Origin of the sequence: Mesorhizobium sp. (assembly GCF_005063415.1) — a bacterium.
Lineage (GTDB): Bacteria > Pseudomonadota > Alphaproteobacteria > Rhizobiales > Rhizobiaceae > Mesorhizobium.
In genome coordinates this window covers 1-57,671 of sequence record NZ_SUEG01000004.1, presented here as the reverse complement: position 1 = coordinate 57,671, position 57,671 = coordinate 1, and the positions used below count along the sequence as shown (strand labels likewise).

Annotated in this window: 49 protein-coding genes and 1 riboswitch (1 of these 50 running past the window's edge); of the genes, 25 read left to right on the top strand and 24 right to left on the bottom strand. The window is 63.5% G+C overall.

Going from position 1 to position 57,671, the window contains the following annotated elements; translation table 11 throughout:
• From E5W70_RS02405 to E5W70_RS02375, 7 genes are all read right to left on the bottom strand, one after another.
• Window positions 1–912: the 5' portion of an aldehyde dehydrogenase family protein gene (locus E5W70_RS02405; RefSeq protein WP_292653862.1), read on the bottom strand. The gene continues 582 nt to the left of window position 1, outside the view; 912 of the gene's 1,494 nt are visible here — the first part of the coding sequence; it begins with the start codon at window positions 910–912; its stop codon lies beyond the left edge, outside the window.
• 70 nt (window positions 913–982) lie between these two features.
• Window positions 983–4,123 (bottom strand): efflux RND transporter permease subunit, encoded by a 3,141-nt coding sequence (locus tag E5W70_RS02400; protein WP_292653861.1) that lies wholly within the window; start codon window positions 4,121–4,123, stop codon window positions 983–985.
• Window positions 4,124–4,329: 206 nt separating this feature from the next.
• Window positions 4,330–5,478: an efflux RND transporter periplasmic adaptor subunit gene (locus tag E5W70_RS02395; RefSeq protein WP_292653860.1), complete on the bottom strand. Its 1,149-nt coding sequence runs from the start codon at window positions 5,476–5,478 to the stop codon at window positions 4,330–4,332.
• 62 nt (window positions 5,479–5,540) lie between these two features.
• Window positions 5,541–6,149 (bottom strand): TetR family transcriptional regulator, encoded by a 609-nt coding sequence (locus E5W70_RS02390; protein ID WP_023675998.1) that lies wholly within the window; start codon window positions 6,147–6,149, stop codon window positions 5,541–5,543.
• 250 nt (window positions 6,150–6,399) lie between these two features.
• Entirely contained in the window at window positions 6,400–8,040 is a 1,641-nt protein-coding gene (locus E5W70_RS02385; protein WP_292653859.1) for an acyl-CoA synthetase, read from the bottom strand.
• Window positions 8,041–8,316: 276 nt separating this feature from the next.
• Complete coding sequence (locus E5W70_RS02380; RefSeq protein WP_292653858.1) at window positions 8,317–8,517, bottom strand: type II toxin-antitoxin system RelE/ParE family toxin; 201 nt, start codon at window positions 8,515–8,517, stop codon at window positions 8,317–8,319.
• 17 nt (window positions 8,518–8,534) lie between these two features.
• Complete coding sequence (locus E5W70_RS02375) at window positions 8,535–8,780, bottom strand: type II toxin-antitoxin system ParD family antitoxin (RefSeq protein ID WP_292653857.1); 246 nt, start codon at window positions 8,778–8,780, stop codon at window positions 8,535–8,537.
• A 147-nt stretch (window positions 8,781–8,927) separates the two neighbouring features.
• Between E5W70_RS02375 and E5W70_RS02370 the strand changes: the two genes are divergently transcribed.
• Both E5W70_RS02370 and E5W70_RS02365 read left to right on the top strand, forming a co-directional pair.
• Complete coding sequence (locus E5W70_RS02370; protein ID WP_292653856.1) at window positions 8,928–9,893, top strand: sugar-binding transcriptional regulator; 966 nt, start codon at window positions 8,928–8,930, stop codon at window positions 9,891–9,893.
• 85 nt (window positions 9,894–9,978) lie between these two features.
• Window positions 9,979–12,033, top strand: a complete 2,055-nt coding sequence (locus E5W70_RS02365) for a bifunctional aldolase/short-chain dehydrogenase (RefSeq protein ID WP_292653855.1) — start codon at window positions 9,979–9,981, stop codon at window positions 12,031–12,033.
• A gap of 68 nt (window positions 12,034–12,101) precedes the next feature.
• Here E5W70_RS02365 and E5W70_RS02360 read toward each other — a convergent pair whose 3' ends face one another.
• From E5W70_RS02360 to E5W70_RS02350, 3 genes are all read right to left on the bottom strand, one after another.
• Window positions 12,102–13,157 (bottom strand): substrate-binding domain-containing protein, encoded by a 1,056-nt coding sequence (locus E5W70_RS02360; RefSeq protein WP_292653854.1) that lies wholly within the window; start codon window positions 13,155–13,157, stop codon window positions 12,102–12,104.
• Window positions 13,158–13,201: 44 nt separating this feature from the next.
• The gene (locus E5W70_RS02355; protein WP_292653853.1) at window positions 13,202–14,197 is read right to left on the bottom strand and encodes an ABC transporter permease; all 996 of its coding nucleotides are present in this window, start codon (window positions 14,195–14,197) and stop codon (window positions 13,202–13,204) included.
• A gap of 83 nt (window positions 14,198–14,280) precedes the next feature.
• Window positions 14,281–15,792, bottom strand: coding sequence for a sugar ABC transporter ATP-binding protein (locus tag E5W70_RS02350; RefSeq protein WP_292653852.1), 1,512 nt, complete (start codon window positions 15,790–15,792; stop codon window positions 14,281–14,283).
• A 135-nt stretch (window positions 15,793–15,927) separates the two neighbouring features.
• On the opposite strand from E5W70_RS02350, the gene mtnK reads away from it, so the two are divergent.
• The 9 genes from mtnK to dhaL all read left to right on the top strand — a co-directional run bounded on the left by mtnK (window position 15,928) and on the right by dhaL (window position 25,997).
• Complete coding sequence (gene mtnK, locus E5W70_RS02345) at window positions 15,928–17,199, top strand: S-methyl-5-thioribose kinase (RefSeq protein WP_292653851.1); 1,272 nt, start codon at window positions 15,928–15,930, stop codon at window positions 17,197–17,199.
• A complete protein-coding gene (gene mtnA / locus E5W70_RS02340; RefSeq protein WP_292653850.1) occupies window positions 17,196–18,290 on the top strand; it encodes an S-methyl-5-thioribose-1-phosphate isomerase in 1,095 nt (364 codons plus the stop codon). Before mtnK ends, mtnA begins: the two co-directional genes overlap by 4 nt.
• Before the next feature lie 178 nt (window positions 18,291–18,468).
• Entirely contained in the window at window positions 18,469–19,353 is an 885-nt protein-coding gene (locus tag E5W70_RS02335) for an AraC family transcriptional regulator (protein ID WP_292653849.1), read from the top strand.
• Between the two features lie 147 nt (window positions 19,354–19,500).
• Window positions 19,501–20,160: a 2Fe-2S iron-sulfur cluster-binding protein gene (locus E5W70_RS02330; protein WP_292653848.1), complete on the top strand. Its 660-nt coding sequence runs from the start codon at window positions 19,501–19,503 to the stop codon at window positions 20,158–20,160.
• A 3-nt stretch (window positions 20,161–20,163) separates the two neighbouring features.
• Window positions 20,164–21,150, top strand: a complete 987-nt coding sequence (locus E5W70_RS02325) for a xanthine dehydrogenase family protein subunit M (RefSeq protein WP_292653847.1) — start codon at window positions 20,164–20,166, stop codon at window positions 21,148–21,150.
• 9 nt (window positions 21,151–21,159) lie between these two features.
• Window positions 21,160–23,448, top strand: coding sequence for a xanthine dehydrogenase family protein molybdopterin-binding subunit (locus E5W70_RS02320; protein WP_292653846.1), 2,289 nt, complete (start codon window positions 21,160–21,162; stop codon window positions 23,446–23,448).
• Window positions 23,449–23,575: 127 nt separating this feature from the next.
• A riboswitch (FMN riboswitch) is annotated at window positions 23,576–23,722 on the top strand.
• A 76-nt stretch (window positions 23,723–23,798) separates the two neighbouring features.
• Window positions 23,799–24,272 (top strand): 6,7-dimethyl-8-ribityllumazine synthase, encoded by a 474-nt coding sequence (locus E5W70_RS02315; RefSeq protein ID WP_292653845.1) that lies wholly within the window; start codon window positions 23,799–23,801, stop codon window positions 24,270–24,272.
• A 69-nt stretch (window positions 24,273–24,341) separates the two neighbouring features.
• A complete protein-coding gene (locus tag E5W70_RS02310; protein WP_292653844.1) occupies window positions 24,342–25,349 on the top strand; it encodes a dihydroxyacetone kinase subunit DhaK in 1,008 nt (335 codons plus the stop codon).
• A 9-nt stretch (window positions 25,350–25,358) separates the two neighbouring features.
• Window positions 25,359–25,997 carry a dihydroxyacetone kinase subunit DhaL gene (gene dhaL, locus E5W70_RS02305; RefSeq protein WP_292653843.1) on the top strand — a complete coding sequence of 213 codons (639 nt, stop codon included), beginning with the start codon at window positions 25,359–25,361 and terminating at the stop codon, window positions 25,995–25,997.
• Here the strand turns inward: dhaL and E5W70_RS02300 are convergent.
• Genes E5W70_RS02300 through E5W70_RS02290 form a run of 3 tightly spaced genes read right to left on the bottom strand, consistent with a single transcriptional unit; the run spans window position 25,994 to window position 27,997 of the window.
• Window positions 25,994–26,437, bottom strand: a complete 444-nt coding sequence (locus tag E5W70_RS02300; RefSeq protein ID WP_292653842.1) for an RpiB/LacA/LacB family sugar-phosphate isomerase — start codon at window positions 26,435–26,437, stop codon at window positions 25,994–25,996. The two genes, dhaL and E5W70_RS02300, sit on opposite strands and share 4 nt — an antisense overlap.
• A 26-nt stretch (window positions 26,438–26,463) precedes the next feature.
• Complete coding sequence (locus E5W70_RS02295; RefSeq protein WP_292653841.1) at window positions 26,464–27,222, bottom strand: triose-phosphate isomerase; 759 nt, start codon at window positions 27,220–27,222, stop codon at window positions 26,464–26,466.
• Between the two features lie 10 nt (window positions 27,223–27,232).
• Window positions 27,233–27,997, bottom strand: a complete 765-nt coding sequence (locus tag E5W70_RS02290; protein ID WP_292653840.1) for a DeoR/GlpR family DNA-binding transcription regulator — start codon at window positions 27,995–27,997, stop codon at window positions 27,233–27,235.
• A 262-nt stretch (window positions 27,998–28,259) separates the two neighbouring features.
• Between E5W70_RS02290 and fba the strand changes: the two genes are divergently transcribed.
• Window positions 28,260–29,324 carry a class II fructose-bisphosphate aldolase gene (gene fba / locus E5W70_RS02285; RefSeq protein ID WP_292653839.1) on the top strand — a complete coding sequence of 355 codons (1,065 nt, stop codon included), beginning with the start codon at window positions 28,260–28,262 and terminating at the stop codon, window positions 29,322–29,324.
• Window positions 29,325–29,371: 47 nt separating this feature from the next.
• Here the strand turns inward: fba and E5W70_RS02280 are convergent, their stop codons facing one another.
• From E5W70_RS02280 to E5W70_RS02235, 10 genes are all read right to left on the bottom strand, one after another.
• Window positions 29,372–30,310, bottom strand: coding sequence for a TIM barrel protein (locus tag E5W70_RS02280; protein ID WP_292653913.1), 939 nt, complete (start codon window positions 30,308–30,310; stop codon window positions 29,372–29,374).
• Window positions 30,310–31,827, bottom strand: coding sequence for a glycerol-3-phosphate dehydrogenase (locus E5W70_RS02275; protein ID WP_292653838.1), 1,518 nt, complete (start codon window positions 31,825–31,827; stop codon window positions 30,310–30,312). The genes E5W70_RS02280 and E5W70_RS02275 overlap by 1 nt, the downstream gene beginning before the upstream one ends.
• 19 nt (window positions 31,828–31,846) lie before the next feature.
• Window positions 31,847–32,887, bottom strand: coding sequence for a 2-hydroxyacid dehydrogenase (locus E5W70_RS02270; protein ID WP_292653837.1), 1,041 nt, complete (start codon window positions 32,885–32,887; stop codon window positions 31,847–31,849).
• 7 nt (window positions 32,888–32,894) lie between these two features.
• The gene (locus tag E5W70_RS02265) at window positions 32,895–34,457 is read right to left on the bottom strand and encodes an FGGY-family carbohydrate kinase (RefSeq protein WP_292653836.1); all 1,563 of its coding nucleotides are present in this window, start codon (window positions 34,455–34,457) and stop codon (window positions 32,895–32,897) included.
• Window positions 34,457–35,581, bottom strand: coding sequence for an ABC transporter ATP-binding protein (locus E5W70_RS02260; protein WP_292653835.1), 1,125 nt, complete (start codon window positions 35,579–35,581; stop codon window positions 34,457–34,459). The genes E5W70_RS02265 and E5W70_RS02260 overlap by 1 nt, the downstream gene beginning before the upstream one ends.
• Window positions 35,578–36,696, bottom strand: a complete 1,119-nt coding sequence (locus tag E5W70_RS02255; RefSeq protein ID WP_292653834.1) for an ABC transporter ATP-binding protein — start codon at window positions 36,694–36,696, stop codon at window positions 35,578–35,580. The genes E5W70_RS02260 and E5W70_RS02255 overlap by 4 nt, the downstream gene beginning before the upstream one ends.
• A gap of 4 nt (window positions 36,697–36,700) precedes the next feature.
• Window positions 36,701–37,558: a carbohydrate ABC transporter permease gene (locus E5W70_RS02250; RefSeq protein WP_023676025.1), complete on the bottom strand. Its 858-nt coding sequence runs from the start codon at window positions 37,556–37,558 to the stop codon at window positions 36,701–36,703.
• 9 nt (window positions 37,559–37,567) lie between these two features.
• A complete protein-coding gene (locus tag E5W70_RS02245) occupies window positions 37,568–38,491 on the bottom strand; it encodes a sugar ABC transporter permease (RefSeq protein ID WP_292653833.1) in 924 nt (307 codons plus the stop codon).
• A 152-nt stretch (window positions 38,492–38,643) separates the two neighbouring features.
• Entirely contained in the window at window positions 38,644–40,089 is a 1,446-nt protein-coding gene (locus tag E5W70_RS02240) for an extracellular solute-binding protein (RefSeq protein ID WP_292653832.1), read from the bottom strand.
• Window positions 40,090–40,133: 44 nt separating this feature from the next.
• Window positions 40,134–41,108 carry a sugar-binding transcriptional regulator gene (locus E5W70_RS02235; RefSeq protein WP_292653831.1) on the bottom strand — a complete coding sequence of 325 codons (975 nt, stop codon included), beginning with the start codon at window positions 41,106–41,108 and terminating at the stop codon, window positions 40,134–40,136.
• Window positions 41,109–41,346: 238 nt separating this feature from the next.
• Here E5W70_RS02235 and E5W70_RS02230 point away from each other — a divergent pair, with 238 nt between their 5' ends.
• The 13 genes from E5W70_RS02230 (at window position 41,347) to E5W70_RS02170 (ending at window position 57,051) form a co-directional block, all read left to right on the top strand.
• The gene (locus tag E5W70_RS02230) at window positions 41,347–41,712 is read left to right on the top strand and encodes a LacI family DNA-binding transcriptional regulator (protein ID WP_292653830.1); all 366 of its coding nucleotides are present in this window, start codon (window positions 41,347–41,349) and stop codon (window positions 41,710–41,712) included.
• A gap of 168 nt (window positions 41,713–41,880) precedes the next feature.
• The gene (locus tag E5W70_RS02225) at window positions 41,881–42,390 is read left to right on the top strand and encodes a substrate-binding domain-containing protein (protein ID WP_366509649.1); all 510 of its coding nucleotides are present in this window, start codon (window positions 41,881–41,883) and stop codon (window positions 42,388–42,390) included.
• A gap of 36 nt (window positions 42,391–42,426) precedes the next feature.
• The gene (locus E5W70_RS02220; protein ID WP_292653829.1) at window positions 42,427–43,695 is read left to right on the top strand and encodes an ABC transporter substrate-binding protein; all 1,269 of its coding nucleotides are present in this window, start codon (window positions 42,427–42,429) and stop codon (window positions 43,693–43,695) included.
• Between the two features lie 76 nt (window positions 43,696–43,771).
• Window positions 43,772–44,617 carry a sugar ABC transporter permease gene (locus E5W70_RS02215; protein ID WP_292653828.1) on the top strand — a complete coding sequence of 282 codons (846 nt, stop codon included), beginning with the start codon at window positions 43,772–43,774 and terminating at the stop codon, window positions 44,615–44,617.
• Window positions 44,614–45,456, top strand: coding sequence for a carbohydrate ABC transporter permease (locus E5W70_RS02210; RefSeq protein ID WP_292653827.1), 843 nt, complete (start codon window positions 44,614–44,616; stop codon window positions 45,454–45,456). The genes E5W70_RS02215 and E5W70_RS02210 overlap by 4 nt, the downstream gene beginning before the upstream one ends.
• Window positions 45,457–45,477: 21 nt before the next feature.
• Window positions 45,478–46,518, top strand: coding sequence for an ABC transporter ATP-binding protein (locus E5W70_RS02205; protein ID WP_292653826.1), 1,041 nt, complete (start codon window positions 45,478–45,480; stop codon window positions 46,516–46,518).
• A gap of 33 nt (window positions 46,519–46,551) precedes the next feature.
• Complete coding sequence (locus E5W70_RS02200; protein WP_292653825.1) at window positions 46,552–47,832, top strand: trehalase family glycosidase; 1,281 nt, start codon at window positions 46,552–46,554, stop codon at window positions 47,830–47,832.
• Between the two features lie 192 nt (window positions 47,833–48,024).
• A complete protein-coding gene (locus E5W70_RS02195) occupies window positions 48,025–49,425 on the top strand; it encodes an SWIM zinc finger family protein (protein WP_292653824.1) in 1,401 nt (466 codons plus the stop codon).
• Window positions 49,422–50,855 carry a DUF5691 domain-containing protein gene (locus E5W70_RS02190; RefSeq protein WP_292653823.1) on the top strand — a complete coding sequence of 478 codons (1,434 nt, stop codon included), beginning with the start codon at window positions 49,422–49,424 and terminating at the stop codon, window positions 50,853–50,855. Before E5W70_RS02195 ends, E5W70_RS02190 begins: the two co-directional genes overlap by 4 nt.
• Window positions 50,856–50,875: 20 nt before the next feature.
• The gene (locus tag E5W70_RS02185; RefSeq protein WP_292653822.1) at window positions 50,876–51,955 is read left to right on the top strand and encodes an AAA family ATPase; all 1,080 of its coding nucleotides are present in this window, start codon (window positions 50,876–50,878) and stop codon (window positions 51,953–51,955) included.
• Between the two features lie 4 nt (window positions 51,956–51,959).
• Window positions 51,960–54,218, top strand: a complete 2,259-nt coding sequence (locus tag E5W70_RS02180; protein WP_292653821.1) for a DUF5682 family protein — start codon at window positions 51,960–51,962, stop codon at window positions 54,216–54,218.
• Window positions 54,211–55,461: a VWA domain-containing protein gene (locus tag E5W70_RS02175; protein WP_292653820.1), complete on the top strand. Its 1,251-nt coding sequence runs from the start codon at window positions 54,211–54,213 to the stop codon at window positions 55,459–55,461. Before E5W70_RS02180 ends, E5W70_RS02175 begins: the two co-directional genes overlap by 8 nt.
• Window positions 55,462–55,659: 198 nt before the next feature.
• The gene (locus E5W70_RS02170; RefSeq protein ID WP_292653912.1) at window positions 55,660–57,051 is read left to right on the top strand and encodes an FAD-binding oxidoreductase; all 1,392 of its coding nucleotides are present in this window, start codon (window positions 55,660–55,662) and stop codon (window positions 57,049–57,051) included.
• 35 nt (window positions 57,052–57,086) lie between these two features.
• Here the strand turns inward: E5W70_RS02170 and E5W70_RS02165 are convergent.
• The coding region (locus E5W70_RS02165; RefSeq protein ID WP_292653819.1) for a pseudouridine-5'-phosphate glycosidase at window positions 57,087–57,671 on the bottom strand (585 nt) is incomplete at its 5' end.

Here is a 57,671-nt window from a genome sequence, read left to right as displayed (position 1 = left end):
GCGCGAGCCGGCAATGCAGATCTGGCCGGAATTGGCGAAGACCGACATTGCCGCCACCGGCACCGCTTTGTCGAGATCGGCATCGGCGCAGACGATGACCGGCGATTTGCCGCCGAGTTCCAGGGAGACGCGCTTGAGGTTGCCGGCCGAGGCCCGCACGATCGACTGGCCGGTCGCCGTCGAGCCGGTGAAGACGATCTTGTCGACACCCATGTGCTCGGCGAGTGCCGCGCCCGCCTCGGTGCCGGTGCCGGTGACGATGTTGACGACGCCTTGCGGGACGCCGGCTTCGTTCATGATGTCGGCGATCAACAACGGCGTCAGCGGCGCCTCTTCCGATGGTTTCAGCACGATGGTGCAGCCGGTCGCCAGCGCCGGGCCGATCTTCCAGATCGACGCTGCCGTCGGTGCGTTCCACGGGATGATGGCGCCGACGACACCGACCGGCTCCTTGCGGGTGAAGGAGACGATTTCGCCGGGCAGCGAGTTTTCGATGGTCTCGCCGTGCAGCGCCGTCGCCATGCCGGCATAGTAACGCAGCATGCCGATGACGCGGTTGCGGTTGGCGCGGGTGCGCACGATCGGCATGCCCATGTCGGTGGTGTCGGAGCGGCTGATCTCTTCCCAGTTCGTTTCGAAGAGATCGGCGATCTTCAGCAGCAATACCTGCCGCTCATAAGGCTTGAACCGGCTCCACGGGCCTTCGAACGCCTTGCGCGCAGCAGTCACCGCCAAGTCGATGTCCTGGCGGTCGCCGCGCGGTACTGTGGCGATGACCGCGCCGGTGGCGGGATTGCGGCTCTCCATGGTCCGGCCGGAGCGGGCATCGACCCAGCCACCGCCGATGAACATCTGGCGATAGCGCCCGTCGATCGGCAGCCGCAACGCCGCCTTTGTCTGAGCCATGGTCATAACGGTCCTCCTCCGGCGCCTACGCCTGGTGGGCGGATTAAACCGCCGGAGGTCACATTTGCCAACAGCTCTATTCGGCCGCCAGGGCCAGTTGCGGCCTTTCGCTTTCTTCTGCCACCTTGGCCGCCTCTTCCGTTGCCTCGGCCTTCTTGGGCTCCCTGCCGAAGAACAGCGCGTAGGCTGCCGGCAGGACAAGGATGGTCAGCACCGTGGCGACGAGAATGCCGCCCATCATGGCGTAGGCGAGCGGCCCCCAGAAGACGCCGCGCGAGATCGGGATCAGCGCCAGCACCGCGGTCAACGCCGTCAGCACGATCGGCCGGAACCGGCGGACCGCCGAGCCGATGATGGCCTCGGAGCGCTCCACGCCGGCGGCGATGTCCTGATCGATCTGATCGACCAGGATGATCGAGTTGCGCATGATGATGCCGAGCAGGGCGATGACACCGAGGATGGCAACGAAGCCGAACGGGGCGCCGCTGATCAAGAGTGCCGCCGCCGCGCCGATGATGCCAAGCGGACCGGTCGCCAGCACCAGCATGGCCTTGCCGAAATGCTGCAGCTGGATCATCAGCAGCACGACGATGACGGCCAGCATGATCGGCGCTTTCGCCGCAATCGAGGCCTGGCTTTCGGCCGCATCCTCGGCGCCGCCCTGGATCTCGATCTTGTAGCCGGGTGCGAGACCGTCGCGCAGGCTCTGCATGTCGCTGTACATCTTCATGGCGACATCGTTCGACTGCACGCCATCCGGGAGCGTGGCGCGTACGCTGATGGTCGGCAAGCGGTCGCGCCGCCATTCAACCCCTTGCTCCAGCACCGGGACGATCTTGGCGACCTGCGACAGCGGCACGGAGCCACCGAAATCGGTCGGGATGTAGACGGAGTCGACCGCCGACAGCAGGTGACGGCTTGCCTCCGGCTCACGGGCGACGATCGAAACCGTCTCCTCGCCGTCGCGGAAGTCATCGAGCGGCGCTCCCGACATGGTCGCCTGCAGCATCTGGCGGATGCGCTGCGAGGTGACGCCGAGCGCACGGGCGCGATCCTGGTCGATCACCAGCTTCATCGCCGGCACCGGCTCCAGCCAGTCGTCGTGGATGGCGCCGAGCAGCGGATTTGCCTGGAACTTCGCCTTCACCTCGTCGGCGATGCGGCGCACTTCCTGGCGATCCGGACCCATGACGCGCATCTGTACCGGCCAGCCGGTCGGCGGACCGAGGAACAGGCGATCGACCTTGGCGCGGATCGATGGGAAATCCTCGGCCAGGATGGTGCGCAGCTTGACGATCAGCCGCTCGCGGGCCGGTTCGTCATTGGCCATGACCAGAAGCTGGGCGAAGTTCGGGTTGCGAAGCTGCTGGTCGAGCGGCAGGAAGAAGCGCGGCGCGCCTTCGCCGATATAGGTGGCGATGAAGCGCTTGTCCTTGTCGTCCATCATCCTGGCTTCGAGCGCCTTGGCCTGGGTCTCGACTTCCTTGATGCTGGTGCCTTCCGGGAGCCAGAGGTCGACAAGGATTTCCGGGCGCGACGATTGCGGGAAGAAATTCTGCGGGATGAACTGGAACGCCCACAGGCTTGTTGCAAAGGTCATCAGTGTCATCACCAGCACGATGATGCGATGGCGCACCGCCCATGACACGGTCGAGCGAAGACGGCGGTAAAAACCCGTGTCGAAGACATCGTGATGGCTGCCGGCGTGCTTGCGCTGCTTCAGGATCATGTGGCCGAGCCATGGCGTGAAATAGACCGCAGCGAACCAGGACACGACCAGCGCGATGCCGACGACGTAAAAAAGGGTGCGCACATATTCGCCGGCCGTCGAGGCTGCGAAACCGACGGGGATGAAGCCGGCTGTGGTGATCAGCGTGCCGGTCAGCATCGGGAAAGCGGTCGAGGAATAGGCGAAGCTCGCCGCCTCGACCTTGACCAAGCCTTCCTCGAGCTTTCGCTCCATCATTTCGACGACGATCATCGCGTCATCGACCAAGAGCCCAAGCGCGATGATCAGCGCGCCGAGCGAGATGCGCTGCAGATCGATGCCGAGTTCGTACATGATGGCGAAGGTGGCTGCCAGGACCAGCGGAATGACGATGGCGATCACCAGGCCCGAACGCCAGCCGATCGACAGGAACGAGACGACAAGCACGATCAGCAGCGCTTCACCGAGCGCTTCCATGAACTCGGCCACCGCATCCTTGACGACGCCCGGCTGATCGGAAATCTGGTTGACCGAGACGCCATAGGGCAGCGCCTCCTCGAAGCGCTTGTAGGTCGCTTCGACGTCCTTGCCGACGTCGGTGACGTTGAAGCCCTTTGCCATGACGACGCCAAGCTGGACGCTGTCGTGACCGTTGAAACGGTATTTGCGCTGATAGGGATCCTCGAGGCCGGAGGTCACCGTGGCGATGTCGCCGAGGCGCGTCACCTGGTTGCCGGCGCGCAGGCGAAGCTCGCGGATGTCGGCCGCCCTGGTGACGTCGCCTTCGACCGAGATGCGCACGGAACGCTGGCCGGTGTCGACCGAGCCCGCCGGGTCGACATTGTTTTGGCCCCTGATCGCATTCTGCAGGTCGGTCAACGTCAGGCCGCGTTCGGCAAGCACCTTGGATGAAACGTCGATATAGAGCTTTTCCGGCTGGTCGCCGATGATCACGGCTTTCTCGACGCCGGGCGTCGTCAGCAGCATGTCGCGTGCCTGGATGGCGAATTTCTTCAGCTCGGGATAGCTGTAGCCGTCGCCGCTGATCGAATGCAGGGTAATGAATGTGTCGCCGAATTCGTCGTTGAAATAGGGCCCGAGCAAGCCCTGCGGCAGTTCATTGGCGATATCGCCAACCTTCTTGCGCACCTGATAGAACGCATCCGCGACCTGCGCGGGATTGGTGTCGCCCTTGACCTGCAATGTGATGATGGCGCTGCCGGCGCGGGTGTAGGAGCGGACGAAATCGAGATGCGGCGTTTCCTGCAGCTTGCGCTCGATCTTGTTGACGACCTGGTCCTCCATCTCCTTGATCGAGGAGCCTGGCCAGATCGCCTGGACGACCATGACGCGGAAGGTGAAATCGGGGTCTTCCTTCTGGCCCATGCGCATCAGGCCGAGCGCACCGGCGACGATGATCAGACCGAACAGGAAGCGGGCAATGCTCGGATGGCCGATTGCCCAGCGCGAAAGATTGAAAGACCGCTTTTCATTGGTGTCGATGGTCATCGGCGTCAGTCCATTTCAATTTGATCAACAGAGCACGCGCTTGGCATGCCCACGGAACTTCCGATGTGGGCTTCCGGACGGCGAGGCCTTACCGAGTTGAGAGATCTACATCGCGGTGGGACGCGAGCATCGACGTGGGGGTTACATCGACCTGAGATCTCGACAATCGGGCGCCTGCCGCCCGGAAACCGTGAACTGCCTGGCCGTCAGCGCAAACGGCTGGCAGCGTCATCGGCCGATGCCGACTGTTGCGCTGCATCACCGGTCAGCTTGACTTTCAGATTCTCGGTCATGAACTGCGTGCCGGCGGCGACGACCACGTCGCCCGGCTTAAGCCCGTCGGCGACACTGACGCCGTCGGGGGTGAAGGCGGCGACCTTGACCGGATGCGCATGGACGGTCCCGCCATTGCGGTCCACCGTCCAGACGATCGATTGGCTGTCCTTTTGCGCCAACGCGGCCAGCGGGATCGACACCAGCTGCTGCCGGTTGCCCGCCGCGGCTTCGATGGAGGCGGTCATGCCAAGCAGCACGCGCGCATCATTGGGCAGGCTGACGCGAACTGCAAAGGTGCGCGACTGCGGATCGGCGCTGCCGGCGACTTCGCGGACCTTGCCGTCGAGCGTCAGCGCCTCGTCGGACCAGAAGCCGGCCTTGACGGTCTTGCCCGGCTTGAATTCAGCGATATCGGTTTCCGGAACAGCGATCAGGACTTCCTTCTCGCCGTCGATGGCAACGGTCACCACCGGCGTGCCGGAGCCGACCACCTGGCCGACATCGGCGGCAACGGCAGTGACGATGCCGTTCTTGTCCGCCTTGAGATCGGTATAGCGGACCTGGTTCTGGGCCTGGGCAAGCTGCGAGCGGGCGGAGTCGCGCGTGGCGACCGCTTGATTACAAGCGAGCGTCGCCTGCTCGAGCTGCGACTTCGGCGCGAAATTTTTTGCGTAGAGCTGTTCGACGCGCTTGTGCGTAAGCTCGACTGTCTCGACCTGACGGTCGGCAGCATCGAGGCTGGCCTGAGCGCTTCTCACCGAAAGCTCGTAGTCGGTGGGATCGATGCGGGCGAGAACGTCGCCGGGCTTGACGCGGTCACCGATGTCGACAAGGCGCTCGGTGATCTTGCCGTTGATGCGAAAGCCGAGATTCATCTCGGTGCGGGCACGCACCGATCCGGAATAGGAAAGCTGACGGGTATCGCTCGCCTTGGCGATCTCGACCACCTTGACCGGGCGGATGATCTCGGTGACCTCGGCTTTCTCCTGCGAGCAGCCGGCGAGGCCGAGAGCGGCAACGACAATCAGCACCAGGCCGGCGGCCGGTTGCCTGTAGGTGATGGACTTGGACAAAGACACTTTTCGTACTCCCGAACTGTGGGGATGAATTGCCGGTATCGCCGCCCGACGGGCGGCAACGGTCATTTCTTCAAGGCTCTGATGGCAAACTCGGTCAGCTCGTCCGGCGTCGCCCGGTTCTTCTTGGCGAGGCACTGGGCCATCATCTGCGGATGACACAGGCTGATAATGGCGGCGCCGAAACACCGGGACGCGATCACCGGATCCTGATCGACGAACTCGCCGGTGGCTATGCCCTCGCGGATCACTTCCGCGACCAGTTCATGGATGCTGTCGATGTGCTTTTCGATGACGTGCCAGTCGCGCTCGATGGCGACGATGACCATCTCGTGCACCTTCTCCTGGTCGATCATGGTCTCGAGCGTCCACTGATAGTGCGTATGCACATAGCGGCGGAGCTTTTCGCTGGCCGTGCCGGGGCCATGGCAGGCTTCGTAGGTCAACCGGTAGCAGGTCTCGAGCATACGGCCGCAAACCGCCTGGTGGATTTCCACCTTGGAGGCGAAGAAGCGATAGATGTTGGCGGTCGACATGCCGAGTTCGCGCGCTATGTCGGCGACGTTGGTCTTGCCATAGCCGTAGTGGCGGAACAATCGCTCCGCGCAATCCAGGATGCGCGTGACATTTTCCTGGCGGGCAGAATCGGCGGTGGTGTCTAGGGTTTCAAGCATCTCGTTGGCCAAAATTTACGAATGACGAATTTAGAATTTCGTCACTCGTAAATTGAAAACCATCACCTGTCAAGGCGCAATTGTGGCCAGCCGGTGCCGCTGATGACAGATGGTGACATCTCTGGACGGAGTTGGCCCATGAAACGCATATGGTTTTCGCCCGGCGCGCCTGCAACGCCGCCCCGTGTTTTTGACGCAAAGGATTTTGAAAAGATGCTTTCCGAAATCGGTTCCGTTTTCGGATCAGGCGCTAAGGCTGCTTTGCCATCTCCCGCAGCCGGAACTTCTGGATCTTGCCCGTCGAAGTCTTCGGGATTTCCGCGAAGATCACCGCTTTCGGCACCTTGAAGCGGGCGAGCAGCGCGCGGCAGTGCTCGATGATTTCGGCCTCGGTCGCCGCCTTGCCCGGCTTCAGTTCGACATAGGCGACCGGCACCTCGCCCCATTTGTCGTCGGATCTGGCGACAACGCCGCAGGAAGCGACCGCGGGATGCTTGTAGAGCGCCTCCTCGACCTCGATCGAGGAGATGTTCTCGCCGCCGGAGATGATGATGTCCTTGGAACGGTCCTTGAGCTGGATGTAGCCGTCCGGATGCATGACGCCGAGGTCGCCCGAATGGAACCAGCCGCCGGCAAAGGCCTCGTCGCTCGCCTCGCGGTTCTTGAGATAGCCTTTCATGACGATGTTGCCGCGGAACATAACCTCGCCGATGGTCTCGCCGTCGGCCGGCGTCTCTTGCATCGTCTGCGGGTCCATCACCGTCAGGCCTTCGAGCGCGGCATAGCGCACGCCTTGCCTGGCCTTCTTCGCCGCCCTCGCCCCCTTCTCTAGCCGGTCCCACTCGCCATGCCATTCGTTGACGACGGCCGGGCCATAGGTTTCGGTCAGGCCGTAGAGATGCGTGACGGCAAAGCCCGCATCGGCCATGCCCGACAGCACCGCCTCAGGCGGCGGCGCTGCGGCGGTGTTGAAGCTGACGGTCTGCGGGAACTGCCGCTTGTCCTCGTCCCTGGCGTTGATCAGCACCGACATGACGATCGGTGCACCGCACAGATGGGTGACGCCGTGATCGGCTATGGCGTCGTAGATCGGCTTCGGCCGCACCCAGCGCAGGCAGACATGCGTGCCGGCCTGCACGGCAAGCGTCCAGGGAAAGCACCAGCCGTTGCAGTGGAACATCGGCAACGTCCACAGATAAACCGGGTGCTTGCCCATTCCGGCATGGATGGTGTTGGCATAGGCCATGAGTGCCGCACCGCGATGGTGACAGACGACGCCCTTCGGATTGCCTGTGGTGCCGGAGGTGTAGTTGAGCGAGATAGCATCCCATTCATCGTCCGGCATCGACCAGGCGAAATCCTCGTCGCCGTCGGCGACAAACGCCTCATAGTCCAGCGTGCCGATCCGTTCCCCCTTGGGATAGGGCGCATCGGCGGCATAGTCGGGATCGTCGTAATCGATCAGCAGCGGCTTGACCTTGGCCAGCGCCAGCGCTTGCCGAACCACGCCGGCGAATTCGCGGTCGACGATCAGCACCTTGCTTTCGGCGTGATCGAGCTGGAAGGCAATGACGGCGGCATCGAGGCGGGTGTTGAGCGAATGCAGCACCGCCCTGGTCATCGGCACCGCGAAATGCGCTTCCAGCATCGGCGGTGTGTTGGACAGCATAACGGTGACGGTGTCGCCCTTGCCGATACCGCGCTTCGCCAGCGCCGAGGCAAGCCTCAGCGAGCGCTTCCAGAAATCGCGATAGGTCGTGCGCTGGCGGCCATGGATGATGGCGGTCTGGTCGGGAAAGGTTTTTGCCGCCCGCTCGAAATAGGTCAGCGGCGTCAGCGGCTGGTGGTTGGCCGGGTTCCTGTCGAGGTCCTGTTCGTAAGGATTGCCCATCCCGTCCTCCGCAATGTGTTATTAGGCCTTCTTACCACCAGGCTTTGAACACGGTGTCGGATTTGTGCATCGCCGGTCTGTTGCGACCGTCTTTTCGCGATGCAAGTGCCCGCCGTTGGTGAATATCTCATCGAAGCCACCTCAACGGTATGCGGCTTCGCCTATCCACCTGGGCGCCCCTACTCGCCTTCACCCTCTGGCCACAAAACATCGATGTCCCGATGTCCTACCACAATGTTCGCCACTCGAAGAAATCGCCATAGTAACGGAAGAAAATCACGTACCCCCTGAAAGCGAACTTCGGACGTCAGGCCGGAGTTCGGGACGAGCACGACCGATCGTCGCAGGCAAGCTCGCCAGATCGCGGCATTTCTGGCGCAACGCATCCACAAAGCGCCGGCCGATCAACAGGCTGCCGCTTTGGCCGGTGATGTATTCAAGGATATTGACCAACTCTGTCTGTACCGACGGCAGCATGCGCAGCCGCGGCACCCCTAAGAGCCTTTTCTTGCGAGCTGCTTGGCCTTGGCTTCCAAGGCCGCGTCAATATCCTGCTCGGTGGCCTCGCCGCCCTCGGCGAACGACTTGTCCACCATGGCACGCAGCGCCTTCAACTTTTCCTCGCGCTCTTCGACCAGGCGCAGGCCCTCACGCACGACTTCGCTGGCAGAGCCGTAGCGGCCGCGTTTGACGATATTGGACACGAAGGTTTCCCATCGCTCTCCCAATGATACGTTCATTCTCGGATCTCCTGTCTGATCGAATGGTACCGCAATAACAATAAATGTGCAATTACTGACATCGGCAATGCTCCCATGCCATATCATGCCTCCTCTCTCAATTTGACTTTTGTCGAGAGCCGTGAATAATGTCAGCGAGGAGATGGCATGGCGATCCGACCGGCAGAACAGCTTATCCACAAGGCCGCATGGCTTTACTATGCACACGGCCTACGCCAGGACCAAGTGGCCAGCCAGCTCAAGATTTCCCGTGCCTCGGTGGCCATGTATCTGCGCAAGGCGCGCGAGACCGGCATCGTCAACATCTCGACCTCGACCCAGCTTTTCACCGACGACGTGCTGGCACGCAAGCTGGAAGACGCGCTGCAACTCGACGCCGTCTGGATCGCGCCGGAAAACGGCTATGTCGCCGACCCTTCGACCGACCTCGCGGTGCTGGCGGCAAGCGTCTTTCTCGAACTGGTCAGGAAGGGCGACCGCATCGGCGTCGCCTGGGGACGAACGATCTACACGATCGCGGACATCATGTCCTATGCCGATCTGCAGGACGTCACGGTGGTGCAGCTCTGCGGCAATCTGGGCGCCCCCTATTCGTACCGGCCGGACCAATGCACCATGGAGATCGCGCGCCGGCTCAATGCCAAGGGGCTGAATTTTTACGCGCCGCTGGTGCTGACGACGGAAGAACTGGCTCGCGGCCTGCGCGCCGAGCCGGTGATCCGCGAGCAATTGTCGGGTATCGGTGACTGCGACCTGGCGCTATACTCGGTTGGCTCGGTGGATATCGACAGCCATTTGGTCAAATGCGGCGCGCTGACCGAGAGCGAAATGGCTGCATTGCGCAAAGCGGGTGCGGCCGGCGTCATTGCCGGGCAGATCATCGACGCCCAAGGCCAGGCGCTCGACTGCAGCTACAACCGCCGGCTGATTTCGGCAGAGCTGTCATCGTTGCGCAGCATCGAAAAGCGCCTTGTGGTGGTGCAGGAGGACAGCAAGTTCGAACCGCTCGTCGCGGCGATCGCCGGCGGGCTCTGCACCCATCTCGTCGTCGGCGCGCGCATGGCGCGACGGCTGCTCGACCATGCCGGAGCAGCAGCAGAAAAGGTCGCCTGATACCTAGTTTCAGCCGCCGACGTATTGTCATCAAGGCGTCGCGGAATTCCTGTTCACAACAAAAGAGAAATCGGACGAAGCTGACATGAAGAACCTGTGGAATGACGGCAACGCGGAGAAGCTGGTCGCCGACTATGCAAAGAAGGGTGTGGCCCGCGATCTGGCGCTGCGCGTCTACACGACCAGGCTTCTGGGCGGCGAGCCGCGGCTCGTCCTGCATGGCGGCGGCAACACCTCGTGCAAGACCAGGGCCACCGATCTCGTCGGCGACGAATGGGACGTGCTCTGCGTCAAGGGCAGCGGCTGGGACATGGGCGTCATCGAGCCGCAAGGCCTGCCGGCGGTCAAGCTCGGCGCGCTGTTGAAGGCGCGGCCGCTGAAGAAGCTCTCCGACGAGGACATGGTCGCGCTGCAGCGGGCGAACCTCATCGATCCGTCCTCGCCCAATCCGTCGGTCGAGACGCTGCTGCACGCCTTCCTGCCGCACAAATTCGTCGACCACACGCATTCGACCGCAATCCTCGCCTTCGTCGACCAGGAGGACAGCGAGGCGCTGAGCCGGAGGGTGTTCGGCGAAAAGATGGGCTTTGTGCCTTACATCATGCCGGGGTTCGATTTGGCGAAGGCGGCCGCCGATGTTTTCGACGCCGATCCGACGGTCGAAGGCCTGATCCTCGACAAGCATGGCATTTTCACCTTCGGCGACGATGCCAAGCAGGCCTACGACCGGATGATCCATTACGTGAACGTCGCCGAGGATTTCATCGCCAGCCAAGGCAAGCCGCGCACCGAAAAGGTGGCCCTGCCGGCCAGGCTGACGAAGCCCGCGGAGATTGCGCCGATGCTGCGCGGCGCGGTGGCGGTGGCGCGCGGCGAAGGCCGCTTCGACCGCATGATCAGCGATTTCCGCACCTCGGATGCGATCGTCGACTTCATCAATTCGGCAAAAATTGCCGACTATGCCGGGCGCGGCGTCTCCACACCCGACCTGTCGATCCGCATCAAGACCGGACCGATGGCACTGCCGGCGCCCGACGCTGACAAGCTCGGCGACTACAAATCCGTCATCCGCCAGCATGTCGAGGCGTTCGCCAAGGACTATCGCGCCTATTTCGAAATCAACGATGCGCTCGACGACGTGAAGCGCACCATGCTCGACCCGATGCCGCGGCTGACGCTGGTGCCGGGCCTCGGCATGTTCGGCCACGGCCGCACGCTGAAGGACGCGAAGATCGCCTCCGACGTCGGCGAAATGTGGATCGAGGCGGTACGCGGCGCCGAAACCGTCGGCGATTTCCGCCCGCTCTCCAAAGCCGACCTGTTCCCGCTCGAATACTGGTCGCTGGAACAGGCCAAGCTCGCCGCCAACAAGCCGAAGCCGCTGACCGGCCAGGTGGTGCTGGTCACCGGCGGCGCCGGCGCGATCGGTGCTGCCACGGCAAAGCTGTTCGCCGACAACGGTGCCCATGCCGTCGTCGTCGATCTCGATGCGGCTAGGGCTGCCGAGGCGGCAAAAAACGCCGGCAACGGTTCGATCGGCATTGGTGCCGACATCACCGATCCGGCGCAGATGCGCGCTGCGTTCGACAAGGCGGTCGCCGTCTACGGCGGCCTCGACATTCTCGTCTCCAATGCCGGTGCTGCCTGGGAGGGCCGGATCGGCGAGCTCGACGACGTCACCTTGCGCAAAAGCTTCGAACTCAATTTCTTCGCCCACCAGTCGGCGGCGCAGAATGCCGTGCGCATTATGCTGGAGCAGGGCACCGGCGGCGTGCTGTTGTTCAACACCTCCAAGCAGGCGGTCAATCCGGGGCCGAAGTTCGGCGCTTATGGCATTCCCAAGGCGGCAACGCTGTTTTTGTCCAGGCAATATGCGCTCGACTACGGCGCGAATGGCATCCGCTCCAATGCCGTCAACGCCGATCGCATCCGTTCTGGGCTTTTGACCGACGCCATGATCGCCAGCCGCTCGGGCGCGCGCGGCGTGTCGGAGAAGGAGTACATGTCCGGCAACCTGCTCGGGCAGGAAGTGACGGCCGAAGACGTCGCTCAGGCCTTCCTGCATCACGCGCTGGCCGAGCGGACCACAGCCGATGTGACGACGGTCGACGGCGGCAACATCGCGGCGGCGTTGAGGTAGATCTAAACACCGGACCAACAAAAAGAGCGGCCCGCGAGCCGCTCTTTTCCTTTGCCGATAGCGAAAGACTACTTCGCGTTCGGGTTCGGCATCCAGGCCGGCATCGCGACATCGGCATGGGCGAATTGCGGCAGCTTGGCCGAGAGGTCCTCCATGTTCTTGATGTCCTTGTCGATCAGATCCTTCTGAGTGATCAGCGTCGGCGGCACGATGACGTTGTGGCCGGGATCTTCGCCGGCCAGAAGCTGCGCCAGCGCACGCACGGATACCTGACCGACGACGGCCGGGTTGGTGGCGGCGGTTGCCGCCCAGGCGCTGTCCGGCTCGCGCATCGCGGCGATGTCCGAGGTCGAGATGTCGGCCGAATAGATCTTGATGTCCTTGTTCAGCCCGGCCTCGTCGACGGCGATCTTCACGCCCTTGGCGAATTCGTCATAGGGCGCGAACATCACCTTGATGTCGGGATGAGCCGACAACACCGAGCGAGCCTGGTTGGCGACCGAATTGGCGATCGGATTGTCGAGCGTGCCGAACATGGCGGCTTCGTTGATGCCCGGATATTTCTTCTTGAATTCGACCCAGGTCTCGTTGCGGCGGTCGAGCGGCGCGATGCCGGCGACATAGACATAGCCGGCCTTCCAGCTCTCGCCATTGTCCTTGACGGCCTGTTCGAGCGCCAGGCGCGCGAGGTCGCGGTCGGATTGCTCGATCTGCGGGATCTTGGGGTTTTCGACATTGACGTCGAAGGCGACGACCTTGATGCCGGCGTCGACCGCGCGCTGGGCGGCGTCCTTCATCGATTCCGTCAAGCCGTGCTGGATGATGATGCCCTGGACGCCGAGCGCGATGGCCTGGTCGACCATGTCCGCCTGAAGCGCCGCGTCCTGGCGGCTGTCCAGCACGCGCAAGTCGACGCCGAGCGCCTTGGCCTGCGCCTCGACACCGGACAGATACGCCTGGAAGAAGTCGCCGGTCGAGAGATAGCGGACCAGCGCTATCTTGACGGCGCCCGGCTTGTCGAACGGCGCCGGCCTGTCCTGCGCCATTGCCGGCAACTGCATCAGCAATGTTGCGCCGGCAAGCCCGAGCGCTGCCTTCCCCAAAAGTCTTCTTGTGATGTTCACGTCGCTTCCTCCACTTGTTGAACCCAAAATGTAACCGGTCAAACCTATCTCCTGCCCCTGCCGGACAGGGCGAAGGTGAAGACAAGGGCGACCACGAGAACCACGCCCTTGACGAAATCCTGCGTGTAGTAAGGCGCGTTCATCATCGTCAGGCCCTGCAGCAGCACGCCGACAAACACCGCGCCGACAGCCGTGCCGAAGGCGTTCGGCTTGGCGGCGCCGAGAACCGCGTAACCGATGAGTGCCGCAGCCACCGCGTCGAGCAACAGATTATTACCCGAGGCGATGTCGCCGCGTCCAAGGCGGGCAGCGAGCAAAATGCCGCCGATCGAGGCAAAAACTCCCGAAATCACATAGGCCCAGATTTTGTATGCCTTGACAGGCGCGCCGGCGAGTTCGGCAGCGCGTTCGTTGCTGCCGACCGCATACATCATGCGCCCGAAACGGGTGTATTCGAGAAAGAACCAGATCAGCACCGCCAGCACGAGCAGGACGACGACCGACACCGGAATGAGGTTCGGGATGAAGAAGTCGAAGCGATGGCGGCCAAGCGCCAGAAAGGCGGCGCCAAAACTGCCGTTGGCAACCGAGCCGTCCGGCATGGTCATGCCGGTGGCGATCGAACGGCCCTCGGTCGGTATGCGCTGCAGACCGACAAGCAGGAACATCATGCCGAGCGTCGCCAAAAGGTCCGGCACCCGCATATAGACGATCAGCCAGCCATTGATCAGGCCGACCACGGCGCCGATCACAAGACAGACGACGACCGCCACGACGGCGTTCTGCTCCAGCACCACCATAACATAGGCAGCCGCCATCATGGCGCTGGTGGCGACAGAGCCGATCGACAGGTCGAAGCCGCCGACGACCAGAGTGGCGGTGACGCCGAGGGCCAGAACGCCGGTGATGGCGACCGACTGGAAGATGAAGACAGCACTTTGCGGTGAGACGAAGCCGTCGGCGGCGATGGCGAAATAGGCGATCAACCCGAACAACAGGACGATGAAGCCATAGCGGATGGCATTGTCGCGCAGGATCATTCAGCGCTCCCGCATGCTGGCAACGTCTTCACCCAACCTGAACTCATGCCCTCTCCATTCCAATTCTCATCGTCTTCCCGCCCTCAGGCTGCGCTGTGCAACGGCCCGCCCGCCACTTCGGCCAGCAGACGCTCGAGATCGATATCGGTGTTGCGGTGCTCGCCGACGATCGTCTGCTCCGACATCACCAGAATGCGGTCGGCCGTCTCCAGGGCTTCATCGAGTTCGGTGACGAACAGCAGCGTCGCGCGGCCGCTGGCGCTGGCCCGCAGCTTGGCGGCGATGTCGCGCCTGGCCGAAATGTCGACGCCCTGGAACGGCTCGTCGAGGATGAAAAGCCTTGCGCCCTGCGACATCCAGCGGGCGACCATCACCTTCTGCTGATTGCCGCCGGAAAGGGCGGACATCTCGTCCTTTTCCGAGCGGCAGACGATGCCCAGTTCCTGGATCTGCTGGCGGGCAACGGCGCGTTCGATGCGGCGCTTGAGGACGCCGAGACGCGACATGCGCCTGTGGAACGGCAGGCTGATATTCTCCTGGATGTTGAAGTCGCCGACGATGCCGTTTTCGCCGCGGTCCTTGGCGACGAGAAACACACCGGCGGCGACCGCTTCGCCGGTCGACTCCGGCGCATAGGGTTTCCCGTTCAGCATCATGGTGCCAGCCAACGGTTGGCGCAGGCCGAACAGCGTCTCGGCGAGCGCGGTCTTGCCGACGCCGACAAGGCCGGTGATGGCAACGACCTCGCCGTCGCCGAGCGTCAGCGAAATCGGCCGGGCGCCTTCTGCAATCCGCAACCCGTCCGTGGCAAAAATTGCTTTGGCCGAATTCCTGGCGACGATCCGCTCGAGCTGGATCTTGCGGCCGAGCATGGCGTTGACCGCACCTTCGTAATCCAGCGGCTTCTTGTCGAAGATGCCTGAGATAACCCCATCGCGCATCGAAATGATGCGATCAGCAAGCCGCCTGATGTCAGACATACGGTGCGAAATGTAGAGAATGGCCACGCCTTGCTGGCGGAGCCGGTCGAGCAATGCGAACAGCCGGTCGGCCTCGGCACTGGACAGCGAGGAGGTGGGCTCGTCGAGGATCAGAACTTTCGGCCGGTGTGCCATGGCGCGGGCGATCGCCACCATCTGGCGGTCGGCCAGAGAGAGATCGCTGATCCGGGCCTTGAGGTCGATGGCCAGTCCCATGCGGTCGGCCACCGCCTTTGCCTCGCGACGCACCCGGCCTGGATTGAACAGGGTCGGCACGCCGCTGCCGCTCAACCTGTCGAGGGTAAGATTGGTGGCGACGTCAAGGTCTGCGACGACACCGTCATTGATGTTCTGGTGGACGGTAACGACACCGGCGCGGATCGCCTCCGCCGGCGTTTTCGGGTCGAAGTCATGACCGGCAAGCGACATCGAGCCGCCGCCATGGTCGTAGACGCCACTGATGATCTTGACGAGGGTGGATTTGCCGGCACCGTTGGCGCCCATCAGCACGGTCACTTCGCCGGCATGCAATTCGAGCGAGACGCCGCCAAGCACCTCGATATGGCCAAAGGATTTCCTCAGGCCGTCGACGCGGAACACGGCATCATTGCCCATTCGTTCCTCCCTGACCGTGACGCTATGGGCTCTATCGGCAATTGTCAACACGATTGACAATTGCCAGAAGGCTTCCTAGCTTGGCCCGACCGCGTTGGCTCCGCTATCATCGGAGCACATGAGCGGGAGGTGAGGATGACTGGGAAATCGCCGTTCGAAGCACTGTCGGTCGAGACGCTGGCGGGCCGTCTCGGTGCCAACGGGCCCCTGTGTTCGCAGATCGGCAAGAATACGAGCCAGTGGAAGGTTCGCGAAGTCGGCGACGGCAATCTAAACCTTGTGTTCATTGTCGAGGGTGCTGAGGGTGCGGCCGTGGTCAAGCAGGCCCTGCCCTACGTCCGGCTGGTCGGCGACAGCTGGCCGCTGCCGTTGAAGCGTTCCTTCTTCGAATATCATGCGCTGACGCGGCAACAGGCACGGGCGCCGGGTTCGGTGCCTGAGATCTACCACTTCGATGAAGGCCAGGCGCTGATCATCATGGAGTATCTGTCGCCGCATATTATCTTGCGGCGGGCGCTGATCGAGGGCCGGCAACTGCCCAACATCGCGAGAGACATCGGCTTGTTCATGGCCCGCACGTTGTTTCGCGGCTCCGACCTCAGCATGGCGACCAAGGACCGCAAGGCCGATCTGGCGCTGTTCGCCGACAATGTCGAACTCTGCGACATCACCGAGAACCTGGTTTTCTCGGATCCGTATTTCGATGCCAAGATGAACCGGCACACCAGCCCACAGCTCGATGACATCGTCGCCGAGCTGCGCGCCGACCGCGACCTCAAGGTCGAGGCGCAGCGTATGAAGCACATCTTCGCCGCCAATGCCGAGACGCTGCTGCATGGCGACCTGCATTCCGGCTCGATCATGATCACCGACACCGAAACGCGGATGATCGACCCCGAATTCGCCTTCTACGGGCCGATCGCCTTCGACGTCGGCATGCTGCTCGCCAATTTCTGGATGGCGTTCTTCTCGCAGCGCGGCCATGAACAGGGCGGAAGCCGCGACGCCATGCGCGACTATCTGCTCGGCGTTACGGTCGAGACATGGTCGGTGTTTCGCGCCGAGTTCTCGCATCTGTGGCGGACCGAGCGTACCGGCATGCTCTACCAGAAGAGCCTGTTCGAAGATCAGGACGACAGGCTTGGCGCCGAGCAGGCGCTAGACCACATGCTGCAGTCGATCTGGACCGATCTGCTCGGCTTTGCCGGCGTCGAGGTTCACCGGCGCATTCTCGGCCTTGCCCATAATGCTGATTTCGAGACCATTGCCGATCCGGATCTGCGCGCCAGATGTGAAGCAAAGGCGCTGAAATTCGGCCGTCACCTCGCCGTCAACCGGCGCCAGATCCACAGCATCGACGAGGTCAACCAGTTGGCCGCGCTGATCGAACGGGAGAGCAAGACTTGAACGTCGGCGACCGCCACTACCGCACCATCTGGCCGAGTGACGACGGGCGTTCGGTGGAGATCATCGACCAGCGTTGGCTGCCGCATGATTTCCGCATCGAAAAGATCGATACCGTCGCCGGCATCGCCACGGCAATCCGCGACATGTGGGTGCGCGGGGCGCCACTGATCGGCGTCACCGCGGCCTATGGCGTCGCCATGCAGATGGCCGACGATCCGTCGGATGCGGCGCTCGACGCCGTCTGGGCAACCTTGCACGAAACGCGCCCGACGGCGATCAATCTGCGCTGGGCGCTGAACGAAATGCAGCGCTTCCTGCTGACGCTTCCCCTGGCAGAGCGTGCCGCGGCTGCCTATCGGCGTGCCGGCGAGATCGCCGACGAGGATGTCGGCCTCAACCGCGCCATCGGCGCCCATGGGCTCGAAATCATCAAGGCGATCGCGGCGCGCAAGCAGCCGGGCGAACCAGTCAATATCCTGACTCACTGCAACGCCGGCTGGCTGGCCACCGTCGACTACGGCACCGCCACCGCGCCGATCTATCTGGCGACGGAAGCCGGCATTCCAGTCCATGTCTATGTCGACGAAACGCGACCCCGCAACCAGGGTGCCCAATTGACCGCGTGGGAGATGGCCGGCCACGGCGTGCCGCATACGCTGATCGTCGACAATGCCGGCGGCCATCTGATGCAGCGCGGCCAGATCGACATGGTCGTCGTCGGCACCGACAGGACCACCGCCGACGGCGATGTGTGCAACAAGATCGGTACCTATCTCAAGGCGCTCGCCGCCGACGACAACGACGTGCCGTTCTATGTCGCGCTGCCGTCGCCGACGATCGACTGGACCGTGGGCGACGGGCTGGCCGAAATCCCGATCGAACAGCGCTCGCCCGACGAGGTCTCGCTGGTCTGGGGCAAGACCGCTTCCGGCGAGATCGCCCAGGTCCGCGTATCGCCGGAAGCCACGCCGGCGGCCAATCCGGCCTTCGACGTGACGCCGGCGCGGCTGGTCACCGGCTTGATCACCGAACGCGGTGTCGCTACGGCCTCGCGCGAAGGCCTGAGGGCGATGTTTCCCGAGCGCGGATGATCCGCTTTGCCGGGAGGACGCGCTGCATTTGCCTGATCTCACGATTTCTTGAACACGGCACGGTTAGAAACGCCCGTTGCCTGTCCCACATGGACGGCCGTATGCGTAGCGGCGGGGCGCCCAACGCTCGAAGCCGGGGTTGACCACGGCCCGGCGAGTGAACCAGCGGGATACCGCGATGTCATTCAGACCGTTGCTTGGTGACGGACGGGTTCGGAGCCAGGACGAGAAGTCGGAGCCCCTGCAAACCGCGTCATGGGTCAGCTCCTCGATCGTCTTCGACAACCGGCGATGGGCGTGCCGGGAGGCGGAGCTCCGCTGGACAGCCCCTCATCATCTGATCGTGCTGACCGAAGAAGGCGGCACGTCCCATACATCCATCCGGCACGAGGCAAGATCTCTCTACGACGGAATGGATCGTCCCGGAGCCCTCACCTTCGTCCCGGCAGGCGCGGAGCGACAGGGCTTCTATCGCGATGTAAACCTCTCCTATTCAGCCCTGTGGATCGATCCCAATATCGGGCTTCCCGGATGCGAACGCCTGAGGAACCTGCCGATCCTGGTGAACAAGAAGGACGCGGTCGTCGCCACGCTGCTGAGTTCGCTTCGTGACGAGATGGCACTCGGCCACAAGCCGGACACTGCCTATGTCGAGCATCTGGTCGCCCTCGTCAGTCTCCGCGTGGCCAACCTGAGCCGGGAGCAACAGCGGTCTGTACGTCACGGCTGTCTCAGCCGTCGGGCACTTGGTCGCGTTCGGGATTACATCGATGCACGGATGAATTCCGACATTTCGCTAAGCGAGCTGGCAGCTGTCGCGGGCATGGCCGTCGACAGTTTTGCGCGTCGCTTCAAGGCGACGACCGGCCTTGCACCCTATGCCTATGTGATCGAGGAAAGGGTGCGGCGAGCGGAGGCGCTGCTACGCGAAACGGGTTTGTCGATCGGTGTCATTGCCTTTCGGCTCGGCTTTTCAAGCCAGAGCCACTTCACCACGACCTTCCGACGTCTAAGGGGCATGACGCCTCGTGCCTATCGGGTGAATTCTTCTCCAGAATCCTGATAGTGCCGCCGGTTTCTTGAAAGAAAGCCGCCGCCCGCACTCCCACCTCCAGTGTCGTTGGGTGACAGAACCCGAGGGTTCGCTCGGGTCAAGTTGCCGTCTGCGCTTCATTGCGACTGGGAGATCATGGCGACTGGGAGATCATGCATGGCCAAAACGGACAACAGGAGCGGGCCGACGCGTCGGATGGTGTTGGAGGGCGGTGTTGCGACCGGGGTGCTCCTGGCTACCGGAATACCGGTTGACGCGGAGCCGGCCGAGACGGTCACGGCGGCTGCATCGTCCTCGCCGGTACCGACGATGACGATGTCGTTGCGGATCAACGCGAAGGATCTTGCCATCGAGCTCGACCCGCGGACGACACTGCTCGACGCCCTGCGCAACCATCTTGGCCTCACCGGCTCGAAGAAGGGCTGCGACCACGGCCAGTGCGGCGCATGCACGGTGCTTGTCGATGGACGCCGGATCAATTCCTGCCTGACGCTTGCCGCAATGCATGAAGGCGACGAGATCACCACGGTCGAGGGCCTTGCCGTAGGCGACCGGCTGCATCCGGTCCAGGCCGCCTTCATCGCCCGCGATGGTTTCCAGTGCGGCTACTGCACGCCAGGCCAGATCTGCTCGGCGGTTGGCATGCTGGGCGAGGCGCGGGCCGGCTGGCCAAGCCATGCGAGCGCCGACGTGGCAGCGGCTTCCGTCGCTCTCAGCGATGCCGAGATCCGCGAGCGGATGAGCGGCAACATCTGCCGTTGTGCCGCCTATCCGAACATTGTCGCTGCAATCCGCGACGCGGCAGAGGAGGCATGAGCAATGCAGTCCTTCACTTATGAACGTGCAACGAGTGCAGAGCAGGCGGCCGCCGCGGTCGCGGCCCGGTCGGACGCCAAGTTCATCAGCGGCGGCACCAACCTGCTCGACCTGATGAAGCTCGAGATCGAGCGCCCAGCACATCTCGTCGACATCAGCCGGCTGCCGCTGGGTCGGATCGAGGAGACAGCGGAAGGCGGGCTTCGGGTCGGCGCCCAGGTCCGCAATAGCGATCTCGCCGCCGACCCGCGGGTGAGGTCGCGCTACCCTATGCTCACGCAAGCGCTGCTGGCGGGAGCGTCCGGCCAGATACGCAACAAGGCCTCGACCAGCGGCAATCTCCTGCAGCGCACGCGCTGCCCCTACTTCTACGACCGCAACATGCCTTGCAACAAGCGCCAGCCGGGTTCAGGCTGCGCGGCGCTTCAGGGCTTCAACCGCATGCACGCCGTACTCGGCGCGAGCGAAGCATGCATCGCGGTCCATCCCTCCGACATGGCGGTCGCCATGTCCGGGCTCGACGCCAGGATCGAGACCGTCTCGCCCGGCGGCGAGACCCGCACGATCCCGATCGGCGATTTCCATCGATTGCCCGAGACGATGCCCCATGTGGAGACCGTGCTCGGCCACGGCGAAATGGTCGTCGCGGTTGCCCTGCCGCCGCCGCCACCCGGCCGGCAGCTTTACCGCAAGGTGCGCGACCGTGCTTCCTACGCCTTCGCGCTGGTGTCGGTGGCAGCAATCGTCGAGAAAGGCGGCGATCGTATCCGAAGTGCTCGGATCGCCATGGGCGGCGTGGCAGCGAAGCCCTGGCGCGCGACCGAGGCGGAGCGCACGCTCGCAGGAGCGTCGGCGTCCGACGGTGCCTTTACCGACGCGGCCGAAGCCGCGCTCGCCGGAGCCGTCGGGCATGGCGCCAATGAATTCAAGATCCCGCTAGCGAAACGGACGATGCGGCACACGCTCGCTGCTGCCATCGAACGTGCATGAGGTGATGCAATGACAGAGACGACGACCTCCGGGAACCGTCCTCCCGAAACACGCAATGGCATCATCGGGAGGCCGATCGACCGCATCGACGGTCCGCTCAAAGTGACGGGCAATGCCACCTACGCTTACGAGAATGAGCTGGATGGTACAGTCTATGGCTATGTTCTCGGCGCCGCCGTCGCCAAGGGCCGCATCGCCGAGATCGACACGGCCGAAGCCGAACGGGCGCCGGCAGTGCTGCTCGTCATGACGCACCGCAATGCGCCGGCCCAGCCGAATTTTGGCCCAACGGTCACGCCGACGGTGCCGGAGGTCTTCACGCGCGCCCGGCCCGCGCTCAACAGCGATCGGGTGCGGTATTACGACGAGCCGGTCGCGCTGGTCGTTGCGGAGACGTTCGAGGCGGCACGCGCTGCTGCGGGCCTCATCAGAGTACGCTACGACGAGGAGCCGGGCCTCTACGATCTACCGGGACATATCGCCGACGCCTACGCGCCAAAGCGGACCAATGCCGGCTTCGAGACCGACAGCGTGGTCGGCGACTTCGAGCGCGCCTTTGCGACGGCGCCGATCAAGATCGATGCCACTTACGGGACCCCCTTCGAACATCACAATCCGATGGAGCCGCATGCGACGCTTGCTGCCTGGTCAGCTAACGAGCTGACGATCCGTACATCGGCGCAAACCCTCGCGAACTTCCGGGCGGGGGTCGCCAGCACGCTTCGCATCTCGCCCGAGCGAGTGCGCATCGTCAGCCCCTTCATCGGCGGAGGCTTCGGCTCCAAGCTGATTGCCCATGCCGACACGATCCTGGCCGCACTTGCAGCGCAGGTGCTGCAGCGCCCCGTGAAGATCGCGCTGACGCGACAACAGATGTTCGCCAATGCCGGTCATCGCGCAGAGATGGTCCAACAGGTACGTCTCGGCGCGGACACCGACGGGCGGCTCACCGGGATCGCGCACGATGTCTGGTCCGCAACGTCCAGCTTCGAGGAGTACTGCGAACAAACGGCAGTTTTTGCGCGCTCGCTCTATGCGGCGCCGAACCGTCTCACTCGCCATCGCCTGGTTCCGCTGGACATCAACCGCGGCGAATGGATGCGCTCGCCCGGCGAAGCGCCCGGCATGCTGGCTTTCGAATGCGCCATGGATGAGCTCGCCGAGCAGGTCGGTCTGGACCCGATCGAACTCAGGATCCGCAACGAACCGGCACAGGATCCCGAGCGCGGCGTGCCGTTCTCCACCCGTAATCTCGTCGCCTGCATGGTGGAAGGCGCCCGCCGTTTCGGCTGGGAGCGGAGAAACCCGACACCGGGCCGAACCCGGGACGGCCGCAAGCTTATCGGCCACGGCATGGCGGCAGCGATCCGTCCGAACTACATCGGCGCGGCGATGGCGCGAGTTGGGATCGACCGGGACGCTCGGGTTACAGCGCGGCTCGACATGACCGATATTGGGACCGGCACCTATACGATCCTGACCCAGATTGCCGCCGAGAGCCTCGGCCTGCCGATCTCGTCCGTCAAGGTGGAGCTCGGCGACAACCGCTTCCCGCGTACCGCTGGCTCCGGCGGGTCCTGGGGCGCAGCAAGCGCGGGTTCGGCCTTGTATAATGCGTGCAACGTCCTCAAGAAACAGATCCTGGAGGCGGCGCAGTCGAGCGAGGCCTCGCCGTTGCGCGGCGCGAACGCCACCGAGGCAAGCTTTGCCGATAGCGAGGTCAGGATCGGCCAGCGATCGGCGAGCCTGGCCGATCTCATAGGGAGGGTCTCTCCCGACGGGTTCGAGGCCGAAGGCTCCGTAGCCGCGGGCGCCACCACCCAGTCTTACAAGGCTTATTCGCAGCATTCCTATGGCGCGCATTTCGCCGAGGTCGCTGTCGATTGCGATACCGGTGAAATCCGCATGCGCCGGATGCTGGCAGTGATCGGCGCGGGGCGTATCCTCAACGCCAAGACCGCGCGCTCGCAAATCATCGGCGGCATGACCTGGGGGATCGGTGCAGCGCTGATGGAGCAGACGGTGCTCGACCCGCGCTACGGCCACTTCGTCAATCACGATCTTGCCGAGTATCATGTGCCGGTCAACGGCGACGTCCCCGCGATGGAGGTCGTCTTCCTCGAGGAAGACGACGACAAGGCCAATCCGCTTGGCGCGAAGGGCCTCGGCGAACTCGGCGTGTGCGGTGCGGGGGCTGCTGTCGCCAACGCCGTTTACAACGCGACCGGCGCGCGGGTGCGTGAATTTCCCATCACCTTGGACAAGGTGCTGCCGGCCTTGCCCATGATCGCCATTTGATGCTGCAATTTATCAGCGCCTCCCTCGCCCTCAAGGGTACTAAGTCGGAACGGATGGCTATTTCTGCGCCATCGACGACGACGCCGGTGGTTGACAGCGCTTTCCGGCCCTTCCATACAAACGCCGTCAATGTTCTCAGGGCGGGGTGAAAGTCCCCACCGGCGGTAAGGGTCTCGGCCCAAGCCCGCGAGCGCTTTCCGGTTAGCCGGAGGGGTCAGCAGATCCGGTGTGATTCCGGAGCCGACGGTCACAGTCCGGATGGAAGAGAACGAATGGAAGACGGTCCGCTCTCGCGGTTCGGACTCTATATCGTGCGTCCTGATTCTGGTTCGAAACGGAAGGATGGACCCATGAATCAGCATTCCCAGAAAAGCTATGAAACGATCCGCGTTGCCGTCATTCGGGCGCGCTGGCACGCCGATATCGTCGACCAATGCGTTGAAGCATTCGAGGCGGAACTGGCGGTTCTCGGAGAGAAACGCTTTGCCGTCGATGTCTTCGATGTGCCGGGCGCCTATGAGATTCCCCTGCATGCAAAAACGCTTGCCGAGACCGGCCCCTATGCCGCTATCCTCGGCGCCGCGTTCGTCGTCAATGGCGGCATCTACCGGCATGAATTCGTGGCAAGCGCGGTCATCGACGGCATGATGACCGTGCAATTGTCGACTGGCGTGCCGGTGCTTTCGGCGGTGCTGACGCCGCACAACTACCATGACAGCGCGGACCATCATCGCTTCTTCTTCGAACACTTCCAGGTCAAGGGCAAAGAGGCGGCCAGTGCCTGCGTGCAACTGCTGGCGGCACGCGAACGCATCGCGGCGTGAAATCTCCGTCGCCGGGTGGAAATCCCGGTAAGGCGCTGTAGTATCTCACGAAAACTAGGGAGGATGCCGGTGCAGACCAAGAAGATCATCAATGACGGCAACCGCACGGTCGACGAGATGCTGGAAGGCATCCTGGCCGCGCATCCCCGCCATCTTAAAAGCGCGGAGGGAAGTCCGCGCTCCATCATCGCCCGCGACGGACCGCGCCAAGGCAAGGTCGGCCTCGTCATCGGCGGCGGCTCGGGCCACGAGCCGACCTTCCTCGGCTTCGTCGGCAAGGGACTGGCCGACGCCGCGGCCATCGGCAATGTCTTCGCCTCGCCGCCGCCGGACCCGATCCTTGAATGCGCCAAGGCGGCCAGCGGCGGCGCCGGCGTACTGTTCATGTATGGCAACTATGCCGGCGACGTGATGAACTTCGACATGGCCGCCGAAATGGCGGCAATGGACGACATCGAGGTGCGCACCGTGCTGACCATCGACGATGTCGCCTCGGCACCACGCGACCAGAGGCAGAAGCGACGTGGCGTCGCCGGCAACTTCTTCATCTTCAAGGCCGCCGGTGCCGCCTGCGACCAGATGCTGTCATTCGATGAATGCGAGCGTATCGCCAGGAAGGCCAACGATCAGACCTTCACCATGGGCGTGGCGCTGTCGCCCTGTTCGCTACCGCAGACCCGCCGGCCCAATTTCGAGATCGGACCGGACGAGATGGAGATCGGCATGGGCATCCATGGCGAACCAGGCATCGCGCGCGGAAAATTGAAAACCGCCGACGAGATCACCGACGAGATGCTGGACAAGATCCTCGACGAGATGACGCCGGCACGCGGTGACAAGGTCGCGGTGCTGGTCAATTCGCTCGGCTCAACGCCGCTGATGGAACTCTACATCATAAACCGGCGGGTCAAGCAGAGGCTCGACGACATCGGCGTTTCCGTCCACGCGACCTGGGTCGGCAATTACTGCACCTCGCTCGAAATGGCCGGCGCCTCGGTGACGCTGATGCATCTCGACGGCGAGTTGCAGGCGATGTTCGACCATCCTTGCGACTGCGCCATGTTCCGTGCCGGCTGAGAGGGCATCATGACCTCGATCGACTCAGTCGGCTTGAAAAGAATGTTCGATGCGATCGCGGCGGCGATCGACGCCGACAAGGACCGGCTCTGCCGGCTCGACGGCGTCATCGGCGACGCCGACCATGGCATCGCCATGGCACTAGGCTTCACTGCTGCGCGCGATGCACTGGCGCAACTCGACCTCGCGGCGACCGAGCCGACGGCGCTGCTCAACACCGCAGCAAAGTCGTTCCTCAACGCCGTCGGCGCCTCGTCAGGCCCGCTCTATGCGACCGCCTTCATGCGCGCTGCCGCCGCCGTCAAAGGCAAGGCAATTCTGGAGGACACTGACATCATCGCCATGCTCCGGGCGATGGCGCAAGGCATCCAGGATCGCGGCAAGGCCGAGCTCGGCGAAAAGACCATGGTCGACGCCTGGCTGCCGGCGGCCCAAGCAGCGGGTGTCGCGCAGGAAGCCGGCAAGGGCCTGTCCGAGAGCCTGGAGGCTGCACTTGCGGCGGCGGAACGGGGAGCCGAGGCGACCAAGGACATGATCGCCGCCAAGGGCCGCTCATCGCGGCTCGGCGAGCGCTCGCTCGGGCATATGGACCCCGGCGCCGCATCGGCCGTGACGATCATCAGGGCGATGCGGAACGGTCTGGTCTAACCCCGCTTCGCCGCGTCGAGCCTGTCGATGGCCTGGACATTGCCGGCCGATGGTCCCTTCTCATCGAATTCCGATGCGAGCCAGGCGTCGACGATCGACTTGGCCAATTCCGGGCCGATGACGCGGGCGCCCATGGTGATGATCTGGGCGTTGTTGGATTTTGCAGCGCGCTCGGCCGAATAGGTGTCGTGGGTGAGTGCAGCGCGAATGCCGGGCACCTTGTTGGCGGATATGGATACGCCGATGCCGGTGCCGCAAAACAGGATGCCGCGGTCGTTCTCGCCGTCCAGGATGGTCTGGGCGAGCTTCTGCGACAGGTCGGCATAGTAGCCCGCCTGGCTGAGATCGCTGACCATGAGGCCGGGCTTGGTGGCGAGGTGAGCGGCAATGACGTCGAGCAGCGGCTTGCCGGCGCTGTCGGCTCCAATGGCTATTTTCATGTTCGGTTTCCTTCCTGTTCGATGCTTCAGATCGCCGCCGAGGCGCGTTTGAGGATGTCCATATAGCCTTCCGCCTGCCAGGCGGAACGGCCGATGAACAAGCCGTCGATATGAGACTGTCCGATCAGTTCGGCGGCATTTTGCGGATTGACGCTGCCGCCATAAAGCACCGGCGGCACTGCCGGCAGCAGTTCGCTGGCGATTTTCTTGATCAGCGCCTGCTGTCTGCCGGCATAGTCCGAACTGGCCGGCACGCCTTTGTCGCCGATCGCCCAGACCGGCTCATAGGCAAACAGGATCGTCGCCGCCTTGGCGGCGCCTTCGAGAAACTGCAGCGCGCCGTGCACCTGCAAGGCCAACGCCGCATCAGCCTGGCCGCTGTCGCGTTGAGCCAAGGTCTCGCCGACGCAGATGAGTGGCACGAGACCGTGCTTCACCGCCGCCGCAGTCTTCAGCCCGACAGCCTTGTCGGTCTCGCCGAAATGCTCGCGCCGTTCGCTGTGGCCCAACTCTACCATATCAAGTTCGCAGTCTTTCAGCATTACCGGCGAGATCTCGCCGGTCCAGGCGCCGGCGTCGGCCCAATGCATGTTCTGCGCGCCGACCTTGATGCGCGTCGGCGACAGCGCCTTCTTGACCTCGCGGATCGCCGTGAAGGGCGGGATGACGAAAGGCTGGATGCGCTCGTCGAAACCGGGGACGAACTCGGCCAATGCATCGGCGAAAGCCATCGCCTCGGCGAGCGTCTTGTTCATTTTCCAGCTGGTGCCGACCCAGTAAACCATGCGTGCTCTCCTACTCTGCGATCACTGTCAGCGAAACGCCAGCGCCATCCAGCGCCGCGCGCATCTGCGGCTGCGGCTCGCGGCCGGTGAAGACGGTATCGAAAGCCTTGAGATCGGTCAGGAAATGCAAGGCGGTGCGGCCGAATTTCCCATGATCGACCAGCAGATATTTGCGCGCGGCTGCGGCCATCATCAGCCGTTTGGTCTGGACCACTTCCTGATCCTGATGGAAGGCAGAGGCACCATGTATGGCCGATGATGACAGGAAAGCGACATCGGCCCGCAATGATTTCAACGTGTCCTCGGCGAGCAGGCCGAAGAAGCCGTGAAACTTCTTGCTGTATTGGCCGCCGAGCGCAATCAGGTTGATTCCGGCAACGCCCGCCAAATCCTGGATGACAGCCAGGTTGTTCGAGATCACCGTCAGCGGACGCAGATCGGCAAGGTGCCGAGCAACGCCGCCTGCGGTTGAGCCGTCGTCGATAATCACCGTCTGGCCCGGTTCGATCATCGTCACGGCGGCGGCGGCGATGCGCTGCTTTTCATCGCCGGCCAGCCGCTGGCGGTAACGGAAATCGCTCTCGAAAAGGCTGCTCGGCTGGATCGAGGCGCCGCCGCGCACCTTGCGCAGAAAACCGCTTTCCTCGAGCTCGTCGAGATCACGGTGGACAGTCATCTTGGAGACGCCGAAGCGCGAGGCAAGATCGTCGACACTGGCGGTGCCGGTGTCCATCAGAAAATCCATGATGCCTTGCCGGCGGCCGTCACTCTTCATTTCCGCGGCTTCCTCGTGCAACCCGAACGCACATTCCGAGATATAACAGGAAACGTCGCACAGCCACCAAATTTTTTGTGATAATGTTATATCTCTATGAGATATCATGACGCTTCTGGTCGCGTGCTGTAACAAGAATTGCTGCCGGCCGAGCGCCCAGCGGTTGCGGTGCCACGGAAATCCGGCCAGAAGCATCAGGGGCTCGACGACAACCGAACAGCCCGCAAACACTGGCTCGAAACCGGATACGGGAGACTACTGAGTGGCTCGCATCACACTGAGACAATTGCTCGATCATGCCGCCGAATACGGCTATGGCGTGCCTGCCTTCAACATGAACAATATGGAACAGGGCCTCGCTATCATGGAGGCGGCCGAGGAGACCAAATCGCCGGTCATCCTGCAGGCGAGCCGCGGCGCGCGGGCCTACGCCAACGACGTCGTGCTTGCCAAACTGATCGATGCGCTGGTCGAAATCCATCCCGATATCCCGGTCTGCATGCATCTCGACCATGGCAACAACGAAGCCACTTGCGTCACCGCGATCCAACACGGCTTCACTTCGGTGATGATGGACGGATCGCTAAAGGAGGACGGCAAGACGCCCGCCGACTACGCCTATAATTCCGGCATCACCCGCCGCGTCGTCGACATGGCGCATTGGGGCGGCGTGTCGGTGGAAGGCGAGATCGGCGTTCTTGGATCGCTTGAGATGGGCGGCGGCGAGCAGGAAGACGGCCATGGCGTCGAGGGCGTCATCAGCCACGACCAGTTGCTGACCGATCCGGTACAGGCCGAACAGTTCGTGCGCGGCACCCGTGTCGATGCGCTGGCAGTCGCCATGGGCACCAGCCACGGCGCCTACAAGTTCAGCCGCAAGCCGGACGGCGCCGTGCTGGCCATGAACGTCATCGAGGAAATCCACCGCCGCTTGCCGAACATGCATCTCGTCATGCACGGCTCGTCCTCGGTGCCGGAGGAGTTGCAGGAGATCATCAACAAATATGGCGGCCAGATGAAGCCGACATGGGGCGTGCCGGTCGAGGAGATCCAGCGCGGCATCAAGCATGGCGTGCGCAAGATCAATATCGATACCGACAACCGCATGGCGCTGACCGGCGCGATCCGCAAGGTGCTGACCGAGAACCCGAGCGAATTCGATCCGCGCAAATATCTGACGCCGGCAATGGCCGCCATGCGGAAGCTGTGCAAGGAGCGCTTCGAGCAATTCGGCACCGCCGGCAACGCACCGAAGATCAAGCCGCTGCCGCTGTCGGAAATGGCCAAGCGCTACAAGTCCGGAAGCCTCGACCCGAAATTTGGCTGACATATTCCGGTTCTGAGCAGGAGCCGCGTCGGCTCCTGCTCATCCGATCATGCTCGCGGCAACAGATCGGCCCTGCCGGTCTCGATGAAGGGCGCCCAGTAGTCGACCGACTCGCGGATCATGGCGACGACCTGATGGTCGACCGGCTCGCGTTCGCGGAACGACAATTCGAGGCAGATCTCGTTGTCGATGCCGCCGCCCCGGCGAATCGTCTCCAGCAGCTTTTCCGGCGTGATGCGGCCGTCCTTGTTGTGGGCGGCAATGAACGGCCAATGGCCACCCTTGTTCATCGACGATTGCTTGACGTGGATGATCGGCGATTCCTGTGGAAAAGCTTCGGCCCAGGCATAAGGGTCGATGTCGTCCGGATTGCTCGAAGTGACGTCGCCATGGTCGATGTCGACCATCATCTTGAGCGGGATCGCCATGCCGGCCGCATTGATTTCGCTCTGCAGCGTCCGGCAGCTTTCGATCGTATGGCCGAACTCGCGGCCGACCGACATCGGCTCCCAGAACAGGTAGGTCAAGCCGGCTGCTTTGGCATGCTCGGCGACCTCGCGCCAGCATTCCAGCGCGATCTCGAAAAGCCGCGCGCGACGCTCAGGATCGTCGTAGTCACGATGGGTGAAGATCGCGAATTGCGTGCCCATGCCCGCAGCGCCGAGCTCGGCCGAAATTTCGGCAAAGGTCTTGAACCAGTCGACGTAGTAGCGGCGCACCTCGGCATCGGGATGGCCGAAATGATTGAGCCGGCCGTAAGGGCCGGTCATCGCAGAGGTCACGCGCACGCCGGTGCGGGTGAGAGCGGAGCGGAACAGGCGGATGAATTTGGCGATCGTCGCCGCCGGCCAGCCGGGATTGACGAATTCATGCGTGAGCTGCACGTCGCGGATGCCGATGTCGTAGGCGATCGTATCGATCAGGTCGTCCGGCTCGGCAAAACGGTTGACCAGCGGATTGGTATTGAGGGACAGCGTAAAGGCCATCAGCCGGCCTTCGCCATCCGGCTCGAACACCAGTCCTCGAAGGCTTCTCTTTCCGCGCCGGACAGATGCAGGCCGTGCTTGGTGCGTCGTTCCAAGATATCGGCCGCGGTCTCGGCCCATTCGTGCTCAAGCAGGTAGTTGGCTTCGCGCTCGAAAAAATCCTTGCCGAAGCGCCGGCCCAGTTCGGCGAGCGATCCGGCCGCGCCGACCAGATCACGCGTCCTTGTGCCGTAGAGTCGGCCGTAATGCTTAGCCAGCGATGCCGGCATCCAGGGATATTCGTGGCCGAGGTCACCGAGGAACTGCTCGAAATCGGCATTGGCGATATCGCCGCCCGGCAGATGCCCTTTCGAGGTCCACGGCTTGCCCATCTTCGGAAAGAACGGGGCGATGCGGTCCAGCGCGTGCTCGGCCAATTTACGGAAGGTGGTGATCTTGCCGCCGAAGACGGAAAGCAGCGGCGCCTGCCCTGCCGAAGCGTCGAGTTCGAAAATATAATCGCGGGTCACCGCGCTCGGATTGTCGGCATTGTCGTCATAGAGCGGCCTGACGCCGGAAAACGAATGAACGACGTCGCTGCGCGCAAGCTGGCGCTTGAAGTAGCGGTTGACCACCTTGATCAGATAATCGATCTCGCCGGCATCCGCAGTCACGTCCTCCGGCCGCCCGTCATAGGGAATATCGGTGGTACCGATCAGCGCGAGATCGTTTTGATAGGGATTGATGAAGATCACGCGCTTGTCGCTGTTTTGGACGAGATAGGCCTGTCGCCCTTCCCAGAATTTTGGCACGACGACGTGGCTGCCCTTGACCAGGCGCACGTTCCGCTTGGAGTTCTGGCCAGCCACGCGGTTGATGACGTCATTGACCCAGGGACCGGCGGCATTGATCAGCGCCCGTGCCCGGACTGTGGTCCTGACGCCGGTTCGACCGTCGCGCATCTCCACCGACCACAGGCCGTTTTCGCGACGGGCGGCCATGCAGGCGGTGCGGGTGAATATCCTGGCACCGCGCTCGGCGGCGTCGAGCGCGTTGATGACGACCAGGCGGGCGTCGTCGACCCAGCAGTCGGAATATTCGAAGCCGCGCTTGAAGGCGTCCTTGATCGGCGCGCCTTCTGGCGCGGTGCGCAGGTCGAGCGTACGTGTAGACGGCAGCCGCTTGCGACCGCCAAGATGGTCGTAGAGGAACAGGCCGAGCCGGACCAGCCAGGCCGGCCGGTCATCGGGGCTGTGCGGCAGCACGAAGCGCATCGGCCAGATGATGTGCGGCGCGGATTCGAGCAGCACCTCGCGCTCGATCAGCGCCTCGCGCACCAGGCGAAACTCGTAATATTCGAGATAGCGCAAACCGCCATGAACGAGCTTTCCCGATCGCGAACTGGTGCCCTCGGCGAGATCGTCTTTTTCGCAGAGGATGACCGACAGCCCCCGGCCCGCCGCATCGCGCGCGAGGCCGGCGCCATTGACGCCGCCGCCGATGACGAAGAGGTCGATGATTTCGGTTTCACCGCTCATCTCGCTCTATGCCCTGTCGTCAGCATGGATTGGCCGGAGGCAGACCGGCGATGAAGCGGCGCACTTCCTCGGCCGCCTGCTCGGCGGCGTAGGTCACGGTGCGTACCGACGCGCCGGCGATATGCGGCGTCAGCGTCACGTTCGGCAACTGCAGCAAGGGCCAGTCGGCAGGTACCGGCTCGACGGCGAACGTCTCCAGCATAGCACTGCCGATGTGTCCCGAGACGAGCGCCTCGTAGAGCGCATCGTAGTCGACCAGCGGTCCGCGCGCGGTATTGACGAAGATCACGCCCGGCTTCATCCGGGCGATGGCGTCCTTGCCGATCAGACCGCGCGTCTCTTCGGTGACCCGGGAGTGCAGCGTGACCACATCGGAGCGCGACAGCAGATCGTCCAGCGCAACCAGCTCGACGCCGGCATTGCGGTCCTCGGCGCTCAATTGCACATAGGGATCGCAAACCAGGATGCGGCAGCCGAACGCGCGCAGCAGCCGAACCAGCCTGGTGCCGATATTGCCGTAGCCGATGACGCCGACGGTCATTTCGTTGAGCTCGCGGCCGGTGCGGTCGGCGCGGTAGAGATCGCCGCGCCACTCGCCCTTGCGCAAGGCTTCGTGGCCGACGCGGATCAGCCGCGTCTCGGCGAGAATGGCGCCGATGGTGAACTCGGCCACGGCGCTGGCATTGCGACCGGGCACATTGACCACCGTGATGCCATGGGCCTTGGCGGCCGCCATGTCGATGTTGATCGGCCCACCGCGCGATACCGCAACCAGCTTGAGCGTCGGCAGGCGCTGCATCATGCTTTCGGAGAGCGGTGCAAGCTGGGTGACGAAGATTTCGGCGTCGCCAATGAAATCGACCACCTCGTCCGGATCACCGAAATACTCCTTGACCTTGTCGAGGCCGAGCGCAGCATTGCCGAATTCCATCGGCTCGTCGGGCCAAGCGGTCTCAACGGTGCGGATGTCGAGGTTGTCGCCGCAGGCCGCTTCGATTTTCTCGCGAAACACTTCCGGAAGCATGAAGCGGTCACCGATGATCGCAATTTTTTTGGGCATGCTCTTCTCAATTCACGTCAGTTTGCCTGGACGCGGCCATCGAACGCCAGACCGGCCGCAGCGCCTCATGCGCCAATGCGTAGGACGGAGCCATCGCCTCATAGGCGGCGGCAAGTTTCCGGTCGCTGGGCTCGGCCGCACGGAGCAAAGGTGTGACCCATTCACTGACGCAATCGTCCATCGATGCGTACTGGCCGACGCAGACCGCAGCAATCATTGCAGCGCCCGCAGCACCGGCCTCCTCGCGCTCGCTGGTGCGAATATCCGCGCCGACCGCAGCACCCAGGATCTTGCGCAGAGCCGGGCTCCTGGCCGCTCCGCCGGTCAGGCGGATTTCCTTGGGCAGCGGCCCCATGGCGGCGTAGCAATCGCGTGCCGCGAAAGCCAGCCCCTCGAACACCGCGCGGACCATGTCGGCATAGCCGTGCCTGGACGAAATGCCAACGAAGCCGGCCCTGGCATTGGCATCGACGAACGGCCCGCGCTCGCCGGCCTCCGAGACATAGGGCTGGTAGAGCAGCGAGCCTGGCTCGGACGACGATATCCACTGGTCGACCAGCGCGATCATCTCGCCATTGGTCCGCGTGATACCTTGCGAGGCGAGAATGCCGGAGGCGAGGCCAAGGACCCAGTCAATATTGAGCGTTGCCGCCATGTTCGACTGCATCTGCGCAAAGACGCCCGGTGCCGGCATCGTCATCGTGTAGCCGGTTGCAGCCTCGTTGAGCAGAACCTCGTCCGGCGTTTCGGCAAGCCGCATATGCATTCCGGTGGAGCCGATGATCGAGCATCCCGGCTTGCGCTCGCGATCGAACAGGCCGGCGCCGAGCGCCGTGCAGGCGACATCGACATAGGCCAGAACGACCGGTGTGCCGGCGAGCAGGCCGGTTGCATCGGCTGCTGCCGCCGACAGTGCGGTGCTTTGCCTGGTGCCATCGACGATGGGCGGCAGTAGATGCCGGAGATCGGTGACGCCGAGTACCTCGAGCACATCATCGCAATAGCCGCGCGTGCGGAAGTCGCCGAAGGTGAAGGTGCCCTCGGACGGGTCGGTGGCGCGGTGGCCGGTCAACTTGAAATAGAGCCAGTCCTTGCAGTGGAAGGCCGTCGCTGCATTGGCAAGCATCGCGGGCATGTGGCGCTTCATGAAGACGAACTGCGATCCCTGCTGGCAGGCAGCGAGCCCGCTGCCGGTCTTTTCGAAGCGCAGCCGGTCCTCTGGCCGCGCGCGGATCTCCTCGACGACCGCGGCAGCGCGCGCGTCGAGCCACAGCCAGCCCTTGCCTACCGGCTCGCCATGCTTGTCGATCAGCCAGGTGCCGTCGCCCTGCCCGGTCACGGCGACGGCAATGGTCCGGGTGGCTAGGTCCGGTACCTTGTCGGCAAGCTCGCGCAAGGTCGTCGCGGTATCGGCCCAGGTGCGGGCCAGGTCCTGCTCGGCGCCGCCGCCCGGCAGTGTCTCGTATTTATTGGGCAGCGCGGCGGACGCGATCTGCCTGCCCGCCGTGTCGAAGGCGACGGATTTGATTACAGACGTGCCGGCGTCGATGCCGATCAGCACATCCCGCATCAGGCAAGCTCCGTGCCGTGCGAAATGGCATTGCCGCTCGCCTGATCGAAGACGTGAAGGTTTTTCGGATCGATGCTGATCTTGATCGGCGCGCCAAGCTCCAAGCGGGTTCGGTCATGCTCGACCAGGACCAGCGAACCGCCGGCGAAATCGGCGGCGATGTGGGTCTGGTCGCCGAGCCATTGATTGGCCGAAACCGTCGCCGGCACACCGTCCTTCGAGCGGCGAACGGCATAGGGCCTGACGCCGATGACAACGCGCTGCCGGTTGAGCAATTCGTCGCGAACCGGGCCGCTGAACGCATCCTTGTCGTAGTCGAGCGAAAGCCCGTCGGGCAGCTTGAGACTGATCTTGCCGGCAGCCGTGCCGACATAGGCCTCGAAGACATTCATCGGCGGCTCGCCGACGAAGGTACCGGTGAACAGGTTTGCCGGCCGCTCCTTGAGCCTGTCAGGCGTGTCGAACTGCTGCAGCACGCCGCCCTCCATGACAGCGATGCGATCGGCCAGCGCATTGGCCTCGGTCTGGTCGTGCGTGACCAGGATCGCGGTCAGGCCGCGCTCCTTGATGAAATGCTTGATGCGGCCGCGCAGCACGGCGCGAAGCTGCGGCTCGAGTTGGCCCATCGGCTCGTCCAGCAGATGCAGGTCGGCCTCGCGGATCAGCGCCCGGCCGAGGCTGGCGCGCTGCTGCTGGCCGCCGGAGATCGAGCTCGGATAGCGCTCGAGAATGTCCTCGATCTCGAGAAGCTTGGCGATATTGGCAACCTTTGCATCGACCGCACTCTTCGCCAGCCTGGCGGCCTTGAGGGCGAAAACGATGTTCTCACGCACGGTCAGCGGCGGGTAGAGCGAATAGCCCTCGAAGGCCATTGCGACGTTGCGCCTGACCGGCGGCAACGTGTGCACTTTGCGGCCGGCAACCGCGATGGTGCCGCGCGAGACCTCTTCGAAGCCTGCGATCATGCGCAATGTCGAGGTCTTGCCGCAGCCGGACGAGCCGAGCAGCGCCACGATCTCGCCCTTGGCGATTTCCATCGTCAGGTTCTTGACGGCGTGTACGCCGCGGTCGATCGGACCGTAGAACTTGTCGACGCCCGAAATGGTGATTGCGGTCGGGCTCATGCCGCTTCTCCACTGCGCAAATTGACGACATTCTTCGAGCCGATACGCTCGCCGCTTGCCCGATCGAACAGCACGGCGCTTTTGCTATCGACTGCGATATGCGCCCGGCCTTCGGATTGGCCCGGCGTCCCGGACGGACGCGAGACCAGGATTTCACGGCCGCGCACGGTTCGCACCAGCGTGACGATCTTCTCGTTGAGCGGCGTCTCAGCCTCGACCGTCACCGGAATGGCGCCGGGCGTGCCTTCATCGACAAAGGCCAGCGCCTCCGGCCGCAAACCGATCACGCAGTCGCGGCCGACCGCCGCCTCATGAGCGCCGGCCAAATGGACCTGGACGTTGGACAAGCCGACATAGATGCCCTTGGCGTCCCGCGACGGCTTGACGTCCAGAAGGTTGATGGTCGGGTCGCCGAACAGCCGGGCAATCTCGACATTGGCTGGCTCGCGGTAGATCTGTTCGGGCGTGCCGAGCTGTTTGACGACGCCCTGCGACATCACCGCGATGCGGTCGCCGAGCGCCATCGCCTCCTTGTAGTCCTGGGTGACGTAGATGACGGTCGCGCCACGATCCGCCAGCAGTCTTGGCAATTCCAGCCGCATTTCAAAGCGCAATTTGGCATCGACGTTGCGCAAGGGATCGTCGAGCAGCAGAACCGGCGGCGAGCCGACCAGCGCGCGGGCAAGCGCGGTGCGTTGCTTCTGGCCGTTGGACAGCGCCCGCGGCTTGTGGCTGAGCACATGGCCGATTTTCAGCAGCTTGGCGACGCTCTCGACGCCGGTCGTTATCGTGCCTTGCGATGAGTGCTTCGCCTGCAGCGGCGTCGCAATGTTATCGAACGCCGTCATATGCGGGAACAGCGCGAAGTTCTGGAATGCCATGCCGACGCCGCGGAACTCGGCGTCGAGATCGGTCATGTCCTCGCCGCCGATGAGGATCTTTCCCTCGTCGGGGTCGATGACGCCGGCGACCAGCCGCAATAGCACCGTCTTGCCGGCGCCGGACGGCCCGAACAGGACCAGCGTTTCGCCGTCGGCGACGGTCAGCGACAGATCGTCGAGAACTGTCTGGCTTTTATAGCGCTTGACGATGTTTCGCAGTTCGAGGCTTGCCATCGGACTATCCTTTCACCGCGCCAAGCGACAGACCTTCGACGAGATAGCGTTGCGCATAGAGCGCGAGCGCCAGCGTCGGCGTGATCGACAGCACGATCGCCGCCGAGATCTGGCCATACTGGATGCCCGAAGACGTGATGAAGGCGAGCGCGCCGACCGTCACCGGCTGCTTGTCGGCCGAGGCGAGCACCAGCGCAAAAACGAAATTGTTCCAGGCAAAGATGAAGGCGAGCAGGCCGGCAGCGGCAATGCCTGGGCCGGCGAGCGGCAGCGCGATCTTGCGGAAGGTGGCAAACCAGGAATGTCCGGCGATGCGGTAGGCGTATTCGATGTCGGCGGGAATGTCCTCGAAATAACCGCGCACGATCCACAGGATCAACGGCAGGCAGATCAGCTGGTAGACCCAAATCAGCCCGATATAGGTATTGGCCAGCCCGAGCTTCTGGAAATAGAGGGTGAGCGGCAGGAGCACCAGCAGCGCCGGCGCAAACCGGAACGACAGCAGCGTGAAGGCAATGTCCTCCGAGCCGCGGAATTTGTGCCGCGCAAAGGCATAGGCCGCCGGAACGCCGAGCAGCAACGCGACGGCAACCGAGGTGACCGACAGGAAGACGGAATTCCAAAGATTGCGCATGAAGGCGATGTCGAGCGTGCCGGCTGCCGTCATCAGCTTGCCGGTGATCAAGGCAGTGTAGTTGGCGAGCGTCGGCTCGAAGACAAGCTGCGGCGGAATCCGCAGGATTGTCTCGTTAGTCTGGAACGACATCATCAGGATCCAGACGATCGGGAACATGAAGAAGATCACAACCAGCGCCAGGGCAATGCCGCGCAGGATGCGTTCGAGAAGCGAGGTGTGTTCCACGCCAGCCTCCTATGCCTGGCCGCGGGCGCGTTCGCGCAGCCGCAGCCAGTTCTTGATGAAAATGTTCGAGAGGAAATAGGTGATCGCCCACAGGATGATCATCAGCGCCGCCGAGCGGCCGACATTGGTCGACTGGAAGAAGTTGAGATAGGCCTCGACCTGGAACACGGTCAGCGTATCGCCCGGACCGCCCTGCGTCATGGCGTAAATGATGTCGAACTGCTGGATGGAATCGAGCAGGCGGAACAGCGTCGCCGTCAGGATGTAGGGGGTCAGCATCGGCAGGGTGATGCGGAAGAAGACGAAGCTGCGTGGCACGCCATCGAGTGCTGCCGCCTCGAATGGCTGCGTCGGCAGGCTGCGCAGGCCGGCAAGCAGCAGGATCATGATGAAGGGCGTGTAGACCCAGATGTCGACGAGAACGACGGTGAGCAGTGCCGTCGACGGCGACGAGGCCCAGCGGAAGTCCTGCAGCCCGATCAGGCTGGCGAGGTAGCTGAGCACACCGAAGCCGGGATTGGTCATCAGCTTCCACATCAGCGCGGCGAGCGCCGGTGCCGTCATCAGCGGCATCAGCAGCATGATCGAGATGAAGTTGTTCAGCGTCGAGCGCTTCTGCAGCAGCATGGCGATGCCGAGACCGAGAAGCAGTTCGAGCACAACGGTGATGCCGGCGTAGAGCAGCGATATCTCCAGCGTGTTCCAGAACTTCGGGTCGGTGAAGAAGGAGATATAGTTGTCGCCCCAGTTGAACTGCCGCGCCCAGGGCTGGCTTAACCGGTAACGCTGGAATGAATAGACCACCGATGTGAAGAACGGGATCAGGATGCCGATGCAGACCAGCAGGGCCGGCAGGCTGAGGAGGTAGGGCAGCACCCGCTTGCTGATCCTGAAGCCCGACGGCCTGTTTCTTTGTATTGTTGCCGCAGTCATCTGCTGCTCCGTCATCCTGTTGCTTCGCCGTCCCGGCCGCCCAAGGGAGCAAGGCGGCCGGTCGGGCGAGCAGGCGGCACCTTTCGGGACCGCGTCGCAAACGTATCACATCTCAAAGGCTGGCCCGCGGACGGGTCAGCCTTGGCCGCGGCTTAGCCGAGCCCGGCTTCCTTGAGCTGGCTGTTGATGCTCTCGGCCAGCTTGTCGAGGCCCTCGTCGACCGGCACTTCCTTGGCCACCATCTTCTGCAGCGTCGCCGCCCATTCGGTGGTGAGATCGAAGAACAGCGGCTGCGGAGTGAACTTGATGCTGGCGCCTGGCGCCGAGACGTCGAACATCTCGACATAACCCGGATAGCTCTTGTTCAGCTTGTCGCGGAACATCTGGTCGTTCCAGACCGACTGACGGACCGGATTGACGAAGTCCATCTTGGTCGCACCGAACAATGCATGCTCTGGCCCGGATGCCCACTGCATGAAGTACCAGGTGGCGTCCTTGTCCTTGGAGAAATTGGACATCGACAGCGACCAGATCCAGATGTTAGGCGTCGGCGCCTTGGCGGCAGGATTGGCCTTGAATGCCGAAAAGGCGAGCTTGCCGGCCATCTTGTTGTCGCCGCCATTCATGAAGTAACCAAGGATGTCGGCGTCGTAAATCATCGCCGAGGCACCTGCACCGAGATCGGTGCCGACTTGGTACCAGGTGTAGGTCGACCAGTCTTTCGGGCCGCTCTCCTGGATCATCTGGACCCACTGCTTGTGGAAAGCCTTGGATTCGGCGGTGCTCATCGCGGCCGACAGCTTGCCGTCAGCCGAGACGTTCAGGTCCTTCTGGTCGAAATTGGCGTAGGCCGACAGGAAGCCCGGGTGGATCGTTGCCCAGGAACGCGAGCCGCGCACGCCGATGCCGTAGACGCCACCGCCGACATCCTTGGTAAGTTTCGCCGCCGTAGCGACCATCTCATCCATATTGCCGGGAACGCTGACGCCGACCTTGTCGAACATGCCCTTGTTGTAAGTGATGTTGTTCTGTTCGAAGCCCCACGGAATGCACCATTGCTTGGCGTCTTCCGAACCGAGCGCGCCGCCCGGCTTGCCGTTCCAGGCGCAGGAATTCTTGACGCCTGGCAGGAAGTCGTCCCAGGCATATTTCGGGTTGGTCTTGGCCGGATCCTTGATCCATTCGTTGAGGTCGGTGATCCAGCCGGCCGGGCCGTAGGTCCAGGTCATGTAGGCGCCGGTCATGAAGGCATCGTATTCGGGCGAGCTGGCCGACAGCGCGGCGGTAACCTTGTCGAAATAGACGTCTTCGGGGAACACGTCATAGACGACTTCCATGCCGGTCAGCTTCTTGAAATTGTCGAGGTTGGCAATCATCGCATCGGCATAAGGATGCTTGTTGAGCAACAGCTTGATGGTCTTGCCCTTATGCGCCTGCCAGTCGAAATCAGCCGCCAGGGCGCGGGTCTGCCCGAAATTGAGCAGTGTACCGGCGGTGCTGGCGGCAAGGCCCATTGCACCGAGGCCCTTGATCAGCCCACGGCGGTCGACTTGTCCACGCAGGAATGCGTCGATGAGGTCTTTCTCTCTCTCATGCATTTCTCTTCTCCTCCACAGGGTAGTTTCAACGAAATGGTTGCCGGCTACCCGACCGGCGTCTGCTCCACGAGCGATCGCGCCGTCCGCTCGTCGGTTATCAAGCCTTTGAGATACCGGCCCTCCAGCACTGACTTGATGGCGCGAACCTTCACCTTGCCGCCGGCGACGGCGACAATCCTGCGGTTGCTGATGTCTTCGCGCGCCAGCGCCAACGCACGGTCGGAAAGTGTCGTCGCAACGGCCTTTCCGGCGCCGTCGAAGAAATGCCCGAGCAGTTCGCCGACGCCGCCGTTGCGGCGGATCTCCTCCATCTCGCCCTTCTCGATCATACCGGTAGCGACAAGCGAGGCCTCACGTTCGGCGGTGCCGATGCCGGCGATTAGCAAGTCGGCGGACTTGGCGAGGTCGAAGACATCGCTGACGCCTTTCTGCCCGAGCAATACGGTTCGATCCTCGACCGTGTTGGCGAACATCGGTACGGGCATCACATAGGCTTCCGCACCGGTCCGTTCGGCGACGCGGTGGATGACGTCATGTGGATTGGCCGAGAACTTGCGCGTCAGGCCGCCAAGCAGCGAGACGAAACGGATTCTGCCGGCCGATATGCGCGGCAGATATTCCACGCAGGCGGCGAGTGTGCGGCCGTGGCCGACGCCGATCAGCGCCTCTTCGCCGCGTTCGATCTCGCGTTTGAGAAACTGCGCGCCGGCGATGCCGAGCGCCTTGAGCGGCAGGTCTTCGGCATCGAAGTCCGGAACCACCTCGCAATAGTCGAGGCCATACCGGCCGGACAATTCGTCCTCGAGCTCCACGCATTCGGAGACTTCGCCGTCGATGTAGACTTTGACCAAGCCTTCCTGATTGGCCTTGGTGATCAGGCGATGCGCCTTGAGGCTGGTCAGGCCGAGCCGTTTGGCGACCTCCGACTGGGTCAGGCCGCCGGCATAGTGAAGCCAGGCGGCACGGGCTGCCATGCCTGTCTCATCGTCGCGCAGCAGGCCGTTGCCAAAACCAACCATTTCTGCCCTTTGATATTTTTATCAGTTGCTGCAAAATTTTTCACAAGGCGCCGCCCGAGTCAAGCAACCGCTGCGTTTAAATCTCCATCCGGGAGCTTGCTGGCAGAACCCGGTCTTGGTCGAACAAGGGCCAAGCGGATCAACGGGCAAGAATCAAATACGGCTTGCGCGCATTTAAAACGTTTGCAATTTGACCTGGACTGATTACAAACGTTTCAAACTTCGTTCGGGAGGAACGATGCCGGCCCGCGTTACGACCCTCAAGGAACTTGCTGCCCAGCTCGACCTGTCGATCACCACCGTTTCGCGCGCGCTTGCCGGCCACGAGCAGATCGCCTTGAAAACGCGCCAACGTGTCACCGAGGCCGCGCGCCAGGCCGGCTATGTGCCGAACACGGCAGCCCGCACGCTGGTCTCCGGCCGCAGCGGTTTTGTCGGCATGGTGCTGCCGATCCGCGGCCCCAATCTGGTCGATTCCTTCCTCGGCGAATTCGTCACCGGGCTCGGCGAAGGGCTGGTTTCGCACGGGTCCGACCTGATCCTGGCCGCAGCGGCGCAGGGCCAGTCGGAACTTTCCGTGCTTCGCCATGTCGTCGAATCCTGACGCGCCGATGGGGTCGTCGTCACCCGCATCGCCGAGGTCGACGAGCGCCTTGCCTATCTGCGTCAACGCAATTTTCCGTTCGTCGCGCATGGCCGGCTGCTCGACGGCGACTTTGCCTACCATTGGCTCGATACTGATGGCGCGCACGCATTCGGCGAGGCCTTCGACATGCTCTACGATCTCGGACACCGCCATTTCGGCCTGGTGACGATTTCCGAGCCGATGACGTTTCGCCATCTCAGGCAGGATGGGCTCGCTGCCGCGATCGCCCGCCGAGGCGATCCGTCGGTCAGGCTCGATGTGGCGACGGCGCCGCGGTTCGATCGCGGTGCCCGCATCCAGGCAATCAACCGGCTGCTGCACGCCACCGAGCGGCCGACGGCCATTGTCGCGCTGTTCGACGAGCTGGCGCTGACGGTGATGGAAGAGGCTGCCCGCGCCGGCCTTGCCATTCCTCGCGACCTTTCGGTGATCGGCTTCGACAACATCGCCGCCTCAGCCTACGCACCGCCGGGGTTGACCACTTTCGACGCTTCGATCCGCCAGTGCGCGCGCGAGATCGGCGAAATGCTGTTGACTGTCATCGGCAACAGGCCGGACGCGCCGCTGACGCGACTGGTCCGGCCGACACTCGTGTCGCGGGCAAGCCATGGCCCGGCACCCATAGGACGGAACTGACGCCTTAGCGGCGCACAACCAGGGAGGAACACGACGATGAATGCGTTGAGGAGATTGGCAGGCGCCGTGCTGGTGCTGTCGCTCGCTGCCGGTGCAGCGCAAGCCCAGCAGGTGTTGTTCTGGTCGACACAGGCGCGACCTGTGGAAGAGACGCAAAAAATGCGCGGTGAGGTGCTGAAGGGGTTTGACGGCCAGGTCGACTATCAGGTCGCCGAGGACGGGCCCTGGCTCACCCGCCTTCAGGCCGAACTGCAAGCCGGCTCCGGCACCATAGGCGTGCTCGGCGGCCTGCACGGAGACTTCTCCACCGTCGGCGCGAACCTTGTCGATCTCTCTGGCGTCGATCTCGGTGGCGTCAAGGTCAACGAGACCTACAAGAAGCTCGGCATGCTCGGCACCGGCGAGCAGAAGTACCTGCCATGGATGCAGGCCAACTTTCTGATGGCGGCCAACAAGCAGGCGCTGCAATATCTGCCGGCCGGGACCGATCTCAACACCATCAATTATGACCAACTGATCGAGTGGGCGAAAAACATCGCTGAAAAGACCGGTTCGCCCAAATTCGGTTTTCCGGCCGGCCCGAAAGGGCTGAAGCACCGTTTCTTCGAGGGTTTTCTCCTTCCATCGTATACCGGCTCGATGGTGACGAAGTTCCGCTCGGCCGAGGCCGAGACGGCGTGGAACAAGTTCAAGGAATTGTGGCAATACACCAACCCGAATTCGACCAACTACGCCTTCATGCAGGAGCCGCTGCTAACCGGCGAAGTCTGGGTGGCATTCGATCACGTGGCGCGCCTCGCCGACGCCTTCAACCAGAAACCCGATGACTTCGTCGCCTTCCCGGCGCCGGCCGGACCGGCAGGCCGCGGCTACATGCCGGTGGTGGCCGGTGTCGCTATCCCGAAGACCTCGCCTGACATGGACAAGGCCAAGGCGCTGGTCGCCTATATGCTGAAACCGGAAACCCAGATCGCGACGCTGAAGGCGACAAACTTCTTCCCCATCGTCGACGTTAAGCTGCCCGACGACATGCCGGCCTCGGTAAAGGCCTTCAGCCCGGTGATCGCCACCATGACCGGTGCCCCGGATGCGCTGCCGGCGCTGCTGCCAATGGGACTTGGCGGCCTCGGCGGCAAGTTCAATCAGATCTACACCGACAGCTTCGAGCGCATCGTGCTCGGCGGCGAGGATGTGCACGGCGTGCTCGACGAACAAGCAACGGCGCTGAAGGCGATCACCGACCAGGCGAAAGCGCCGTGCTGGGCGCCCGACAAACCCTCGCAAGGCGCCTGCCCGGTCGATTAAGAATCCTGCCCGGGCGTCCGGATTTCCAGCGCGCCGGGCGCCCACCCCTTTTGAAGCTTCGAATAGAGAGCGCTCCATGCACGGCAAGGCCCTGCCCTATCTGCTGCTGACGCCGGCGACGCTGTTCCTCTGTGTCTTTTTCCTCTTTCCGTTCGCGCTGGTCGCCTTCGAGGCGTTCACCCGCGACGGCGGCTTTACGCTCGACAATTTCCGCACCATGGCGGGCAGCTGGAAGTTTCCGGTCACCGTTCGCAACACGCTGCTTCTCAGCGCCGTAGTCGTGCCCATCCAGCTGGTCATGGCGTTGCTGATGGCAACGATGGTGTCGCGGCTTGAAACCGGGCGCAGCGCCGCGCTTTACATCTTTGCTATTCCGCTCGGCATCTCCGATCTCGCCGCCGGGCTGATCTGGCTCGCCATCTTCGACCAGTCCGGCTTCCTCAACACCTTGCTCTCCAATCTCGGCGTCATCGACAGGCCGGTCATGTTCCTCGGCTACCAGAGCAAGCTGACGATCTTCATTGCCGTGGCGCTGGCCGAGATCTGGCGTGCGACCGCCATCATGATGGTCATTCTGGTCGCCGGCATGGGGCTCATTCCCCGGGAATACTACGAGGCGGCGGAGGTCTTCGGCGCCAGCCCGTGGAAGCGCTTCATCAAGATCACGCTGCCTCTGCTGCGCCCAAGCCTGCAGACGGCGATCATCCTGCGCGTCATCCTTGCCTTTGAGGTCTTTGCCGTGGTTGCAGCACTCGGCGGAACCAATCTGCCGGTGCTGATGGGCGAGACCTACAATTGGCAGTTCACGCTGCAGGACCGCAATGTCGCCGCCGCCATGGCGCTGTTCATCCTCGCCATCTCGATCGGCTTCACGCTGTTCTTCCTGCGGGTGCTGCGTGTACCGAAGGAGGCGCGGATATGAGCACGGTCGCGGAGCTGTCGATCGCCGCGCCTGAGGCCCGCAAAGCCGGCAACTGGTTGCTGGTCGCCACCGTGATCCTGCTTTGCGTCTGGGTGCTGCTGCCGATCTATCTGTTGATCGTCAACGCGCTGTCGTCGCCGGAAGAGGTGACCGCCTTTCCCAAGCGCTTCTTCCCGTCATTCGATTTCGGCAGCCTTTCTTTCTTCATCAATTTCGCCGGCGTCGCCAGGGCGCTGTGGAACTCCGTCCTCGTCGCCACATTGACGATGCTCCTCTCGATCGGCTTCGGCGCACCCGCGGGCTACGCGCTGTCGCGCTTCGAATTCCCGGGCAAGGAAACGTTCCGTTTCCTCGTGCTGATGACCCGCGCCTTCCCGCTGCCGCTGCTGGCACTGCCGCTGGCGGTGATGTTCATCCGCACCGGCCTCGACGACACCGCGATCGGGCTGGCGCTGGTCCACACCACACTGGCGTTGCCGTTTGCGGTGCTGATCACCTTCTCGCTCTTCTCCGGAATTCCCGTCGAGCTGGAGGAAGCGGCCTGGACGCTCGGCTGCACGAGATTGCAGGCATTCCGAAAAATCATTCTACCGCTGGCGCTGCCGGGTATCGCGGCATCGGCGGTATTTGCCTTCACCATCTCCTGGAACGAGGTGTTTGCCGCCGCCGTGCTCACCATCGAGAACCGGACGCTGACCGCCTTCCTGCTGCAGAGCCTCGGCGAATCGCCGCTCTACCTCAAATTCGCCGGTGGCGCGGCACTGGTCATCCCGGCGCTGATCTTCATCTTCGCCGTTCGCAAATATCTGTTCGCCATGTGGGGGATCGCCAACCGATGACGCGCACAAAAGAGAACGCCGATGGCTGAGATCGCCATCAAACAGGTGGCAAAGCGCTTCGGCAGCTTCACCGCACTGCATTCGATCGACCTGACCATCGCCGACCAGGAATTCATGGTGCTGCTTGGCGCCTCGGGTTGCGGCAAGACGACGCTGCTGAGGATCGTCGCCGGGCTGGAAACGCCAAGCCAGGGCGAGGTCTGGATCGGCGGCCGTCGCGTCGACCATCTGCCGCCGCGCGAACGCGGTATCGCCATGGTGTTCCAGAATTACGCCGTGTTTCCGCACCTGACCGTGTTCGAGAACATCGCCTTCGGCCTGCGCATGAAGAAGCTGCCGCAGCAGGAGGTCGAGGGGCGCGTCAACCGCACCGCGGAGCTCATGCACATCGAGCAGCTTTTGAAGCGCTATTCGGGCCAGCTTTCCGGCGGCCAGCGCCAGCGCGTGGCAGTCGCTCGGGCACTTGCGATGGAGCCGGACGTGATCCTGATGGACGAGCCGCTGTCGAACCTCGATGCGCTGCTGCGGCTCGAAATGCGCGCCGAGCTCAAGGGCGTGCTCGCCGCGTCCAAGACCACCACCATCTATGTCACTCACGATCAGGTCGAGGCGATGAGCCTCGCCGACCGCATCGCCGTCATGCATCAGGGCCATATCGTCCAGGCCGCCTCGCCGGTAGAGGTCTATCGCAATCCGGCCGCACGCTTCGTCGGCTCGTTCATCGGCAACCCGCCGATGAATTTCATCCCGGCCGCGAAGGCGGCAGACGGTAGCTGGACCGTCGCCGGGCTGACGCTGCCCGGCCCCAAATCGGACAAGCAGACGATAGAATTCGCCATTCGCCCCGAGGATGTCGACGCCGGCACCGAGGGGCTGCACGCCACCGTGCGCGTTGTCGAGCCGCTCGGACCGCACACGCTGGTCACCTGCGATGTCGAGGGCGGCCTGTTCCGGGCCATCCTTGAATCGAATGTCACGGTCGCTGTCGGCGATCACCTGCGGCTCTTGCCCAAACCCGACCGCATCCGCTGGTTCGATCCCGAAACCACCAACGCCCTTTGATCCCCCTTCGATCCTGAAAGTACGAACGCCCCGATGATATCTCTTGCTGTCGACGAAACCATCGCCCGCGCCGTAGAGGTACTCAGGGAAAACGACCAAGGCACCTACACCATACCGACCAAGGGCCTCTACCCGTTCCAGTGGAACTGGGATTCCTGCCTGACCGCGCTCGGTCTTGCCCACTACGATGAGGCTCGGGCCTGGACCGAGATCGACACGCTGTTCGCCCACCAGTGGCCAGACGGCATGGTGCCGCACATCGTCTTCCATGTCTGGAACGACAGCTATTTCCCCGGGCCGGAGGTCTGGCGAACCAACCGCCCGACTGCCACCTCCGGCATCACCCAGCCGGCGGTCGCCGGCTTTGCCGTGCGCCGTCTGTTCGACCGGGCCAAGGACAAGAAACTGGCGGCCGCGCGCGCCCGCGCGCTCTTGCCAAAAATCGATACCTGGCACCGCTGGTTCTACGAAAATCGCGACCCGAACGGCGAAGGGCTGGTCGCCATAATCCACCCATGGGAGTCCGGCCGCGACAACTCGATCGACTGGGACGAGGCGTTCGAGCGCGTGCCGACCGAAGGCGTCGAGCCCTACACCCGCCGCGACATCCAGCACGCTGATCCGGCGCATCGTCCAACCGAGGCACAGTATGACCGCTATATCTGGCTGCTGCAGCATTTCCGCGGGCTTGGCTGGGACAACGCCCAGCTGCACGACGCCTCGCCATTCCAGGTCGTCGATCCCGGCTTCAACTCCATCCTGATCCGTTCCGCCGCCGATCTTGCCGATCTCGCCGAGGCACTTGGCGAAACCGAAATCGCAGAAGCCAACCGCGCCCGTGCCGAAAAGGGGCTTTCGACGATGGAACGGCTGTGGAGCGACACACATGGCCAGTACATTTGTTTCGACCGAGTGGCCGGAAAGCACGTTGACAGCGCATCGGTCGGCGGCATTCTGCCGGTGTTTTCGGCCATTCCGGAAAACCGGGCAGCGGCGATCGCTGCAACGATCGAGCGCATCGCTGGCAAAGCGCGTTACATCGTCCCCTCGCATGAGCTCGATGATCCCCGCTTCGATGCCAAGCGCTATTGGCGCGGCCCGGTCTGGCTGGTGGTCAATTACCTGATCGCCGACGGCCTAGCCGCTGCCGGCCACAGCCAAATCGCACAACGGATCACGCAATCCAGTCTCGAGCTGATCGCCGAGAGCGGCTTCGCCGAATATTACGACCCGCTCACCGGCGAACCGCTCGGCGGCAGCCGCTTCACCTGGACCGCGGCGATGGTGATCGAGTTCCTGAAGGGCAGAGCCTGAACGCTTCCGCCTAGGCCGCCGGCTATCAAAGCCCGTTCTGTCTGCCGAATAACAGTCGACACCATTTGCGTCTGAGGCATGTCCTGGCCCGTCAAAACAGGGCGAAGGCATGCCGATCTTCACCATGCCAGAGCTATAATAATTCTTCACAAACCGCTATCTATACTGCGTCGGGGCGGGGAGAAACGCGGCTTGGAATTCGATCTGAAAACCATTGAGGCGCTTGCTCCCGATCAGGCGTCGCTGAGCGCCGCCTCCAAGCTCACCAAACGAACGAACTGGCCGCGGCTCGAAAAGCATGAGCAGCAGGCGCTCATCTGGGGCGAATGCCAGGGCTCCGGCTCCAATCCTTATCGAGTGGTGGTCGACACGGGCGATCACGGCTACAAATGCACCTGTCCCTCGCGCAAATTCCCATGCAAGCACACGCTGGCCCTGATGTGGATTGCTGCCACCGCGCCAGCCAGTTTTGCCGCTGCCAATACCACGCCGGAATGGGTGAATGACTGGCTTGGCCGACGCAGGAAGACAACGCCTCAGCCGGCGCAACCGGTACCCGGCGCGGAAGCCAAGCGCATTGGCGAAGCCGCACAAGCCGACGAGAGCACCGCCGTTGAAGACATCGCGGCGGAGGAGCGTCGCGAGGCGGCGCAGCGCAAGCGGGCGGAAAGCACACGAGAAGCAGTGTCGGCTGGGCTCGATGAGCTTGACCAGTGGATTGCCGACCAGTTACGGCTCGGTCTGTCCGGGTTTGTCGACGCCAGCAGCGACCGTTGCCGGCGGATTGCTGCGCGGCTGGTCGATATGAAGGCAGCCGCGCTCGCCGGCCGTATCGACGAGATTCCGTCGCGGCTGATGGGGCTGCGCAGCGAGGAACGGTCTGATGCGGCAATCCGCGAGCTCGGCAAGCTCGTGCTGCTGGCCAAGGCGTGGCGGGCGGCGCCCGACGACCCCGAGCTGAAGCGCCTCGTTTCAACGTCTGAACCCCGCGAACAGGTTCTCAGCAGTCCGGATGCAAGACAGGTTGAAAGCCTGTGGGAAGTTCTCGGCGAGAAGATCGAGAGCCGCCGCGATGGTCTGGTCAGCCATTCGACCTGGCTGCTCGATTTGAAGAGCGCCACCCCGCAATTTGCCTTGCTGCTCGACTTTTTCCCGGCTTCGGCCGGGCGCCGGTCCAACGCTTTTGCACCAGGCGACCGTTTCAATGCCCGACTGGTGTTTTATCCATCACGCATGCCGCTCCGCGCCCTGGTGGCGGAGCGCACTGGGGAAGTTGCGCCCGGCGCGTGGCCCGATTTTGCTTTTGGCACCGCGAAGGATCCGCTCGCCACGCATGCTTCCCATCAGGACGCCGCGCCCTGGATCGCCGATTGTCCCCTCATGCTGCCGCCCGGCGCTATCCTGCTCGACGATCGGGGCACGGCATGGTGGCAGGCGGAGGATGAACCGCAGGGGATCGCCTTGCCGATCGCCGGCGCGGTAGATCAAACCTTGCTCGGCCTCGACCTTGCGGCCACGGCAGCGCTCTGGAACGGCGCCCGGCTTGAGCTTCTGGCGGCGCAAAGCGAGTTTGGGAGGCTTGATCTGGCGTGAACGAAAGCGAGCAAACAGGCCTGGCGGCAATGCGCGATTGCTGGATCACCGGCGGTGCTACGTTCGATCTGGCTCCGGCCGGATGGAAGGCAATCGCCGGCGGTGCAAGTCCCGACGAACAGGAGCGCCGGCTCCTGGCAATCGCAGCACAAGCGCTCGACGTCGCGCTGCGGCCGGCCGCGCCGACGACACTCAAGCGTCGTCCGCCGCTGCCCAGACTTGTCCTGCCCATTCTGCCGGCACGATTTCGCCCGTTGTTGAGAGCCGCTCTGAAGCACGTCGCCGACGCGAGGCGAAAGACACGCGTGGCGGCGCTCGTCGCCAGCCGCGGCTTTGTGCTCCATCCCATGGACTGGATGCCCTCGGATCAGACCTGTCCTGACGTCTACGCGCCATGGGTAGACTGGCAAGCAAGCGTGGACGGGGAAAGACATGCCCCACGAGAGAAACTGACGGCGGAAAACTGGGATGAGTTCTATCCCGCCGCGCGACGCTTGGCCCTTGCCGATATGCGCCGTACCGACCCGACATCGGCTCGAATGTTGATCGAAGCCAAGGCGTCGGGCGAACCGGCGGAAGTCAGGCTTGCGCTGGTCGAGCTTATGCGCTTCGGCCTGAGTGCCGAGGACGCGCCTTTCCTGAAAAGCCTTTCCGCCGACAGGTCCGGCAAGGTGCGCGAACTAGCTGGCCGGCTGCTGGCAAGATTAGGAGAGCACGTTCGCCCGAGCGACGGTGGACCGGACGATCCCGTAGCCGAGCTCGCCGCCTTTATCACTGAAGGCAGATCGGGCTTCATCCGCCGCCGGACGATCTACACTCCGGCAAAACTAAAATCCCAAGCGCAGGAGCAGCGCCGCGCCGAACTGTTCGAGATATGCAACCTCGTCGACCTTATCGAACGGTTCAACACTACGGAAGCCGAATTCATAGCAGGCTGGCAATTCGGCGCCGACAATAAAGCCGACATCCTGATCGCACGAATGGTCGCCGCCTCAGGGAGCGAAGCCGCCCTTGCGCAGATGGCGGATACGCTTGTCGCCGAAGGCGGCAAACCGGCGCTGTTCGTGCTTCACCTCATGCCGCGCCTGGACAGCCGCAGAAAGCGTGTCCTCATCAGGCTGATCCTCAAGGAGACGACTTATCTTGGCATGATCAACCTGGCGGAAGGCATTGATGCCGACTGGCTGGAATGGGACGACCTGACGAATGGACAGGCGCTCGCCGCACTGCGTTCCGCCGCCGGCGGAAAAGACGACGCCGCGCGGCGGGGTCTCGACGATGTACTGGAGACGATCGGCTTCCTTGCCACCGCGACCACGGCAGCGAAATTGATCGACGACATGGTCGAGGCGGGCGTGCCGCCCGCGGCTCCTTCACTCGGGCTTCTACGTCTCAACGCATCACTGGCGGGGCCTGGAACCAACACATGACCAATCCGGAGAACAGCAAAATGAACGCAGCCATCCGCCTCCCGGTCGAGCAGGCCTACGCTTCTGAATTGCAGGCGCTGGCGCGCGATGACGACCGGCAGAGGCCTGCCGGCTGGAGCCTCTCGCCACAGGCTGTGCTGACCTATCTGCTAGGCGGGAAGGCCGGTGACGGCACCTTGGTAACGCCAAAATATGTCGGTCGCCGCCGGTTGATGGAAACCGCGGTAGCGACGCTCGCCACCGACCGAGCACTCTTGCTGCTCGGCGTTCCCGGAACCGCCAAGTCCTGGGTGTCGGAACATCTTGCCGCCGCCATCATGGGCGACTCGACGCTGATCGTGCAGTGCACGGCCGGCACCGACGAGAACCAGATCCGCTATGGCTGGAACTATGCGCAGCTACTGGCAAAGGGCCCGAGCCAGGAAGCGTTGGTGCCGACGCCGCTCTACCGAGCCATGCAGAACGGCAAGCTCTGCCGGCTGGAGGAACTGACCCGCATGGGCTCGGACGTGCAGGACACGCTGATCACCGTGCTTTCCGAAAAGATGATGCCGATCCCGGAATTGAACACCTCGATCTACGCCCAGCGCGGCTTCAACATTATCGCCACGGCAAACAACCGCGACAAAGGTGTCAACGAGCTCTCCTCGGCGCTCAAGCGTCGCTTCAATGTCGTGGTGTTGCCATTGCCGGAAGACATGGCCGAAGAGGTGGCGATCGTCTCCAAACGGGTCGACGAGATGGCTGGCGGACTCGACCTGCCGGTGCCGAAAAACGTCGGCGAGGAGATCGCCCGTGTGCTGACCATCTTCCGCGAATTGCGCTCCGGCGCGACTGCCGACGCCAAGGTGACGCTGAAGACGCCTTCCGGCTCGCTGTCGACTGCAGAAGCGATCGCCACGATGGTTGGCGGGCTCAGCCAGGCGGCGTGGTTCGACAGTGGCAAGCTCGGCGCCGAAGGTCTCGCCGCCAGCCTTGTCGGCGCGATCGTGAAGGATCCGGTGCAGGACAAGGTGGTGCTGGAGGAATATCTGGAAACGGTGCTCAAGAAGCGGCCCGACTATGCCGGCTATTACGCGGCGCTGAACGCAGCGATCTGACGCCATGGGCCACGGCGACATTGCCTATTTCGGGATACGCCATCACGGGCCGGGTTCCGCCGACAGCCTGGTGCAGGCACTGCAGGATTTGAACCCGGTCGCCGTGCTGATCGAGGGGCCGATCGACGCCTCTGAGCTTCTGCCCATGCTGGCCCGCCCCGAAATGCAGCCGCCGGTGGCGCTCCTTTGCTATCCGGAAGAGGATCCGGCTTCGACAAGCTTCTGGCCTTTCGCCGAGTTCTCGCCCGAATACCAGGCGGTGCTGTGGGCTGTGGGCAATAAGGCGACGTTGCAGTTTATCGACCTGCCGTCATCGGCACGATTCACCACTGCTGCGATCGGTGGCGCGGAGGACGCCGATGCGACCGAAGCTATCCAAGCCCCCGAGAATGGTGACGCGGCTCCGCTACCGCGTGATCCGATAGCCATGCTGGCGCACGCCGCCGGTTATGAGGACGGCGAAAGCTGGTGGTCGGACATCATTGAACAGAACCCGGAACCCGGCCCCATATTTGCCGCCATCGCCGATGCGATGACGACACTGCGGGATGGCGAGGGTCCGATCGCGCAGCTCGAAGCAAAACGCGAAGCGCATATGCGGCTCGAAATCGCCGCGGCGCGCAAGGAGTTCGACGGGCCGATCGCCGTCGTCTGCGGGGCATGGCATGTGCCGGCGCTGCAGACCACCCACACTCAAAAAAACGATCAGGTCCTGATCAAGGGAATTGCGCGGCGCAAGACCACAATGACATGGGCGCCATGGACGGGACCGCGTCTGGCGCTGGAATACGGCTATGGCGCGGGCGTCGTCGCACCGGGCTGGTGCAAGCATCTCTGGCGCACGCGCGGCCGGCGCGATGCGGCGACCCTGTGGCTTGCGACGATCGCCGCCGTGCTGCGGGCGGAAGGTCACCTGATCTCGACCGCCTCGCTGATCGAAGCGGAGCGGCTCGCCCGGACGCTTGCCGCGATTCGCGAACGACCGAAACCCGGATTTGAGGAATTGCGCGACGCCGCGATCGCCGCCCTCTTCAATGGCGAAGCGTTGCTGTGGGGGCTGGTCGAGGCCGAGCTGCTTCTGGGTTCGGACGTCGGGGAAATTCCGCCCGACACACCGCTGGCGCCGCTGATCGAGGATCTCCAGCGTAACCAGAGGGCGGCGCGCCTGAAGCCTGAGGCGCTGGAACGGGAACTGTCGGTCGACCTGCGAAGCGAAAGCGGGCTGTTCCGCTCGACATTGCTGCATCGGCTGAACGTGCTCGGTGTGCATTGGGGCAGACTGACCGATGCCGGTCGCAGCCGTGGCACCTTCCGCGAGCGGTGGACCCTGGCGTGGGAAGCGGAATATGCCGTTCGTCTGGTCGAGAACCTGATTTACGGTCCGACCATCGAAAAGGCTGCCAACGGTCGCCTGATCCAGATGATCAATGCTGCGGCGACGCTCGATACGCTTGCGGGACTGGTCCAGAGCGCCATCACGGCAAACTTGTCGGAAGCATCTACTGCCGGCCTCACGGCGTTGGAGGCTCGCGCGGCGCGCAACAGTGAATGCCTGGAGATCCTGGCGTCGGTGCCGCCGCTCGCCGAAATCATCCGCTACGGCGAGGCCCGCAAGACGCAGACGGACCGGCTGTCCGGCCTCATGGAGCGGCTGATCGTCGAAGGTGCGATCGCGCTTCCCTATGCTGCGCGCGATCTGGACGAGCAGGCCGCCGCGACACTGGTTGGTGCGATGCGCAAGGCCAATGAGGCGATCAGGCTGGTCGAACCCGGCCAAGACGTGCTGGATGGGTGGCGCAACGGGCTGGCGGCCGTGCTGGAGGCGTCACGGTCGACGGCGCTGCTGGCCGGGTGCGCCGCACACCTGCTGTATGAAGCCGGTCGCCTGTCCGCCGAAGCCGCTGCCGGGCTGCTCGGGCGACGCCTGTCACCGGGGACGCCTGTCACTGAAGCGGCCGGGTTCTTCGAAGGCTTCTTCAGCACAGCCGGTCAACGGCTGATTTATGACGAGGGTCTGCGCGGTGCGGTCGATGGGTGGCTCAGATCCCTGGACGAAGATGCTTTCATCGCGCACCTGCCGTTGCTGCGCCGCGTCTTTTCCAATCTGGACAGCATGGAACGCCGCCGGCTGATCGAAGCGGTCCTCGGCCGCGCCGCGCGCTTGCCGGCTGGCCTGACGCCGACGCCGGATGGCGGCGAGGCATGGCGCCGGCACCTGGGGCTGCTTGGATCATTGCTCAACGGAGAAACCGGCAATGGATGACGAGGCCGAAATGAACGAACCCGGCCCGCTCACTGCCGATGGCGGAAGGGAGCGCCGCTGGCGACTGGCGATCGGCGCCGATGACGAAACGTCTGGGGCACTTTCCAGCGACGACAAACGGCTTTCGGCGGCACTCGACGCTCTCTACGGCGACGGCGTTAGCGCCGCTTCTGCCGACCCGCGCAAGCGGCGCGGCGGCCTTGGCCGGTCGGCGCCGCGCGTCGCGCAATGGATGGGCGACATCCGCTCCTTCTTTCCGGCGCAGGTCGTCCAGATCGTCCAGAAGGACGCCTTCGAACGGCTGGACCTGAAGCAGATGCTGATGGAACCGGAATTCCTCAAGGCGATCGAGGCGGACGTCAATCTCGTCGCCGACCTGATTTCGCTGCGCTCGGTCATGCCGGCCAAGACCAAGGACATTGCCCGGACGATCATTGCCGATATCGTCGGCAAGCTGATGCAGAAGCTGGAGCAGAAGACCGCCGAGGCGATACGCGGCGCGCTCGATCGATCGAGACGAACCAACCGCCCGCGTGCACGCGATATCGACTGGCAGCGCACTATTTCGGCGAACCTTCGCCACTATCAACCCGAGCATAAGACCATCGTGCCGGAGAAACTGGTCGGCTTCATGCGCAAGCAGCGCCGGCTTGTCGATCTGGATGAAGTCGTTCTCTGTGTCGACCAGTCCGGCTCGATGGCAAGCTCGGTTGTCTACGCCTCGATTTTCGCGGCGGTGATGGCCTCGCTGCCGGTTGTGCGCACCAAGCTTGTCTGCTTCGATACGGCGGTTGTCGACCTGACCGAAGAGCTCAGCGATCCGGTCGAGGTGCTGTTCGGCGTGCAGCTTGGCGGCGGCACGGACATCAATCAGGCGGTCGCCTATTGCGCCGACCGTATCGAACGGCCCACCAAGTCGCATCTGGTGCTGATCACCGATCTCTATGAAGGCGGCAATGGCCAGGACCTGCTGCGGCGACTGGCAGCGCTGGTTCGATCCGGCGTAAATGTTGTCGTGCTTCTGGCGCTGACCGATCAGGGCCGGCCCGGCTACGATCCCACAATGGCAGGCTCGGTAGCAGCCCTTGGTATTCCCGTCTTCGCCTGCACGCCGGATCTGTTTCCGGACATGATGGCTGCGGCCTTACGCCGCGACGATATCGGAGCATGGGCGGCAGGCGCCGACATCAAGGTGGTCCGCGCCGAAACGCAGGCGTTGAGCCCGTCACCAACTGCCATATAGGTTTGACAAACAGCAGCCCGTGCCTATCGTCGGCGTATTACAGGAGCGGCGCATGACAATAGCAACCGGCTGCGGTTTTGGCGGGTTTTCCGCATGCTTTATTTGCAGCGAAAATCATCTCCGGACGCGCTCACAATCCTCACCTATCACCGCTCGCGTCGCATCACTGTATGCGCGCCAATCGCATCCGTGAGCGCTCTGTCCCCGCTGACCGCCGAGCTTCTGTCGCGACTTGAGGGTCGGCTGGATCGGTCGGCGATCGTCTCGGCCGATGAGGCCGGGCCGCGTTACAGGGAAGACCCCGACGGCAAGACCGGTGCGCGGCCAGAGGTCGTGCTGCGACCGCGCACTGCCGGCGAGGTGTCGGACATATTGCGCCTGTGCAACGAGGTGGGGCAAAGGCTTGTCATCCAAGGCGGCCGGACCGGACTCGCGGGTGCTGCGCGCATTCAGGCCGGCGAAGCGGTGCTGTCGCTGGAGCGCATGACGGCGATCGAGGCTCCCGACCGCGAGGCGGCGACCATCATCGCCGAGGCCGGCGCGCCGCTGCAAACGGTGCAGGACGCCGCCGATGAGGCCGGCTTGCTGTTCGGCGTCGACATCGGAGCGCGCGGCACGGCCACGGTCGGCGGCAATGTCGCCACCAATGCCGGCGGCATGCGCGTGCTGCGCTACGGCATGTACCGCGCGCAGGTGCTTGGCCTGGAAGCGGTGCTTGCCGACGGCAGTATCCTGACCTCGCTCAAGGGTTTGGCGAAGGACAACTCCGGCTACGACCTCAGCCAATTGTTCATCGGCAGCGAGGGCACGCTCGGCGTGGTCACGCGCGCATGCCTGCGGCTGCATCCGAAGCCAGCCACCGAGATCAATGCCTTCTGCGCGCTTGCTTCGCTGGACGCAGCGATCACGTTGCTTGCGCTGCTCAGGCGGAAGCTCGGGCCCTTGCTGTCGGCCTATGAGGTGAATTTCGCACCGCTCTATGACGCCATGATCGCCGGAATGGAGGCGCCGGCGCCGCTGCCCGCCGGCTCGCCCGTCTATGTGCTTGCCGAGATACAGGGCAGCGAGCCCGACCGCGACGGCGAACGTTTTGCCGCGGTGCTGATGCAGGCGGTTGAAGATGGCGTGATCGACGATGTGGTCGTCTCGCAATCGCCGCGCGAATTCCGGGCGCTCTGGGCGGTGCGAGAAGAGGCCAACCGTTTCCTGTTTTCGACGGCAGGCCTGATTGGCGTCGATGTCAGCATCCCGCTGGCGAAAATGGCGACTTTCCTGCGCGAAACAGAAGCCGCCATCAAGGCCATCGACTGGGGCGCAGACATCTACGTCTTCGGCCATCTCGGCGACGGCAATCTGCATTATCAGGTCCGCACCGTGGATCCGGCGGCCGCATACAGCGGCGTCTACCGCGGTGTCGCCGGCGCTGGCGGTGGCGTTTCGGCCGAACATGGCATCGGCCTCGACAAGAAGGAATGGCTGCATCTGGTGCGCAGCGATGCAGAGATCGCGGCTATGCGCCGCTTGAAAGCAGCTTTCGACCCGAACAACATCCTCAATGCCGGGCGCATCTTCGACCTCGCGCCGGGCTGAAATCGAAGGCCGGTAGCGCTGGCGGGGTGCTGCCTCTATCTGGTCGCGCTCTTCAATTCAGCATGCGCCACCGCAATGCGGGCGGCGAGCGCGGCGTTGTTGCGGACCAGCGCGATGTTGGCCTTCAGGCTGCGGCCTTGCGAAAGCTCATTGATGCGGGCGAGCAGAAACGGCGTTAGTTCCTTGCGCCCGATGCCGCGCTTCTCGGCCTCAGCCACGGCCGCTGCGATCGTGCCGTCGATGAACGCAGGATCGAGCGCGTCCGCTTCGGGGATAGGGTTGGCGACGAGAATGCCGGTGCCGGATTCCATCTCGTCATGCAGCAGCATGGCTCGCGCGATCTCGTCGGGCGTGTCGAGGCGATGATCGGCCTTGAGCCCGCTGGAGCGGGTGTAGAAAGCCGGAAAATCATCGCTCCCATAGGCGATCACCGGCACGCGCTGAGTTTCCAGATATTCCAGCGTCTTCGCAATATCGAGGATCGACTTAACCCCGGCGCAGACGACGGTCGTGCCGGTCTGGCCGAGTTCGGTCAGGTCGGCGGAGATATCGAAAGTGGCTTCGGCGCCGCGCTTCCTTGCCGCCGGCATGTATCGCATTCCTGCCTGAAAGCGAGATGA

Bases quoted from the DNA above. Each gene is read 5' to 3' on its own strand.
- E5W70_RS02240 (WP_292653832.1), bottom strand. From the start codon at position 40,089: ATGCATGAGAGAGAGAAAGACCTCATCGACGCATTCCTGCGTGGACAA.
- E5W70_RS02215 (WP_292653828.1), top strand. From the start codon at position 43,772: ATGCACGGCAAGGCCCTGCCCTATCTGCTGCTGACGCCGGCGACGCTG.
- E5W70_RS02385 (WP_292653859.1), bottom strand. From the start codon at position 8,040: ATGGGCAATCCTTACGAACAGGACCTCGACAGGAACCCGGCCAACCAC.
- E5W70_RS02375 (WP_292653857.1), bottom strand. From the start codon at position 8,780: ATGAACGTATCATTGGGAGAGCGATGGGAAACCTTCGTGTCCAATATC.
- E5W70_RS02330 (WP_292653848.1), top strand. From the start codon at position 19,501: ATGGCCAAAACGGACAACAGGAGCGGGCCGACGCGTCGGATGGTGTTG.
- E5W70_RS02350 (WP_292653852.1), bottom strand. From the start codon at position 15,792: ATGGGCAATGATGCCGTGTTCCGCGTCGACGGCCTGAGGAAATCCTTT.
- E5W70_RS02390 (WP_023675998.1), bottom strand. From the start codon at position 6,149: ATGCTTGAAACCCTAGACACCACCGCCGATTCTGCCCGCCAGGAAAAT.
- E5W70_RS02265 (WP_292653836.1), bottom strand. From the start codon at position 34,457: ATGCGGGATGTGCTGATCGGCATCGACGCCGGCACGTCTGTAATCAAA.
- E5W70_RS02235 (WP_292653831.1), bottom strand. From the start codon at position 41,108: ATGGTTGGTTTTGGCAACGGCCTGCTGCGCGACGATGAGACAGGCATG.
- E5W70_RS02380 (WP_292653858.1), bottom strand. From the start codon at position 8,517: ATGCTGCCGTCGGTACAGACAGAGTTGGTCAATATCCTTGAATACATC.
- E5W70_RS02325 (WP_292653847.1), top strand. From the start codon at position 20,164: ATGCAGTCCTTCACTTATGAACGTGCAACGAGTGCAGAGCAGGCGGCC.
- E5W70_RS02230 (WP_292653830.1), top strand. From the start codon at position 41,347: ATGCCGGCCCGCGTTACGACCCTCAAGGAACTTGCTGCCCAGCTCGAC.
- E5W70_RS02210 (WP_292653827.1), top strand. From the start codon at position 44,614: ATGAGCACGGTCGCGGAGCTGTCGATCGCCGCGCCTGAGGCCCGCAAA.
- E5W70_RS02260 (WP_292653835.1), bottom strand. From the start codon at position 35,581: ATGAGCCCGACCGCAATCACCATTTCGGGCGTCGACAAGTTCTACGGT.
- E5W70_RS02225 (WP_366509649.1), top strand. From the start codon at position 41,881: ATGCTCTACGATCTCGGACACCGCCATTTCGGCCTGGTGACGATTTCC.
- E5W70_RS02295 (WP_292653841.1), bottom strand. From the start codon at position 27,222: ATGGTTTACTGGGTCGGCACCAGCTGGAAAATGAACAAGACGCTCGCC.
- dhaL (WP_292653843.1), top strand. From the start codon at position 25,359: ATGACCTCGATCGACTCAGTCGGCTTGAAAAGAATGTTCGATGCGATC.
- mtnK (WP_292653851.1), top strand. From the start codon at position 15,928: ATGACTGGGAAATCGCCGTTCGAAGCACTGTCGGTCGAGACGCTGGCG.
- E5W70_RS02370 (WP_292653856.1), top strand. From the start codon at position 8,928: ATGGCGATCCGACCGGCAGAACAGCTTATCCACAAGGCCGCATGGCTT.
- E5W70_RS02185 (WP_292653822.1), top strand. From the start codon at position 50,876: ATGAACGCAGCCATCCGCCTCCCGGTCGAGCAGGCCTACGCTTCTGAA.
- E5W70_RS02220 (WP_292653829.1), top strand. From the start codon at position 42,427: ATGAATGCGTTGAGGAGATTGGCAGGCGCCGTGCTGGTGCTGTCGCTC.
- E5W70_RS02365 (WP_292653855.1), top strand. From the start codon at position 9,979: ATGAAGAACCTGTGGAATGACGGCAACGCGGAGAAGCTGGTCGCCGAC.
- E5W70_RS02180 (WP_292653821.1), top strand. From the start codon at position 51,960: ATGGGCCACGGCGACATTGCCTATTTCGGGATACGCCATCACGGGCCG.
- E5W70_RS02355 (WP_292653853.1), bottom strand. From the start codon at position 14,197: ATGATCCTGCGCGACAATGCCATCCGCTATGGCTTCATCGTCCTGTTG.
- E5W70_RS02175 (WP_292653820.1), top strand. From the start codon at position 54,211: ATGGATGACGAGGCCGAAATGAACGAACCCGGCCCGCTCACTGCCGAT.
- E5W70_RS02315 (WP_292653845.1), top strand. From the start codon at position 23,799: ATGAATCAGCATTCCCAGAAAAGCTATGAAACGATCCGCGTTGCCGTC.
- E5W70_RS02320 (WP_292653846.1), top strand. From the start codon at position 21,160: ATGACAGAGACGACGACCTCCGGGAACCGTCCTCCCGAAACACGCAAT.
- E5W70_RS02280 (WP_292653913.1), bottom strand. From the start codon at position 30,310: ATGGCCTTTACGCTGTCCCTCAATACCAATCCGCTGGTCAACCGTTTT.
- E5W70_RS02300 (WP_292653842.1), bottom strand. From the start codon at position 26,437: ATGAAAATAGCCATTGGAGCCGACAGCGCCGGCAAGCCGCTGCTCGAC.
- E5W70_RS02255 (WP_292653834.1), bottom strand. From the start codon at position 36,696: ATGGCAAGCCTCGAACTGCGAAACATCGTCAAGCGCTATAAAAGCCAG.
- E5W70_RS02245 (WP_292653833.1), bottom strand. From the start codon at position 38,491: ATGACTGCGGCAACAATACAAAGAAACAGGCCGTCGGGCTTCAGGATC.
- E5W70_RS02270 (WP_292653837.1), bottom strand. From the start codon at position 32,887: ATGCCCAAAAAAATTGCGATCATCGGTGACCGCTTCATGCTTCCGGAA.
- E5W70_RS02400 (WP_292653861.1), bottom strand. From the start codon at position 4,123: ATGACCATCGACACCAATGAAAAGCGGTCTTTCAATCTTTCGCGCTGG.
- E5W70_RS02290 (WP_292653840.1), bottom strand. From the start codon at position 27,997: ATGAAGAGTGACGGCCGCCGGCAAGGCATCATGGATTTTCTGATGGAC.
- E5W70_RS02200 (WP_292653825.1), top strand. From the start codon at position 46,552: ATGATATCTCTTGCTGTCGACGAAACCATCGCCCGCGCCGTAGAGGTA.
- E5W70_RS02335 (WP_292653849.1), top strand. From the start codon at position 18,469: ATGTCATTCAGACCGTTGCTTGGTGACGGACGGGTTCGGAGCCAGGAC.
- E5W70_RS02205 (WP_292653826.1), top strand. From the start codon at position 45,478: ATGGCTGAGATCGCCATCAAACAGGTGGCAAAGCGCTTCGGCAGCTTC.
- E5W70_RS02275 (WP_292653838.1), bottom strand. From the start codon at position 31,827: ATGAGCGGTGAAACCGAAATCATCGACCTCTTCGTCATCGGCGGCGGC.